The sequence below is a fragment of the Spirochaetota bacterium genome (assembly GCA_040756435.1).
Lineage (GTDB): Bacteria > Spirochaetota > UBA4802 > UBA4802 > UB4802 > UBA4802.
Genome location: JBFLZD010000008.1, coordinates 1 through 57,671, shown reverse-complemented (window position 1 = coordinate 57,671; position 57,671 = coordinate 1). Strand labels below are relative to the sequence as shown.

Annotated in this window: 49 protein-coding genes, 1 tRNA gene and 1 pseudogene (1 of these 51 running past the window's edge); 34 read left to right on the top strand and 17 right to left on the bottom strand. The window is 35.9% G+C overall.

All coding sequences use genetic code 11. The annotated features are described in order from the left end of the window. The 3 genes in view from AB1444_03965 to AB1444_03955 are tightly spaced (at most 26 nt apart) and all read right to left on the bottom strand, a layout consistent with a single transcriptional unit that may run on beyond the window. Positions 1 to 868: the 5' portion of a bifunctional oligoribonuclease/PAP phosphatase NrnA gene (locus AB1444_03965; GenBank protein MEW6525807.1), read on the bottom strand. 110 nt of this gene lie to the left of the window's left edge; 868 of the gene's 978 nt are visible here — the first part of the coding sequence; the start codon lies at positions 866 to 868; the stop codon falls past the left edge of the window. Then, a complete protein-coding gene (glyQ, locus tag AB1444_03960) occupies positions 868 to 1,764 on the bottom strand; it encodes a glycine--tRNA ligase subunit alpha (GenBank protein MEW6525806.1) in 897 nt (298 codons plus the stop codon). The genes AB1444_03965 and glyQ overlap by 1 nt, the downstream gene beginning before the upstream one ends. 26 nt (positions 1,765 to 1,790) lie before the next feature. Next, a complete protein-coding gene (locus tag AB1444_03955) occupies positions 1,791 to 3,314 on the bottom strand; it encodes an HDOD domain-containing protein (protein MEW6525805.1) in 1,524 nt (507 codons plus the stop codon). A 220-nt stretch (positions 3,315 to 3,534) separates the two neighbouring features. On the opposite strand from AB1444_03955, the gene AB1444_03950 reads away from it, so the two are divergent. The 3 genes from AB1444_03950 to AB1444_03940 are packed head-to-tail and all read left to right on the top strand — an operon-like array spanning position 3,535 to position 6,227. Then, positions 3,535 to 4,635, top strand: coding sequence for a DUF362 domain-containing protein (locus tag AB1444_03950; protein ID MEW6525804.1), 1,101 nt, complete (start codon positions 3,535 to 3,537; stop codon positions 4,633 to 4,635). 48 nt (positions 4,636 to 4,683) lie between these two features. Further along, on the top strand, positions 4,684 to 5,124 hold the full coding sequence (locus AB1444_03945) for a response regulator (protein MEW6525803.1): 441 nt from the start codon (positions 4,684 to 4,686) through the stop codon (positions 5,122 to 5,124). Positions 5,125 to 5,150: 26 nt separating this feature from the next. Beyond that, the gene (locus tag AB1444_03940) at positions 5,151 to 6,227 is read left to right on the top strand and encodes a hypothetical protein (protein ID MEW6525802.1); all 1,077 of its coding nucleotides are present in this window, start codon (positions 5,151 to 5,153) and stop codon (positions 6,225 to 6,227) included. Position 6,228: 1 nt separating this feature from the next. Here AB1444_03940 and hisF read toward each other — a convergent pair whose 3' ends face one another. Next, entirely contained in the window at positions 6,229 to 6,987 is a 759-nt protein-coding gene (gene hisF / locus AB1444_03935) for an imidazole glycerol phosphate synthase subunit HisF (protein MEW6525801.1), read from the bottom strand. A 116-nt stretch (positions 6,988 to 7,103) separates the two neighbouring features. On the opposite strand from hisF, the gene AB1444_03930 reads away from it, so the two are divergent. From AB1444_03930 to epsC, 5 genes are all read left to right on the top strand, one after another. Continuing rightward, positions 7,104 to 8,168, top strand: coding sequence for a polyprenyl synthetase family protein (locus AB1444_03930; protein MEW6525800.1), 1,065 nt, complete (start codon positions 7,104 to 7,106; stop codon positions 8,166 to 8,168). A gap of 59 nt (positions 8,169 to 8,227) precedes the next feature. Then, the gene (locus AB1444_03925; GenBank protein MEW6525799.1) at positions 8,228 to 9,433 is read left to right on the top strand and encodes an ATP-binding protein; all 1,206 of its coding nucleotides are present in this window, start codon (positions 8,228 to 8,230) and stop codon (positions 9,431 to 9,433) included. A gap of 218 nt (positions 9,434 to 9,651) precedes the next feature. Beyond that, positions 9,652 to 10,317, top strand: coding sequence for a TetR/AcrR family transcriptional regulator (locus AB1444_03920; protein MEW6525798.1), 666 nt, complete (start codon positions 9,652 to 9,654; stop codon positions 10,315 to 10,317). Between the two features lie 179 nt (positions 10,318 to 10,496). After that, on the top strand, positions 10,497 to 11,096 hold the full coding sequence (locus AB1444_03915) for a TetR/AcrR family transcriptional regulator (protein ID MEW6525797.1): 600 nt from the start codon (positions 10,497 to 10,499) through the stop codon (positions 11,094 to 11,096). Positions 11,097 to 11,185: 89 nt separating this feature from the next. Continuing rightward, entirely contained in the window at positions 11,186 to 12,127 is a 942-nt protein-coding gene (epsC, locus tag AB1444_03910; protein MEW6525796.1) for a serine O-acetyltransferase EpsC, read from the top strand. Here epsC and AB1444_03905 read toward each other — a convergent pair. Then, positions 12,124 to 13,089, bottom strand: a complete 966-nt coding sequence (locus AB1444_03905; protein MEW6525795.1) for a family 43 glycosylhydrolase — start codon at positions 13,087 to 13,089, stop codon at positions 12,124 to 12,126. The two genes, epsC and AB1444_03905, sit on opposite strands and share 4 nt — an antisense overlap. 313 nt (positions 13,090 to 13,402) lie before the next feature. Here AB1444_03905 and AB1444_03900 point away from each other — a divergent pair, with 313 nt between their 5' ends. From AB1444_03900 to AB1444_03845, 12 genes and pseudogenes are all read left to right on the top strand, one after another. Further along, a complete protein-coding gene (locus tag AB1444_03900) occupies positions 13,403 to 15,376 on the top strand; it encodes a SpoIIE family protein phosphatase (GenBank protein ID MEW6525794.1) in 1,974 nt (657 codons plus the stop codon). A 386-nt stretch (positions 15,377 to 15,762) separates the two neighbouring features. Next, the gene (locus AB1444_03895) at positions 15,763 to 16,440 is read left to right on the top strand and encodes a hypothetical protein (protein MEW6525793.1); all 678 of its coding nucleotides are present in this window, start codon (positions 15,763 to 15,765) and stop codon (positions 16,438 to 16,440) included. A 98-nt stretch (positions 16,441 to 16,538) separates the two neighbouring features. Then, positions 16,539 to 17,792, top strand: a complete 1,254-nt coding sequence (locus AB1444_03890; GenBank protein MEW6525792.1) for a TolC family protein — start codon at positions 16,539 to 16,541, stop codon at positions 17,790 to 17,792. Then, positions 17,789 to 20,914, top strand: a complete 3,126-nt coding sequence (locus tag AB1444_03885) for a CusA/CzcA family heavy metal efflux RND transporter (protein ID MEW6525791.1) — start codon at positions 17,789 to 17,791, stop codon at positions 20,912 to 20,914. The genes AB1444_03890 and AB1444_03885 overlap by 4 nt, the downstream gene beginning before the upstream one ends. Positions 20,915 to 21,567: 653 nt before the next feature. Continuing rightward, the gene (locus AB1444_03880) at positions 21,568 to 21,930 is read left to right on the top strand and encodes a hypothetical protein (protein MEW6525790.1); all 363 of its coding nucleotides are present in this window, start codon (positions 21,568 to 21,570) and stop codon (positions 21,928 to 21,930) included. Positions 21,931 to 22,247: 317 nt separating this feature from the next. Continuing rightward, positions 22,248 to 22,748 (top strand): OmpA family protein, encoded by a 501-nt coding sequence (locus tag AB1444_03875; protein ID MEW6525789.1) that lies wholly within the window; start codon positions 22,248 to 22,250, stop codon positions 22,746 to 22,748. 92 nt (positions 22,749 to 22,840) lie between these two features. Then, on the top strand, positions 22,841 to 23,773 hold the full coding sequence (rsgA, locus tag AB1444_03870; protein MEW6525788.1) for a ribosome small subunit-dependent GTPase A: 933 nt from the start codon (positions 22,841 to 22,843) through the stop codon (positions 23,771 to 23,773). Beyond that, the gene (locus AB1444_03865; protein MEW6525787.1) at positions 23,770 to 24,522 is read left to right on the top strand and encodes an ATP-binding cassette domain-containing protein; all 753 of its coding nucleotides are present in this window, start codon (positions 23,770 to 23,772) and stop codon (positions 24,520 to 24,522) included. The genes rsgA and AB1444_03865 overlap by 4 nt, the downstream gene beginning before the upstream one ends. A gap of 147 nt (positions 24,523 to 24,669) precedes the next feature. Further along, positions 24,670 to 25,707, top strand: a complete 1,038-nt coding sequence (locus tag AB1444_03860; GenBank protein ID MEW6525786.1) for a branched-chain amino acid aminotransferase — start codon at positions 24,670 to 24,672, stop codon at positions 25,705 to 25,707. Between the two features lie 26 nt (positions 25,708 to 25,733). Then, positions 25,734 to 26,159, top strand: a complete 426-nt coding sequence (locus AB1444_03855) for a nucleotidyltransferase substrate binding protein (GenBank protein ID MEW6525785.1) — start codon at positions 25,734 to 25,736, stop codon at positions 26,157 to 26,159. Between the two features lie 15 nt (positions 26,160 to 26,174). After that, positions 26,175 to 26,285 (top strand): annotated as a pseudogene (locus tag AB1444_03850) (nucleotidyltransferase domain-containing protein). 83 nt (positions 26,286 to 26,368) lie between these two features. After that, on the top strand, positions 26,369 to 27,973 hold the full coding sequence (locus AB1444_03845; protein MEW6525784.1) for a response regulator: 1,605 nt from the start codon (positions 26,369 to 26,371) through the stop codon (positions 27,971 to 27,973). Positions 27,974 to 27,978: 5 nt separating this feature from the next. Here the strand turns inward: AB1444_03845 and AB1444_03840 are convergent, their stop codons facing one another. Together AB1444_03840 and glpK are read right to left on the bottom strand one after the other, a co-directional pair. Further along, positions 27,979 to 28,176 (bottom strand): hypothetical protein, encoded by a 198-nt coding sequence (locus AB1444_03840; protein ID MEW6525783.1) that lies wholly within the window; start codon positions 28,174 to 28,176, stop codon positions 27,979 to 27,981. 56 nt (positions 28,177 to 28,232) lie between these two features. Next, a complete protein-coding gene (glpK, locus tag AB1444_03835; protein MEW6525782.1) occupies positions 28,233 to 29,717 on the bottom strand; it encodes a glycerol kinase GlpK in 1,485 nt (494 codons plus the stop codon). Between the two features lie 469 nt (positions 29,718 to 30,186). On the opposite strand from glpK, the gene AB1444_03830 reads away from it, so the two are divergent. Continuing rightward, a complete protein-coding gene (locus AB1444_03830; GenBank protein MEW6525781.1) occupies positions 30,187 to 31,230 on the top strand; it encodes an N-acetylneuraminate synthase family protein in 1,044 nt (347 codons plus the stop codon). A 245-nt stretch (positions 31,231 to 31,475) separates the two neighbouring features. Beyond that, on the top strand, positions 31,476 to 32,006 hold the full coding sequence (locus AB1444_03825) for a hypothetical protein (protein ID MEW6525780.1): 531 nt from the start codon (positions 31,476 to 31,478) through the stop codon (positions 32,004 to 32,006). Positions 32,007 to 32,125: 119 nt separating this feature from the next. On the opposite strand, the gene AB1444_03820 is transcribed toward AB1444_03825, so the two are convergent. Further along, the gene (locus tag AB1444_03820) at positions 32,126 to 32,908 is read right to left on the bottom strand and encodes an IclR family transcriptional regulator (GenBank protein MEW6525779.1); all 783 of its coding nucleotides are present in this window, start codon (positions 32,906 to 32,908) and stop codon (positions 32,126 to 32,128) included. A 123-nt stretch (positions 32,909 to 33,031) separates the two neighbouring features. Here AB1444_03820 and AB1444_03815 point away from each other — a divergent pair, with 123 nt between their 5' ends. The 4 genes from AB1444_03815 to AB1444_03800 are packed head-to-tail and all read left to right on the top strand — an operon-like array spanning position 33,032 to position 39,525. Next, on the top strand, positions 33,032 to 34,138 hold the full coding sequence (locus AB1444_03815) for a 2-hydroxyacyl-CoA dehydratase family protein (protein ID MEW6525778.1): 1,107 nt from the start codon (positions 33,032 to 33,034) through the stop codon (positions 34,136 to 34,138). Between the two features lie 18 nt (positions 34,139 to 34,156). Further along, entirely contained in the window at positions 34,157 to 35,386 is a 1,230-nt protein-coding gene (locus AB1444_03810; protein ID MEW6525777.1) for a 2-hydroxyacyl-CoA dehydratase, read from the top strand. A 20-nt stretch (positions 35,387 to 35,406) separates the two neighbouring features. Beyond that, on the top strand, positions 35,407 to 37,125 hold the full coding sequence (locus tag AB1444_03805) for an AMP-binding protein (protein MEW6525776.1): 1,719 nt from the start codon (positions 35,407 to 35,409) through the stop codon (positions 37,123 to 37,125). 18 nt (positions 37,126 to 37,143) lie between these two features. Continuing rightward, positions 37,144 to 39,525: a hypothetical protein gene (locus tag AB1444_03800; protein MEW6525775.1), complete on the top strand. Its 2,382-nt coding sequence runs from the start codon at positions 37,144 to 37,146 to the stop codon at positions 39,523 to 39,525. A 12-nt stretch (positions 39,526 to 39,537) separates the two neighbouring features. Here the strand turns inward: AB1444_03800 and AB1444_03795 are convergent, their stop codons facing one another. From AB1444_03795 to AB1444_03785, 3 genes are all read right to left on the bottom strand, one after another. Next, complete coding sequence (locus AB1444_03795) at positions 39,538 to 39,867, bottom strand: hypothetical protein (GenBank protein ID MEW6525774.1); 330 nt, start codon at positions 39,865 to 39,867, stop codon at positions 39,538 to 39,540. 21 nt (positions 39,868 to 39,888) lie between these two features. Continuing rightward, positions 39,889 to 40,311, bottom strand: a complete 423-nt coding sequence (locus AB1444_03790) for an ATP-binding protein (protein ID MEW6525773.1) — start codon at positions 40,309 to 40,311, stop codon at positions 39,889 to 39,891. A gap of 26 nt (positions 40,312 to 40,337) precedes the next feature. Next, positions 40,338 to 40,412, bottom strand: a tRNA-Pro gene (locus AB1444_03785). A 590-nt stretch (positions 40,413 to 41,002) separates the two neighbouring features. Here AB1444_03785 and AB1444_03780 point away from each other — a divergent pair. Then, positions 41,003 to 43,621: a 1-acyl-sn-glycerol-3-phosphate acyltransferase gene (locus AB1444_03780; protein ID MEW6525772.1), complete on the top strand. Its 2,619-nt coding sequence runs from the start codon at positions 41,003 to 41,005 to the stop codon at positions 43,619 to 43,621. Positions 43,622 to 44,020: 399 nt separating this feature from the next. On the opposite strand, the gene AB1444_03775 is transcribed toward AB1444_03780, so the two are convergent. Then, complete coding sequence (locus AB1444_03775) at positions 44,021 to 44,593, bottom strand: outer membrane beta-barrel protein (protein MEW6525771.1); 573 nt, start codon at positions 44,591 to 44,593, stop codon at positions 44,021 to 44,023. A 411-nt stretch (positions 44,594 to 45,004) separates the two neighbouring features. Here AB1444_03775 and AB1444_03770 point away from each other — a divergent pair, with 411 nt between their 5' ends. Further along, positions 45,005 to 47,317 carry a hypothetical protein gene (locus tag AB1444_03770; GenBank protein MEW6525770.1) on the top strand — a complete coding sequence of 771 codons (2,313 nt, stop codon included), beginning with the start codon at positions 45,005 to 45,007 and terminating at the stop codon, positions 47,315 to 47,317. 183 nt (positions 47,318 to 47,500) lie between these two features. Next, a complete protein-coding gene (locus AB1444_03765) occupies positions 47,501 to 49,318 on the top strand; it encodes a GAF domain-containing protein (GenBank protein ID MEW6525769.1) in 1,818 nt (605 codons plus the stop codon). A gap of 1 nt (position 49,319) precedes the next feature. Here AB1444_03765 and AB1444_03760 read toward each other — a convergent pair whose 3' ends face one another. Continuing rightward, positions 49,320 to 50,243 (bottom strand): LysM peptidoglycan-binding domain-containing M23 family metallopeptidase, encoded by a 924-nt coding sequence (locus AB1444_03760; GenBank protein MEW6525768.1) that lies wholly within the window; start codon positions 50,241 to 50,243, stop codon positions 49,320 to 49,322. Positions 50,244 to 50,543: 300 nt separating this feature from the next. Between AB1444_03760 and AB1444_03755 the strand changes: the two genes are divergently transcribed. The 5 genes from AB1444_03755 to AB1444_03735 all read left to right on the top strand — a co-directional run bounded on the left by AB1444_03755 (position 50,544) and on the right by AB1444_03735 (position 53,788). Further along, positions 50,544 to 51,317: a hypothetical protein gene (locus tag AB1444_03755; GenBank protein ID MEW6525767.1), complete on the top strand. Its 774-nt coding sequence runs from the start codon at positions 50,544 to 50,546 to the stop codon at positions 51,315 to 51,317. A gap of 141 nt (positions 51,318 to 51,458) precedes the next feature. Continuing rightward, positions 51,459 to 51,881, top strand: a complete 423-nt coding sequence (locus AB1444_03750) for a polymer-forming cytoskeletal protein (protein MEW6525766.1) — start codon at positions 51,459 to 51,461, stop codon at positions 51,879 to 51,881. Further along, the gene (gene pdxA, locus AB1444_03745) at positions 51,871 to 52,860 is read left to right on the top strand and encodes a 4-hydroxythreonine-4-phosphate dehydrogenase PdxA (protein ID MEW6525765.1); all 990 of its coding nucleotides are present in this window, start codon (positions 51,871 to 51,873) and stop codon (positions 52,858 to 52,860) included. Before AB1444_03750 ends, pdxA begins: the two co-directional genes overlap by 11 nt. Positions 52,861 to 52,866: 6 nt before the next feature. Next, positions 52,867 to 53,310, top strand: a complete 444-nt coding sequence (locus AB1444_03740) for a hypothetical protein (protein MEW6525764.1) — start codon at positions 52,867 to 52,869, stop codon at positions 53,308 to 53,310. Beyond that, complete coding sequence (locus AB1444_03735; protein ID MEW6525763.1) at positions 53,300 to 53,788, top strand: tetratricopeptide repeat protein; 489 nt, start codon at positions 53,300 to 53,302, stop codon at positions 53,786 to 53,788. Before AB1444_03740 ends, AB1444_03735 begins: the two co-directional genes overlap by 11 nt. 41 nt (positions 53,789 to 53,829) lie before the next feature. On the opposite strand, the gene AB1444_03730 is transcribed toward AB1444_03735, so the two are convergent. The 4 genes from AB1444_03730 to AB1444_03715 form a co-directional block, all read right to left on the bottom strand. Next, a complete protein-coding gene (locus AB1444_03730; GenBank protein MEW6525762.1) occupies positions 53,830 to 54,162 on the bottom strand; it encodes an STAS domain-containing protein in 333 nt (110 codons plus the stop codon). A 75-nt stretch (positions 54,163 to 54,237) separates the two neighbouring features. Then, a complete protein-coding gene (locus tag AB1444_03725) occupies positions 54,238 to 55,275 on the bottom strand; it encodes a hypothetical protein (GenBank protein MEW6525761.1) in 1,038 nt (345 codons plus the stop codon). 142 nt (positions 55,276 to 55,417) lie between these two features. Then, complete coding sequence (locus AB1444_03720) at positions 55,418 to 55,834, bottom strand: hypothetical protein (GenBank protein MEW6525760.1); 417 nt, start codon at positions 55,832 to 55,834, stop codon at positions 55,418 to 55,420. A gap of 9 nt (positions 55,835 to 55,843) precedes the next feature. Beyond that, a complete protein-coding gene (locus tag AB1444_03715; GenBank protein ID MEW6525759.1) occupies positions 55,844 to 56,413 on the bottom strand; it encodes an NUDIX hydrolase in 570 nt (189 codons plus the stop codon). Positions 56,414 to 57,671: the final 1,258 nt, after the last annotated feature.

Genomic DNA, 57,671 nt, shown 5'->3' with positions numbered 1-57,671 from the left:
TAGCAATTTCTGCAACATCCAAATCGCCTTTTGTGCGCATGCTGACTTTGACAGGACCACCAATGTCCTGTTTTATCAGAACACTTGCCACAACACCCTGAATTGATAACGGCAAATTGATATTAACTTCACCTTCGGAAAATGGCGCATTGGTTTCTTGTATCATTTCAGGGGTTAGCTTCATCAGTATGAGTTTCCCACCAAAATGGACTTCCATTGTGGAAAGCATCAGTGCTCTCAATCTAAATACTTCCAGTGAATTATTTTCATAAATCTGCTGATATATTTCATATGGCTTTACACCCAGGGTTACTAATTGTGCAGCTAATACAAATGTTATAGGTGAGGTTTTAGGGTACTTGAAACAGCCGGTGTCAAAAATTATTCCGGCATAAAGAGCCTGTGCAGCTTTAAATGATGGGATTACTCCAAAATGCTGTAAAATGTTGCCAATTATTTCTGATGTTGATGATGCTTCTACTTTAATGAAGTTTGATTTAATTTTATCCGTTCCCCCTTCGTGGTGGTCAATAATAAATACATCGCGTATAGAATCTTTGATATAATGATATGCTTTCCCAATATTATCGAAGTCATTTGTATCCAGAACAAAAACTGCATAATTATTTATATCATCAATTTTCATGTTTTCATTAAATATTATTATTTCATTATTGGGATCTATGAAACTGAATTTTGATGGGGTTGGGTCAGAATTTATAATTATTGCCTTCTTCCCAATTTTTAGCAATAGTTCTTTAAAGGCAATTTCTGCGCCAAGTCCATCAGGGTCAGGACTTTCATGAGTGGAAATAATAAAATTGTCATAGGTATTGAGATATTTTTTAAGATTAGCAAAGTAATCCATCAAACTTTCTCGGATTGAGCATATTTACAAAGTGGATAGCCCATTGATTCACGAATTGCAATATACCTCTCAGCACAACGGCGTGCTAAATTCCTGACGCGGGCAATATAGCCAACACGCTCAGTTACTGAAATGGCACCACGTGCATCTAAGATATTAAAAACATGGGAACATTTTAATACATAATCATATGCGGGCAATACCACCTGAACTGGTTCATAATCCAGTATCTTCAAGCACTCTTTTTCATAAAGGTCAAATAGTGTAAAATGTAATTCAATGTCAGCTATATTGAAATTGTAATGTGAAAATTCAAATTCACTCCGATGATGTACATCACGATATGTTAATGTTTCATTCCATTGTATATCAAATACGCTTTCAACACCCTGGATATACATACAAATGCGTTCGAGGCCATAGGTAATTTCCACAGGTATTGGGTCTAATTCAACGCTACCACATTGCTGAAAATAGGTAAATTGTGTGATTTCCATACCATCAAGCCATACTTCCCAACCTAATCCCGAAGCTCCCAGAGTTGGTGATTCCCAATCATCCTCAACAAAACGTACATCATGCTCTTCCAGTTTAATTCCTAAATTACGCAATGAATCAAGATACAGTTCCTGGATGTTTAGTGGGGAAGGCTTCATAATTACCTGATATTGATAATAATGTTGCAATCTGTTAGGATTATCGCCATACCGTCCATCAGTTGGTCGTCGTGATGGTTCAACATATGCAACATTCCATGGTTCGGGCCCCAACACACGCAGAAACGTTGCAGGATTAAATGTGCCTGCACCAACTTCCAGATCATATCCTTGTGCAATTATACATCCCTGTTTTGCCCAATAGCTATTAAGATTAGCAATAAGATCCTGAAAATACATGATATACTCCCTGTAGATAATTAGTGTTATTGTGTAATCTGTTGATTTGTTTTAATATACTCTTCGTATTTAGCTTTTGTCAATTCATGTAGCTGTTCAAAGTCATGTTTATTATTCAGCTTAAAATAGTCAAGACAGTCTTCATCGGCAATTTCAAATCTGAAATTCTTGGATTCAATACTGCTGAAAACATATGCTAGATAAACAATATTGATTAAATCCCGGTATTGAGGTGGGGATAAATGAGGCCTGTGGTGAAATTCTATTGCTTTGACTAATGCATCGTTAAATTTCCATTTCTGACATATCATGCTTCCCAGTGTACTATGGCTAACTCCCAAAGAAATTTCCTCAAGCAATGAGATGTTTTCCAGTTGTTTTAAACCAACTATATCACGGATTTTCTGAATGTCATCGGGTTTAATGGAAAGAAGTACCATAAGGCCTATGTCAGCCAATAAGGATGCCAGGTAGGCAAATTCGGATAACCTTTCCTTACGATATTTCATTGCTATGAATTGTGCATAAAAAGCTGTTTTATATGAATTGTTCCAAATTGTCTCAAACTTCTTGTAACGCGAATCCAGTATTTTTTGTACACCACTTGCAACAAGAAGAGTATTTATCCCTTTAGTACCTATAATTTTAACTGCTTCTTCAATTGTTTCTACCCGCTTTGATGTAATATACCCTGCAGAATTGGCTAATTTCAATATTGCAGTTACAAGCCCGGGGTCACGTTTGATGCTATCTGCTATTGCTTTAATTGTTGATTCCGGGTTTGCACATAACCTTTGTATTTCAAGAATATTTTGAGGGAATGATGGCAAAGATTCAACTTCGTTGATTATTTCCTGTGCCATCTTTACTTTCAGGTCCATATTCCGGAAGCTTTCATCGATATTTATAGAGGCGCTGGTAACTTTGCCATTGGTTGATATGGCAAAAGCCTCAGGTGGAAAACCTGCATTCTTCATAAGCATAAGTGCAATAATTAAACCAAGCCCTGCACCTTCAGAATCATCCAGGATATCATCAAAAGCATCTGAAATATCTGAATAGCTGTAAGCTTTTTTTACACGTGCATTTATTTTATTCATTTCTTCGGTGATAATGGGAACGTTATTTATTACATGAATTTTGTGAGTGTCGCCAGTAATTGAAAAAAAGACTCTTACTATAAAATTTGATTGTCCTAACTGTTCAAGAAATTCAGGGTTTTCAACAAAGACATCCTCCTTGAATGTTTCCATACCTGTACGATAGTCTTCAGTTTTGTTTATATCCAAATTTTTTTGTTTAAAATAAAGCCTTTTTGCATTTGCTTTGATTGCATTATTAACTAATTCCTTAATAATATTAATAAACATGTCTTTTAAATAAAGAAGGTCAAGCTGAGCAAGGTAAACACTGAGCATACGTATGATAATAGATTCTACTTCAGGTGTTAAAAGCGAAAATTGGATATAAACATCCTGCCCCATTTTAAGAGCTTCTTTGTAGTTAGCGGGCTTACAAAAATATTGAGCTTTTTGTTGCAATCCTTCCAATGTTTTCCCCCCAAGGGTAACAATATGGTAAAACTATACATATCTACAGTAATATTGCAAGAAAATTAATACATCATGTCAATAATTTATTCTTCAGTTACTATCGGCTATTGTAATCTTTTGAGTAATTATTTAAAAGAGCTATTATTGTAATAAAAAAGTATTATTGACAATTTAGCTAAATCTATAAATAATAACTGAATTAAAAAAAGAGGTAGGTATGGCAAAAGTATATTTTATTGATATGCATATGAGTAGCCGCGAAAATATTAGTAGCAAAATTAAAAAATTGTTCTATAAACTGGAAGTTAACTCAATTATTAATGAAAAAGATTTTGTGGCAATAAAAACCCATTTTGGTGAATATGGTAATATTGCATATTTGCCACCTGCCATCATACGTGCTTTTGTAGATTGCGTTAAAGATTTAAAGGCAAATCCTTTTGTTACAGATGCCAATACATTATATCGCGGTTCACGGAGCAATGCAATAGATCATCTGAAAAATGCCGAGATGAACGGTTTTTCTATATTTTCCTGTGGGGCACCTGTTATCATTGCCGATGGTTTGCGTGGTAACGATTTTAAGGAAATACCCGCTTCCGGCAAATGGTATTCAAGTGTCAAAGTGGCCTCTGCTATTCATGATGCTGATGCTATGATAGTGGTAAGCCATGTAAAAGGACATGAATTGTATGGTTTTGGCGGTGCAATAAAAAATATAGCCATGGGATGTGCACCACCTTCCATGAAACAGTCATTGCATTCGGATTTAAAACCTAAGGTTAAACAGGCTTTATGCACATCCTGTGGAGCATGCATCAAGAGATGCCCTGCATTTGCTATTTCATTTGATGATAATAAAAAAGCATTTATTGACAGTAATAAATGTTTTGGGTGTGGTGAATGTACGGTTATCTGTATTTATAATGCAATCCCGGTAGTGTGGAAAACAGATGCAACTGCTTTATTTGAACGTACAGCAGAGTATGTAAACGCATTTATGCAACTAAAGAAAAATAAGATTGCATTTTTCAATTTTATTATGAATGTGTCTCCTGAATGTGATTGTTGTTACTGGAATGATACTCCTATTGTTCCAAATATTGGTATTCTGGCTTCAACTGATCCCATTGCTATTGACAGGGCGTCAGTAGACCTTATAAATAAGGCAATGCCATTGCCAGGTTCCCGTATATCTGGTAAGGATGAATCAAAGGATAATATTACAGCACTTTACCCGGTGCAGTGGAAATATCTTTTTACCTATGCAGCATCCCTTGGTGCTGGTGATGAGGAATATGAATTGATTGAAATTTAGACAATTTTAATAGCTTGTATTAAGTTTGTAACGAAGAGGTAACGATACATGAAAAGTCCACATGATTTTCCGGCAATTAATCCAAAAAAACCTGATGGTATAAAGCCTAATGGTATACCATATAAGGTGATGGTAGTTGAAGATAAAGAATTTCATCGTAAGCAAATAATTCAGATTTTAGAATCGGAAGGGTATGAGGTTATAGCTGCTGCCACTAATGGTGCAGAAGCATTAAAATTGTATGATTCACTTGCTGCTGACCTTGACCTTATTACAACCGATCTTGATATGCCAAAGTTAGATGGGTATGCTTTAATGTATGAGTTGAGCCAGAAGAAACCCAAGGCAAAAATTGTATTTATCAGTGATGAAACCACAAAAGGTGTTCTTGCTGATTTATTGAAAATGGGTGCTGCTGATTTTATATTGAAGCCAATCCAGAGGGGAACTATTCTGGAACGTGTTAAGGCAGCGTTGCAAAAAAAATAATATAATATCCATAAGGGTTTATGCTCATGGGAGAAAATGAGAAAGCATATCAGCATCTTTCAGAACAAACAAAAAAGATAAATATAGCACTCCATTATACTCATGGGGATATGGATAAAGCTCGCCAGATGGTAGCGGGCAACTATAATGATCTGTATGCCATTAAAGTACGATTTGCATCTTCCACCATGTTTGGTGCATTTTTACTTTTTTTTAATCATATATATAAAATTATTTCAGGTTTAACACTTATTCTATCGCCGTCATATACTTTACAAAACATTAACCCCGAATGGGACTGGATAGTTTTTGAAAAAGAGATAGCAGAGCTAATGCAGAAAGGTGACTACGACCAGATTTTAGCAAAAACCTTTCGTGACAAAATAATCAAAAGCCTTGATATTGTACTATTAAATGAATTAGCCCGCAATATTGAATTAAAAAATGAGATAGCCATTGATAACCTTTTCAGAAAGCTCATACAGGAAACACTGGCATTGAAAAGGGTTGATTCACTTGTTGTATATCAGCCAACTTCATCTCTTGCTATGGAGTTACATTCAGCTACAATTCCTAAATTAAAAAGTGACATAGTTGATGGTGAGCAAGTCAAAAAGCCAGAAACACAGCCAGCTGCAACTGCCGAAACTGAGTATGCACCGCAGGTGGGTGTAGATGGGGTTAAGCTTATTATTAAATCAGCTTTGATATTATCGCCCATAAAAGGAAAGCATATCTCTAAACTGGCACCTGGCGATAGAGTCATGATATCCATTATTGATACCAATCCTCAGGCAGTAAAAGTAGCACAGGCTTTGAAAGCATATGAAAATGAAACATTTAAACCAATTCCTGCCCGTATAACGTATGTTAAATCCATTCCTCAAAAGGGCTATAAAGTGTACGGTTTAATTGCTAAGGGTATTGTTGTTGATATTGATGAGGAAGAAGAAAATATTAAGGTGGCACTTGACCCTGCTTATGCTGCTACTGTCCAGCCTGCAGAAGAAGAAGTAAAACCCAATTATGTGCTCATAGCCATTCTTTTACTGGCATTTGGCATTTTAATGGGTATTCTGTATCTACTGCTGTGGGCAAAATAGTTTACACTGGTCGTACGGGAATGCCACGCCTGGCCAGATAATCTTTTGCCTGTTTAATGCTATATTCTCTATAGTGAAATATTGAGGCCGCTAACACAGCATCAGCCTTTCCAATTGCAAATCCCTCATATAAATGTTCAAGCGTACCAACACCGCCAGAGGCTATCACAGGAATGGTAACTGATTCGGCAACTTTTTGTGTAAGTTCCAAATCATAGCCAAGCCTGGTTCCATCGCGGTCCATACTGGTAAGCAAAATTTCGCCTGCTCCTAAGTCTTCAACCTGTTTAGCCCATTGTATAGCATCAATATCGGTTTTAGTTCTTCCCCCATGAAGGTATACGTTCCATCCGCCATTGTTTCGTTTTGCATCAATTGCAACCACTATACATTGTGAACCAAAACGCTGTGCACATTCAGTGATTAATTCTGGTTGTTGTACTGCCTGTGTGTTGATAGACACCTTATCAGCACCATTTTCCAAAATCATTCTGACGTCATCAACAGTTCTGATGCCACCACCAACGGTAAAAGGGATATTCACCGTTTCAGCAACATCCTTTACCATCTTTAATATAATGGCACGCCTGTCGCTTGAAGCGGTAATGTCAAGGAATACCAGTTCATCAGCTCCTTCCTGGTCATAAAACATGCCGTTATGAACAGGATCACCTGCATCTTGTAGATTAACAAAATTTACGCCTTTAACTACACGCCCATCTTTGACGTCCAGGCAGGGGATAATTCGTTTGGCTAACATACTGTGTTATCCTGAATAATAAATTGTATAATTAAATAGTATAGATGCAATTGCTCTATGTCAAATAGTTAAAACTGGTTTGACAATCACAACCCAATCTATCAAATGGAATTGTTATGTCAAAAAAAAATGAATACATGTCATTTGCTGACTTCTCACGCACCTATGTACCTATCATCAATGAGTACATATATACGTTTTACTCTTCTAAGGAACTATCGGCGCATAATCCCGATATAATGCTGGCTTACAGCCTTCTTAAAGAATATTGTACTCGTGATGGCAAGCGCATACGCCCCCTTTTGTTACTTTTGTCATACTTGGGTTACGGTGGGGATAGCCTGGACATTCAATCAGTAATTCCGGTGGCAGCCTCCCTTGAGTGCATGCATGCATTTTTATTAATTCAGGATGACATCATTGATGGAGCCATAATGCGCCGTGGCAAACCAGCATTTCATAAAGTGTGCGATAGTTCTTTTAATACGTATAACGAACATATTGGCTCATGGGTGGCAATAGTTCTGGCTGATGTACTCATGAGCAATGCAGTGGAGATGATTTCAGGATTAAACGCTGCGTGTATGTCTTCATTTTTACGTGAGTTTGCGGTGATATATGAACGAACAGCGCTGGGACAGATGCTTGATATTATATGGTCTAATCCAATACGCATGGATGATGATATACCGCACACAATTGCCTCAATGAAAACAGCACATTATACAGTGTCAGGGCCACTTAGGTTAGGATACATTCTTGCTGGTGGCAGCAACAATGATGAAATGCAAAAATTGGAGATTGCCGGATATGCAGCAGGCTTTGCATTTCAGATGCGTGACGATATTATTGGTGTATTTGGTAGTGAAGAGGATAGTGGTAAATCAGCAATTTCGGATATTGAAGAAGGTAAGTATACCGTACTGGTGCAAAAGACCTTACAACTTTTGCCGGATAATACCGTTAAAGAGCAGTTTATGACCATGTTTAAAAAGAAGCAAAAAAGTAAAGAGGATATACAGTCCATTAAAGAATATATACAGAAAAGTGGTGCAACAGAACACGTCAAGCAGCTTATTTTCCAGCATGTTAACAATGCTAAAGAAATCATACCACAGTTACAGTGTGACCTTTCCATGAAGCATTGCTTGATGGATTTTATTGAAAGCTTATTTCAATAAACCATTTACAATACTAAAAATAATTGACAAATTTAATTAATCATGTTAAATTAGTCCATATGATATATAAAAATCGTCAGCTGGAATACCTACTAAAAGAGGCAAGTACCACGTTTCCTGCATTACTCCTTACAGGACCACGACAATCAGGCAAAACTACATTACTTAAAAATTTATTTTCGGACAAAGCAAAATTTATATCATTAGATGAAGCCGACATACGTTTATGGGCACTTGAAGATCCCCGCGATTTTATTCAAAATAATATGCCACCAATAATCATTGATGAAATTCAATATGCCCCCCATTTGCTTACTTATATAAAACGCAGAATTGATGATGACCGATCCCCTGGACAGTGGTTTTTAACCGGTTCCAGTCAATTCACACTGATGAAGAATGTTTCAGAATCATTAGCTGGTAGAACTGCTGTTTTCCATCTACTCCCGTTTTCACATTCAGAAATACATGGCAGGATTTATCCCACTTGGGATGAGTGGTTTACGTCAATTACACATAATATTCCCTGTGATGAAGATTTAGGCAATGTTTTGCTCAGGGGAACATATCCTGAGCTTGTATGCAATCCTACTATAAACCGCAGAATATGGTATAATTCATATATACAGACATATATAGAAAGAGATTTATCACTGGTTTATAATATTGGAGATATTAATACTTTTACGAAAATGCTTATGCTTCTTGCAGCAAGAACAGGAACAATCCTTAATTTGTCATCATTAGCCAGCGATTTAGGAGTATCAGTACCCACAGTGAAGCGGTGGATATCAGTGCTGGAATCCAGTTTTATAATATACCTGCTAAAACCATATTATGCTAATATAGGAAAAAGGCTTATTAAGTCCGCAAAAATATATTTTCTTGATACGGGACTTGCTGTACATTTAACTGGAATACGGGATAGGGAAGCGCTGATGAGGGGTCCACTATCAGGCCAGATATTTGAAACGTTTGTTGTTTCTGAATTTGTTAAAAGTTTTTACCATCATGGTGAAAGGCCAGAACTATCGTTTATTAATAACAAAAATATATGGGAAGTAGATCTTCTTATAGAGCGTAACATGAAAATGGTACCTGTGGAAATTAAACTTTCAGCAACCATTACTGAAAACCATATGAAGAATTTTAAGCTGCTGCGCAATGTATTGCACGGTCTTGATGACAGTAACTATCTCATATGTAACAGGAAAGAATATATCCATATGAAGGGTACTAATATATCGTATTGGGGATCATTGTAGATACGGTATAAAATAATATCTTACCATGAAATAATTGCTTTTTTACTGTAATCATCTGTGTTATAGATTGTCACCTCATATTGTATAAATAGATTATTTTGATTATAATAATTTTCTTGCCAAAATGGATAAAATAATTTACTTTGTAAAATTGGTTGACGAATAAATTAATTATTAAGCATTGTGCTATAAACAAAAGCTGGCAATGGAGTATAACAATGGTAGCAACAACTACAAAAAAACATCATAAAGATACTTTTGAAAAAATTTCTGCCGAAAAACGTGAACGTATTATAACAATTGCCACACAGGAATTTGCAAAAAATGGATTTAAAGGGGCTAATATCAATATTATTGCCAGAAAGGCAGGCATCAGTATTGGTTCAATGTATAATTATTTTGAAAGCAAAGAAGATCTTTTACTTACTGTAGTCAATGAGGCGTATAAGCTGCTTGAAAAAGTTTTGGGATCAGTTAGCCTTAAAAATAAAAATTTCTATGAAAAAATAGAAGAACTGGTAAGGGCTGCTCAAAAGTTTGCTCGGGAATACCCTGAAATACATCAGGTTTACCTTGATATAACATCAGAAGGACTTTCGCATCTGACTCCACGTCTTTCAAAAACCATTGAATATATTACCATTGAATTTTATCGCCATGAATTAGAAGCAGCCAAACGAGAGGGCATTGTGCGACAGGATATAGATATTAATGTTGTTTCATTATGTATTGATAATATTCTGGTGTTGACCCAATTTTCTTATACTTCTGAATATTTCAAAGAACGCCTCAAACTTTTTATTGGTCAGGATGCTTTGAGTGATGATGAACGAATTGTGAAAGGTGTTATGGATTTTATTAAAAATGCTTTGATGCCAAAATAAAAAAATATGCAAGAATTCAATAATAATTCCTTAAAAAATTTCGTAATGAATACTAGTATACACCCCCACCTTCGGTGGCGGGGGTGTATACTATTTTATATTTTGTTCAAATTTCCACATTTAGGAATAATTAATGGCAAGAATTAATTATTAATACATTGTTGAAAGGTTAAGTGCCAATGAAAAAGAAAAATGTTAATATCATTGAAGTACGCAGGAATCAGTTGACCAAAGCTGCCTATAAGGTTGTCAGCAGAAAAGGTTATTATAATTTTACCGTTCGTGATATTGCAAAAGAAGCAGGGTTGTCCACTGGTTTAGTCCATTACTATTTTAAAAACAAAGATGACCTGCTGGTATCAGTGTTGCGTGTCATGAATGAAAATTTAAGCTTCTATTTAGCAAAAGCATTGGAACAAACAGATGACCCAAAAGAAAAATTAATTATTTTTATGGATGAAGCTTTTCATCTGGTTGAGCGTGAAAAGGAATATTTTCATGTATTAATTGATTTCTGGACGCAGCTCAATCATAATGAACGAATGCGTAAAGCCAACGTTAAACTATATCAAAGTTATCGTGCCGAGTGTTCCAAAATAATAAAGGAAGGAATTGAAAAAAAAGTATTTAAAGATGTCGATGTAGAATATACCGCAACAATGATAGTGGCGTTTGTACAGGGGCTTATCATTCAGTATATTATTGATCCTGATGCATTTGATTATGCTGAATATAATAAAAAAATAAAAGAGCAGATAATTGAAAATCTTGTGCGATAGTATATTGTAATATTCTGGATAAGTTTATTGAATGTGATATAATTACTACCTGAGTGGTATTATATTAATCAATAATTTTGTTACATGCTATGTTTAAAGACATATCTGAAAACGGCGATTATCAAAAGCATTTAGAGCATGTGGTAAAGACACTATGCCAGCCTGAATCATATAAAAAGGTATATCACCGTACCAATCATGATATTCCCATGCCATCCATACCTCAACTGGCAGACATTGTAGAAGAATGTAAGCTGGTACTGTTTCCTGGTTATTTTGGCAATTCTGAAATCACTCCACAAAACATGCAATATTACATTGGTTCAGCTATAGATAGTATTGCGCGAAAGCTCACAGAGCAGATAAAACGGGGGTATTGTTTTTCATGTGCCGAAGGTGAAACCATAGATTGCATTGAGTGTGAGCATCGTTCACGGAAGATTATGTTTCAGTTTTTGGATATGCTGCCAGAAATTAGGCGTATGCTTGCCTTAGATGTACAGGCAGCCTATGAAGGTGACCCCGCTGCCAAAAGCCATGGGGAAACCATATTTTGCTATCCAAGCATAATGGCAATGATTAATTATAGGATTGCTCATGCTCTGTATGTTCAGGATGTGCCGCTCATTCCGCGTATCATTACCGAAATGGCTCATTCCCAGACAGGGATTGATATCCATCCCGGAGCTACCATTGGTGAAAAATTTTTCATAGACCATGGAACGGGTGTTGTTATAGGTGAAACCACAATTATTGGCAACAATGTTCGTATCTATCAGGGTGTTACCTTGGGTGCAAAAAGCTTCCCGCTTGATGAAAACGGCAATCCCATTAAAGGAATACCGCGTCACCCAATTGTTGAAGACGATGTCATAATATATTCAGGAGCAACAATCTTAGGCAGAGTGACCATTGGCAAGGGATCAGTTATAGGTGGTAATGTATGGTTAACTGAAAGCGTTCCACCAGGGACTCATGTGCTACAGCAAAAGCCAATGGAGATGCTTTTTGAAAATGGTGGCGGTATTTAACGCTTTTTGCTGCCTATCAGCAACCCTATGTGTTCTTTCCCTTTTGACCAGTGCCAGTTATTGCGGGCATTGAAATACAGATACCATTGTTTTTTATCAACCTGTTTTAAATCAAATGCATAGACATGGCTTCGTTTATATGAACCTTCTTTGATATCTGGTTTCAACAACGGGTTTTTCATTAACAGAGTGTAATGTATGCCATCTTTTGATGAATATACTAAAATAGCTGATCCAGACTGATTTATAGTATAATCCCAGTAAATCCCGTTCTGCAATCCAATAAAACCATCATCCATTTTCACAGCTTTAAATGAACCGCACCCAATATTGCACCATCGGTTATAGCGTGATGGTTCCATGATTGGTTGAGCAATACTTTGAAAAGGTCCTGCAGGATTTAAAGCTTTTGCCAGACCAATATACAGCGGTTCATTGAAACCACAATCTTGAATGTGAGTTAATGCAGCGCTGTAATAAAGAAAATATGATTGCTTGTGTTTAATCAGGCATGGATTGCTGACAGATTCCCCATATTCATTGCTATGCCAGGGCAGTGAAGGTGTTAAGATTGTTTGTTCATCACTCCAGGAATATAAATCCTGTGAAGAACGCATTGCAATATATGAATACCATGTATGGGGTAGCCATGAATACCATAAGATGTACGGTTTAATTTTTTCGTAGTATAAATAGTAGGTGTTGTTTTCATAATAAAGAAAAGCACGCATTGCATTGCGAATAGTATGCTTTGGCATCTTGGTATAATGGATTCCATCTTCTGAAACAAAATGATGAATTCCCATCAAAGAATGTGCAAATAAATGCCATTTACCATCAGGCGACTCTTGGGATGGTACAAACGTTGGGTCGGCAATTATCGGCGAAGGGAAGGGTGGGGCTATAATGGGATTGCCTTCGTATTCTTGAAACGTCAGTTGCAAAAAATCTTTAATTTTCATAGCAAACTCTTTTTTATATGGGCGATAGTTCATTATTAAGAAACTATCGCCACAAAATAAGGGAACTTCTAAAAACTGTTATTTGGATGTTCCCGTGTAACACAATATATTTAGGGTAAAACCGCTTTATTTTTAATGCATCCATAATGATGAAAGCGGTTTTTACAGATGCCCATAATTATTGCATAGATAGTACTTACTAATTGTACGGTATATACATATACTACGTCAAGCCTAATTGTTGATGTTTAAAAATAAAGTTTTTGACTTTTTGTAGTTTATATTGTTTATGTTTACCACAATAGTGTGCTTTATGAAACCGATAGTTACTATAATAATTTTGCTATATACTGCAATAGCTTTAACCGCCTGTACTGGTTCAGTGGAGGTTGTACAATCACTTGAAGGCACCTGGCAGTTGACAACAACCAATAACGATACATGCTTTAATACAGTATCTACCAATAGCATTCCGATTACAGTGCCATTTGTTATAAGCCTTCCCCATACACTGAAAGACAAAAAGACACAAAATACCATCACATTAGCTAAAAGTGGTTATGTGTGGATTCAGAAAGAGTTTGTTCTGGATAATGTTCCCACGCACGACCTGGCAATCCAGATTGGTGAGATAATGAATGCTGATAGGGCTTATTGCAATGGAGTTTTTATAGGTTCAAGCGGTAGGTTTCCGCCACACTTTAAATCAGCCTGGAATCAGTTCAGACATTATACAATACCTAAAACGATACTACACAAAGGTAAAAACCTTTTATCTATACAAATATACTATGATGCTGAATTCTGGATAAATGCTCCCATTCGTCTGGTAAGCGATAGTAGGGGTAAAGTGGCTTATCAATCTATTAACTTTTTGCGCATCCATCTGATGCAAGCACTGTTTTTTATATTGCTTACATTAGCTATCTTCTTTATTGTGATGTTTTATTATCAAAGAGATTCGATAGAATATCTTTTCTTTGGGCTTGCATGTTTATCGGTTGCGTTTCCACAGATTCTTCATTTTTTTGAAAATTTATATACTGATCTACCCTATTCATCCAATACAGTCTTGAAGGTTTCACAACCAGGATTGATATTTTTTCCGGCATTATTAAATCTATTTTACCGGTATCATGTAGGAAGGAATAAACTCTGGATTACTTCATTCTATCTTTTAATTCCAATAGTACTAACAGTGGTGTTGTTTTCTCAGAAGACACGCAGTGATATTTTATTTATACGAAATTTTTCCATTATCATATCAATTTTATTTATGATTGATATATTTGTTACTTCAGGATTGCAATTGATTCAACATAAAAAAGCCGGTTTACTTATCTTTATTGGTATTGCTCCCATGGTGTTGTTAGGGTTGCATGATGTCCTTGCTTTTGGTTTCAAGATAATTCCTTCAAATGTAGTGTTGTATGTGTATGGCTTGCCCTTTTTATTATTTATCATTGCGGTGTACCTTGTAAATATTTTTATTGCAGCATTAAAACAAACAAAGGAACTGAATATCCAACTGCAGCAATTGTTGCAGGATGCAAGAAAATTAGCATATCTGGAAAAGGAGCTTGAAATTGCCCGTACTATACAAAATCAGTTGCTTCCTCCTGAAATTCCCCATGTTAAAGGGATGGATATTGCTATACGGTTTCAACCGGCATTACGTATTGGTGGTGACATTTATAATATATTTCAGCTAAAAGATGGTGTTGTTATCTTCCTTGCTGATGTGGTGGGTCATGGTATACCGGCAGCTATGGTAGCTTCTATGGTGAATATTCTTTTTAAGATGTTCCAGATGTTGTCGGTTGATCCAGGTTTACTTTTGCGTAGCTTAAATATTAATATTTGCAACATGCTACCACAAACATTCGTTACCGCAGCATGTTTGTATATCAATCGCTATGAAAAATTTGTGCGCATTGGTCGTGCAGGTCATCCATCAATTATTATTCAGAAAGCTGATGGTAACATTGTAGAATATATGCCACAGGGTAAGGCTTTGGGTTTAAGAACAGATAATAAATACGAAACGTTAAATCAGGCAGTATCTCCCGGTGATAAGGTTTTAATATACACTGATGGTATAGTGGAAGCAATAGATAAAAATAAAAATATGTTTGGCATTGAGCGGTTACTGCAACTTATAAAACAAACAAAAGAAGCTTCATGTGCTGAATCTATTGATGCCATCTATTCTGAACTCATACACTTTGTTGGGGATACTTCTGCACTTGAAGATGATATGACGCTGATTATGGTAAAGATTGACTAAAGCTATCTAAAAAATTATCATTGAGAATTTTATAAGCTCGTTTGCATCTCATCTTTTTTTTTAAATATTTGTACCCTTCTTACTGTAATTTACAATAACACTATTTGAAAAAAATGCTACATAACTTTTGCATACAATTTCATTATTATTATTATTATTATTATTATTATTTTAATGGGCTGCCTGAAAAACGATTCTAAGTTCTCTTATCTTGCAGGAGGTTGATTGATCTCCTGAAGAAAACAGTATCTATTGATATTAAAAATTAGGTAGATAAAATCTCAAATATAGCAATCTAACAAAAAAATATTTTTTATTGACTGTAAAGGGGTATATTTTTTATCTAAAAAGTTAGATAAAACTAATATAATTAGAGGTAATAAAGTATGGTAAGAAACATATCATGTCTTATGTTATTAATTGTATGCTTATCCCATACAGATGTATATCCATATAGACCTTTCACAACAGAAGATGCAGGTGTTGGTGAATTGGGTGAGCAAAAAATTGAGATGGGTTTTACCGGTAGCAAGCAAAATGAATACTGGTACAATTATATAGCTTTTTTGTATGGAATTGGTTTGGGGAAAGCAGAAATACTTGTTGAAACACCATATTGTATAAATGAAGATGCAAGGGGATTAGATGGGGTTATACTGGCTGCCAAAATTAACATTTTAGGAATTGATGAGGATACAGGGATGTTGGCAGCTAAAGTTGGTTATGAATTACCTGATGATTGTTATGGTGTGAGTGCAATAGTAACAAAAAAATTTGGTACATTAGTAATACATTCACAAATAGGCTTAAAAAGACATTTTAATGATACTATTGTTTTATTTGGATTAGGTTTTGATTATCAAATAGTACAGCATTTCAGTGTAATAATTGATAATTTTTCAGAATATGAAGTTGATACTATGTATCATAGAATTTTAACTGGTATAGTATATAGCATTAATAATGTAGCAACTTTAGATATTGCAGCAGGATATTGTTATGCAAACAATCATAATAATTATAAAGAATATGTTAGTGTAGCTGGAATATCTTTTGTATTTTAAGAAAAAAATTTTATAAAAAATATTAAGCTTGATTTCCTATACTAAATCATTTATCTATTATTGTAGTTTTTTTAGTGAATAAGTGAGGAAATCCTTTTATGAAAAAAATACTCATTGTAATTATTGTAGTCATTACAAATAATTTTATATTTATTACTTCATCACATACACAAGCACATTTTTCAATTCAACAACTTATTGATAATGCATTACGAACTTTTGAATTGCTGAAAGCCCAGCAGGTTAAAATTGATGAACTTGAGGCTTTAAAGAAGTATAACACACAATGGAAAAACCCTGAAATTGCTGCTTATTATGGCAATAAATCTATTGATTCTCAGAAGGGTCAAGTTTCAGGTATCACTGTTACACAACCTCTTTATTTTCCTGGCAAGCTTTCGCTAATAGATGAAATATATCGTTATAAAAAAAATTATGAAGTACTATCATATGAAGAGATGAAATACTTTATAGCAACAAATGTTATTAATCTAAGCTATGACTACGCAATAAGCAAACTTAAGTCTTCTCATATTAATTCTAGAATAAAACGTTTGAATTTGTTAAATACATATATGACTGCAAGACCATTAGTTTCCCCCCAAAAAAAGGTTGAGATAGCAATTGTAAAAAATAATATACGGATGCTTCAATCAGAAATTCACCGTATAAAAGCTGATCAGGCGGTTACCTTTGCACGATTGGTATTATATACACAATTAAATTTACCTGAATTGAATGTTACTATCAAATGGATTGAAAATCCTCCAGTTTTTGATGTAAACGATGTGGTTGCAAGGGCAAAAAATGAAAGTATTATGGTAAAAAAGCAAAAAGAAATACTGATGGCTTCATTAAAAGAAATTTCATTGGCAAAAAAGAATATTTATCCTGATTTCAATGTGCTTTTTAGTTATGATTATGAAAAAGTTATAGAAAAGGAGAAGTCTATATCTGGTGGTATTAGTATTCCTATTCCACTATATAATCAAAATCAGAATGTTGTTGATGCCTTACAGTCAAAAACACAACAGGAAGAATTATACTTACAGTATATAGAAAAGATGATTGAAAGTGACATCCGTACCACAGTAGCGCAATATGATTATTATCGCAATTTGCTGCAATTATTCCCTCCTTCAATAGAAGAAGAACTGGAAAAATCAATGTATTATGCTGATGACCAGTTTCAGAAAGGGACTATAACATTGCAATCGTATTTAGAGCTTGATGTACAGGTTCACGAAACATTAGAGAACATCTATACAACGCAAAAAGAACTTGTGCATGCTATGGCAACCATTGCAACTCTTATGAATGATTATAATCTATTAATGGAGATCGCCAAATGATATCGGCCTGGATAGAAAAAGCACTAACGGGAAGGTTGTGGATTATACTCTTTACTATAGGGATGATAATTGCTGGCTTGTATTCAATTAAAAAATTACCCATTGATGCTGTTCCTGATATTACCAATGTTTCGGTCATGGTAAATACAAAAACAGGTGCTTTAGCTCCAGAAGAGGTTGAAAGAACAGTAACATTCCCCATTGAATCAGAACTGGCAGGTCTTCCTGATGTACAGGATATACGTTCCCTTTCAAAATATGGTTTATCACAGGTTATAGTAGTTTTTTCGGATGATACAGATATATATTTTGCACGGCAGTTGGTTAATGAACGAATACAGTCCATTCGAGATAAGCTGCCAGAAGGTTTATCGCCAGAGTTAGGACCCGTTTCAACTGGTCTGGGCGAAATATTCATGTATGCAGTGTTAGCTAAGCCAGGTAGCAATCTTTCTAAATTACCACAAAAAGAACAATTAACCTATCTTAGGACACTTCAGGATTTTGTCATAAAGCCAGCATTAAAAAGTGTCCCCGGTGTAGCAGAAGTGGAATCAAATGGTGGTTATAAAAAAGAAATTCATATCAATGTAGATCCTGTTAAAATGCAAAATTATGGCATTACGTGTCATCATCTTGTATCTGCCCTTGAAAATATTGGCGAAAATTATGGCGGAGGTTATATTCAAGTTGAGGGCAAGCAGATTATTGTTAGAACGTATGGAAAAATAGATTCACTACAACAGATTAAAAATGTACCAGTAAAATTAAATGTATATGGAGCACCTGTGCGATTGTGGCAGGTAGCAGATGTTATTGTAGGCCATCAACAGCGTTTAGGGGCGGCTACACTCAACGGTAATGAAACAGTTTTAGGCACTGTATTAATGCGTATTAATGCAAATAGTAGGGAAGTATCATTAGCTGTTGAAAAATTTATACAGGAAATACCATTACCAGCTGATGTTGAAATTAAAGTTTTATACACGCGAAGTTTTCTTGTAAATGCAACAATTAAAACCGTTGCTCGTAATTTAACTGAGGGAGGTTTGCTGGTAATAGCAATTCTGTTTTTTATTTTAGGTAATATAAAAGCTGCATTCTTAGTTGCCCTTGCAATACCATTATCAATGCTTTTTGCTACTGGTGGTATGGTGGTATCAGGTATTGCAGCAAGTCTGATGAGTTTGGGGGCCATTGACTTTGGACTTATTGTTGATGGCTCGGTGGTGATGATTGAAAATATAGTTCGCCATTTTAATGAAGTAAAAACTACTTCTTTAACAAAAAAAGAAAAAATTACAATAATTAGTGATGCTGCCAAAGAGGTAAGTCAGCCTGTTTTCCTTGGAGTTTTAATTATCATGATAGTATATGTACCTGTTCTTAGCCTTACAGGAATAGAAGGCAAGATGTTCAGGCCAATGGCAGAAACAGTATTATATGCACTTGGTGGAAGTATTATTATTGCTTTGTTTCTTATGCCTGTTCTTGCATATTATGGTATAAACCCAACAAGGAAAGAAAAAGAGACATTGGTTTTCAGACTTTTAGAAAAGGTATATAATCCTTTTTTGGTGTTTTCTTTAAAACATCCTGTAAAGGTTATTCTTCCACCTTTATTAATTGCTCTTATTGCTATTATTATGTTTTTAAATTTGGGTTCTGATTTTATACCCAGGCTTGATGAAGGTGATATGGTAATTGGCCTTGTTCGTGATCAGACGATTGGGCTTGATGCTTCCCTTGATATTCAGAAAAAGAGTGATAAGGTAATAAGCCAATTTAAGGAAGTTAAAACTGTATTTTCCCGAATGGGTACGCCAGAATCCGCTACTGATCCAATGGGAGTTAATTTTGCAGATACATTTGTTATTTTAGAAAAAGATAAATCAAAATGGGGATTATACAATGGTAAACGCCTATCTAAGTTAGAGCTTTTTGAGGCAATAGCCCAAAAGATTAATGAACATGAACCTGGTCAAGAGATTTCACTCACGCAACCCATCGAAATGCGCTTTAACGAAATATTGGAAGGCAACAGGGCTGATATAACCTTGCGGATCATTGGCCCAAATCTCAACACTTTATATGAACTATCGAACAAATCCATTCCAATTCTTGAAAGCATTCAAGGAGCTTCCACAGTTGATCTTGATCCATTAACTGCATTGAAAAAAAGCGAAATTATTGATGTTGTTCTGAATTATGATGCTATATCAAAATATGGTGTCAATATCAATGATGTTAACAATGCTTTTTCAATTGCAATGAGTGGTAAACAGGTAGGTTATCTTTATGATGAAGATAAGCGTTTCCCAATTATGATAAGAATAAGCGACGTTTACCGCAACAACATTGCAAATATAGCAAAAATACCAGTTGGTCTGGCTGATGGAGGTGCTATACCAATTGGTACTGTAGCTTCTGTTCAAAGACACCAGCAGATAACAACAATAGCGCGAACGCGAGCGCAACGATATGCAGCAGTTTCAATAAATATTAAGAATAGAGATACGCAAAGTTTTGTAAACGAAGCAAAGGAAAAAATAAAAGCATTGAATATCCCTGAAGGCTATCAGTTGCAATGGGGAGGACAATTTAAAAATTTAGAGTCAGCTCGTTTACGATTACTTATAATAATTCCTATAGTACTTGCTGTTATATTTTTTATATTGATAAGGACATTTAAAAGTTTAACACAAACATTACTTGTATTTAATAGCATCCCATTTGCACTTACTGGCGGAATTATATTTATATATATGCGTTCTATCCCGCTCAGTGTTTCTGCAGGAATTGGATTCATTGCTCTTATAGGTATTGCAATTCTCAATGGTATGGTTCTGGTTAATTTTTTTAACCAATTACGAAGTCAGGGTATGAAGTTAGAAAAAGCAGTATATGAAGGCACATTAATTCGCTTAAAACCTGTATTAATGACAGCCCTTGTAGCAAGTTTTGGTTTTATTCCCATGGCCTTTAATACAGGCATAGGAGCAGAAGTTCAGCGACCTCTGGCAACAGTGGTAATAGGGGGATTGATTTCTTCAACGATTCTGACATTGCTGTTGCTGCCAACGTTGTATTTGTGGGTTGAGAAGCTGTTTGGTAAGGAATAGTAAGCTTTGTTGTGTTGCAAAAATGACACGGTGTGGCATAAATAGTAATCTTCATGGCAACTCCTGAAAAATATATATATAGAAAACCCTCGAAAATCCAGCACTTTCACATGTTTGCCAAAAAAGAAAAGTTGGCATAAATATTGCTAAATAATATTATTAGAAAAGCTAAGGAGCATAACCATGATGAATATACCAATAATACAGGTTTTCGTGCTTTTCTGGGTATGTGTGCTTCTTTGGGTCATAATTGAATATATTGTGTATAGAAGTCAGAAAAGAGGTCATTAATGTAGCATATCCGGCAGGATACAATCCGTTTATTCATAACAATCAATCCCAGTTTTTTTATTTTGCTGCAGCTTTTATAGCTGCAGTTTTTTTGTTGTGGCGATAGTTATTAATAATGATTGCAAATGGTATGTAGTAAATTCACAGTGATACTATCTTGAATTTTTCACATAGTGAACCCATGAAAATATCCAATGTGATAGCAATGATTACCAAACGCCATTGCTGCAAGTACATCGATGCAATTTTAAAAAATGTAATTCTGAGCTACAAGAGGAGTCTTTATTACAAACATAGATTCTTTGAACAATATACTGCGTTGCTATGTCATTACAATCATATTCTATTTGCAGGAGGGGTTTATGAAAAAGTTGTTATCAATACTGATAGTATTATTTACAACAATAGCATATCCACAAGCTTATCTTTATGAACTATCGGACACCATTGAAAATTATAAAAATAAGCAAGTCACAATGATATTAAAGCTAAAACGGTATGATACAGTATTTCAGGTTATAACGTTTTATGATAAAAAAAACCATGATATTACCTTTGACTGCCTTGATTTGCAAAAAGCCCCCTGGTTTATGCAGCAAAAATTAAATCTGCATCCTGGAATGGAATATACTGTCACATTCACTGTGAAAGGTGTGGGTAATCTAAAGGAAGTAATTGCACAACTGAATTATTTTGAACCGGTAATTCTACAAAAGCTTCCATAAAAAAGCATCGTGTAAAAAAACGAAAGGCAAGATAGCTGGGCGGCTATCCTGCCTTCCCCTAAATGGGTAAACGTATGCGCAGTGCCTTGAGCACAAAAAGTAATGATCGGGAGGGATTTACTTATGTGCTCATGTCAGTTATTATTGTCGGAAGAAAAGCTTATTTCCTTTAGAAAAAAATTATACAATAAACATAAAAAAAACTTCTTGACAAATAATACTAAAAACGAATACTCTATAACGTAACAATATATACAATATATAATAAGTTTGCTTCTCAATACTTAACAAAAATATTATAAGAAAGGAGTATTTGTATGAAAAAAATGTCTTTAGTTTTTGCGGTAATAATGATAATGATGATGGTTGCTTGCAGCAGCACTCCGGAAGTTCAGCAGCCAGCAGGTGATCCAAATATTGCTTTGGTAAATGCTCAAAATCAGCAGCTTGAAAAAATACCAGTAACCGGCTTTGCCTATAAAAGTGCAGTTGTACCAAAACAGGATTGGGATAAATGGGCTACAATGGCTGCTCCTGTTGTAAAAGAAGTATTGAACAAATTGCCCGAAGGCTATGTATTACAGGTAACCGGTCACACCGATGGTTCAGGACCTGAAGAACCGGTTGGCAACAAACCTGGCAATATTAAAATTTCCACTGAAAGAGCAAAAGCGGTTTATAATGCTCTGAAGGCTAAAGGAATAGATTCCCCCAAAATGACTTATAAGGGCGTTGGTTCATCTGAACTTCTGCCAGGGGTGGATCCCAGGGATGCTGCAAACCGACGCGTTACTTTTAAAGTTGTTCCAAAGAAGTAGCATAAACAATAATTTAATGTTGATATTGATGCACACGTGTAGAGCCAGTTTTACAACTGGCTCTACGTTATTGTAATAAAGGTTTACCTGATATGCGTGGTGTAGTTTCTAAAGTAATGGGGCTTTATTATACCGTATATCATGATGCCTCATATACAAACTGTGTGTTGAGAGGTAAATTACGTCAGAAATTTGAATCTGATAATGAAAAGTTTTCTAATCCGGTTGCTGTTGGCGATGAGGTTGAAATAACGATAGCCGATGATGGTACAGGTGTTATTGAAGATATAATTCCCCGGAAAAATTATTTTTCACGCAAAGAAAAAGGTAAACACAGAAAAATAGATATCATTGCCGCAAATTGCGATTGTGTTGTTGTCATGCAGTCATTTGCACTGCCAAAGCTGAATTTGCGATTTGCTGATAGAATAGCAGTCAGGTGTGGACAGCAACATATTCCACTTATTCTGTGTGTTAATAAATATGATTTAGCTTTGAAAAAAGATATTGAATATGTACACGATTATTACAAAAATACTAATATCAGTATCATAATGACCAGTGCTAAAACGGGTCACAATATTGACGAGTTTAAAGAACTCTTATACAATAAAACTTCAGTCGTTGTTGGCTATTCAGGAGTTGGCAAAACGAGCATATTGAATACCATGTATCCACATCTGGATCTTAGGGTGGGGGAGGTTTCTGCAAGCACTGGTAAAGGTAAACACACTACAACCAATGTTTCCATGATAATCGTGGAAGAGCACACGCGAATTATTGACACTCCTGGCCTTCGTGAATTTGGGATTATGGATATTGAGCCTCATCTGGTGAGTACATATTTTTATGAATTTGAAAAATATGCTGCCAGATGTGCATTTAAGCCCTGCACCCATGACCATGAACCAGATTGCGAAGTGAAGCGGTTGGTGGAAAAAGGTGTAATATACCAGGAACGGTATATTTCATATATTAATATTCTCTATTCATTAAAAGATTATTATGCAACGATGTATTCATGATAACTGTAAATCATGTTGGGTTAACATTTAATCATCATTCAGTGTTGCAAGATGTGAGCCTTTCTGTACCACAGGGCTTAATCTATGTCATTCTTGGAAAAAATGGAAGTGGCAAGACAGTTCTGTTAAAAACAATTGCAGGGCTATTTCCTCATTTTACAGGAACTATCGCGTTAGCTGGAATTCCGTTACAACAATACCTTACGCTCTCTATAGAAGAAAAAATGAAACGCAATATAACCATGGCGTATGTGTTCCAGAAAGGCGGGCTTTTTGATTCCATGAATGTGTTTGATAATGTGGCTTTTGGGTTACGGCGTCGTAAAGTAGATGAGGCGATAGTTACTGAAAAAGTAATGGAGGCTTTAGAATGGGTTGGCCTGTCAGGATCAGAACAAAAATTACCTTCCCAGTTAAGTGGTGGCATGCAAAAAAGAGTTGGGCTTGCTCGTGCATTATGCCTTTCACCATCAATCATTCTGTATGATGATCCCACTGCAGGGCTTGACCCGGTGCTTGCTGATTCAATTTCTGATCTTATTTTGGCAACTCAGGAAAAATACAAGATGACATCTTTACTGGTAACGCAGGATTTAGCTGTAGCCCGTAAAACTGCTAACCAGGTTGGTTTGTTACTGAATGGTATGATTGTTGTAGATATGGAATCACATGAATTTTTTTCAAAAAATAATCCGTATGCAAAGCAGTTCATTGATGGCGATAGTGAAGGGCCAATCGATAGTATGTAAAAAAACGTAACACACCCTTAAATAATATATTAATTAAAATATATTTGACACTGTACTATTATGTTGGTAAAATGATATAAATATGCTTTATAAATTAAACCATATCAAAGGCTATGGTTTTTTATTTTTTATGAGGGTTTATGAGCTATGCAAACACAACGAGAAAAATCTAAGTTAGACTGGCAAAATCTACCGTTTGGATACATAAAGACAGATTATAATATTAGATATTTTTATAAAGATGGGAAGTGGTCTGGAGGAGAGCTTTCAACCGAAGAAACCATCCCTATTCATATTGCTGCACCAGGCCTCCATTATGGACAGCAAGCTTTTGAGGGACTTAAAGTCTTTGAAACTGTGGATGGGCGTATTGTAGCATTCAGACCCGATGAGAATGCAAAGCGTATGCAGCGCAGTTGTGAAAGGATTTTCATTCCTGAAGTGCCTGTGGATATGTTCATTGAAGCTGTGGATAAAGTGGTTGCAGCAAATGCAAAATTTGTACCACCATTTGGTACGGGTGCAAGCCTGTATGTACGGCCTGTTATCTATGGTGCTGGTGCAAGAGTTGGGTTGGGACCAGCGGATGAATATGTATTTATTGTGTTTGTAACCCCTGTGGGACCTTACTACAAAGGCGGATTTAAGCCAGTTAAGGCTCTAGTTGTAGAACAATATGATAGAGCAGCTCCCAATGGTGTGGGGGACTGCAAGGTTGGGGGTAATTATGCTGCTGGATTACGTGGTGGGGAATATGCTAAAAAGAAAGGTTTCCCTATACCGCTGTATCTGGATCCAAAAGAAAAGAAATATGTTGATGAATTTGGGACGTCTAATTTTATAGCAATCAAGGGTAATACCTATCTTACCCCTGAATCAAATTCTATTTTGCCCAGCATAACTAACAAAAGCCTTATGGATATAGCTACGCTTTTGGGAATGAATGTTGACAAACGCCCAATAGCAATAGATGAAGTTGAGCATTTTGATGAGGTGGGAGCTGTTGGTACTGCAGCGGTTATTACACCAGTATGCAGCATCCACTATCGTGACAAAGTATTTACATTCTGCGATGAGGAAAAAGCAGGACCAACTATTACTAAATTATATGAGTATCTTACAAAATTGCAGACAGGTGAAATAAAAGATTCTTTTGGCTGGTTACATGAGATTAAAATAGCATAACGAAAATACCTCTGAACATTACTTTTATGGCACATAAGGATATACGATGGATACAGCGTTTTATCCATTATATGAATGCCTTCAGGCAATTAATGAATGCAGTTAATATATATCATGAGCGTGAGTTGTCTGATCTAGAAAAGCAGGGTTTGATACAGGCATTTGAGTATACACATGAGTTGGCATGGAATGTTTTTAAAGATTTCCTTGAAGAACAGGGACTATCAAATTTATATGGTTCTAAAGACACTACCCGACAGGCTTTTAAAACAGGACTTATTGATAATGGCGAAATCTGGATGGATATGATTACAAGTCGTAATCTGACTCCCCATACCTACGATGATGCATTAGCACAAGAAATCATAAAAAAAATTGTCAATGTGTATAGCAAAGAATTTGAAAAAATGGCTAAACATTTTACTGCACTAAAAGATATGAAAGAAATATGAAATTTGGTTTGTCAGAATGATTTATTGTTACCATATACATTCGATATTTCATTATTTAAATATATACATGACCCTGATGTAATAGACCACATACATCGTGTTGGACTGGTTTTTTATCAAAAGTAGAATAATCCTTCCTACATTTGTTGAATTAATATTCATTCGTGCTATAGTCTGTAGTAGAAATAAACTACTACGGAATTATATATATGCTAAGCAAACAGCAATATGCCCTATTGCTTGATATTTTTAAAACGGCTCAGAACGCAACAAATAGCGATGCATTTTTATCCAATGTTGTGGATTTACTGCATCATGAAATGAAATCGGTAGCTGTTTCAGTCTATACTCTGGTTGGGGATGAACGGCTGGTACTGCACCATGAAGCAGGTAAAAACTTTGATGAACTGGTAGTGAAAATTTATAATTTTTCGTTGATTGTACGCAAGGCAATTAAAAAGAAAAGTGTTTTGTTTTTACCCACGGCCAAACCTTTTCAACATGATGAAACCGATATCTCTGTAGTAATTATTCCTCTATTGCATGCAGATATAGTCGTTGGCATGGTATGTCTGGTTTTTCCATTAGAGGAACTTCAATATTTACAGAACAATGCACCATTTTTCACGCTCATTGGTAAAATTATAGGCACAATTCGGTATTATCAAACAGGTCTTAAAGTTAGCAAATCTGATATTGCTGAAGAAGAATTTGAAAAAACTATCGCCAGTTTACGGGTGCTTGCTCAGGGGGTGGCGCATGAATTTAACAACATTTTAGCGGTTATAAAAGGGTATGCTGAGCTTTTACTTATGAATGAAGCTGTGGATGAATCAGTCAAGGAAGCAGTATCCATTATTGACAAGCAAACAACCCGAGGTTCATCTCTCATCGACAGGCTGAGTGTATTTGTAACGGGTAAAGATATCTCATTTGAATATTGTTCTCTTAATGATTTGATTAAAGAGATAGTTGATGTGCAAAGGTTTACGTTAGAAAAAGAATCCATTGAGTGTAAATTAAAATTAGGTAAGGTCCCCGAGATATTTGTAGACTCACGCCAGATAAAAGAGGTGCTTTTAAACTTACTTTCACATGCTCGTTCGGCAATAAAACCCAATAAAAAGGGGACTATCACCATTGAAACATCTTTTAACCGCGATGCAGTCATGCTTAAACTGGTTAATGATGGTGTTCCCGGAAACTGGGGAAATGGTGAGGAACAGAAAGCAAAAGGCAGTAATGGTGTGGATAGTGTAGGAAATGGCATTAATTTAGCAATTGCGTATGGCATAATGCAAAGCCATGGTGGTGATATGACACTATGCCATGACCCTGCCAGGTGTAATGAAGTAACACTCTATTTTAAGCGTTTTAATCCTGCGTTTGATGCTTTAGAAAAAAAAGAAGAAAAAGAGATGCTCTATTTAGGGGAAGTGAGAATTTTAATAGTGGATGATGAAGAACCAATACGCCAGTTTTTGTCTTCTGCTTTTGAACGGATGGGCTATCAGGTGTTAACTACAGATAATGGGCAGGAAGCCATTGATATATGCACATTTGAAGATATTGATATTGTGTTTTTAGATTATTTGATGCCCGGACATAAAGGTGATGCTGTTTTTAAGTCAATACATGAAGTAAGCCCCAAAACTGATGTAGTGTTTATCACAGGGGTAGATTCAATACCTGATATAGATAAGCTATTAATGATGGGACTGGAAGGTGTTCTTAGAAAACCCTTCAAAATAGAAACAATCATCAAATTAACCAATGAAATAATGGCACGAAGATACAATACACTACAGGATTAAAAGACTTACTCAGATTTTATCACCCGTTCAGCCTGAAGAGCTAAATATTTTACCAGTGTTGGTTCATCAATAAATCCTAAATTCATAAGTATTATGCCAATAAGCCCGCCTTCCTTTTTCTGGATGGACAACGCTTGATTCAATTGGTCCTGGGTTATCACTCCATCTTCAACTAACAATTCACCTAATAATGGCTTGGCCATAATGCCTCCTTGCTATCGAATTAATTAAAATATATACGTCCATCGTATGTTTGTCTCTATAACAATCGTTTTACTGCATCTTTCCATAGAGCTATTTCACGTTTTCGTGCAGTTTCATTCATAGATGGATTGAAACGTCTTGCTATCTTGTTGAATTTTGCAACCTCATCAATGGTATTATATACTTTTCCCGTTATACCGGCTAAATATGCTGCACCTAACGCTGTTGATTCGGTAACCTCAGGCAGTAGAACTGGTATACCCAATATATCAGCCTGATATTGCATTAAATAGGTATCGCGTGTTGCTCCGCCATCAACCCTGAGTTCGTGAATGTTTTTGCCCGAGTCTTGTTGCATTGCTTCTAAAACCTCGTATGATTGCAATGCAATTGATTTTACTGCAGCACGCACAATCTGCTGGGGGGTAGTATCTCGTGTAAGCCCAAAAATAGCGCCCCGTGCATCCATCTTCCAGTATGGTGCACCCAGTCCAACAAATGCCGGCACTACCACCACTTCATCCTCTTTTTTAACTGAAAGCGATACTTTTTCAGCATCAGAACTTTTTTCAATAAATTTCATATAGTCACGAAGCCACTGGACTACAGCCCCACCAATAAATACCGAACCCTCAAACGCATACACCGGCTGACCCTTATTATCGCATGTCAGTGTGGTGAGCAGACCATGCTTTGAAAGCATCCATTCGTTGCCCATGTTAAGCAGCATAAAACAACCGGTACCGTACGTATTTTTTGATGTTCCTTCAAAAACGCAGTTCTGACCAACCATTGCTGCCTGCTGGTCGCCGGCAATACCACCTATGGTTATGCCATCAGGTAGACCCGGTACGCCACTTGTTTCGCCAAAATATGATGCTGATTCTCTCACTTCTGGCAGTATAGTACGCGGTATATCCAGTATTTCTAAAATATCTAAATCCCATATTTTTTCTTTTATATTGAACATGAGCGTACGGGAAGCGTTGGTGTAATCAGTTTTATGCGATTTGCCGCCAGTTAATTTCCACAAAATCCAGGTGTCAATAGTTCCAAATAATAGCTTGCCGCTTTTGGCTAAGTCGCGAGCACCGGGCACATTATCAAGCATCCATTTAACTTTTGTGCCCGAAAAATATGCATCAATCACAAGGCCAGTCTTTTCACGGAATAATTGTTCGTGGCCAGCTTCTTTCAGTTGATTGCATATGTCAGTGGTTCTTCGGCATTGCCATACAATGGCGTGATAAATTGGCTTACCAGTTTCTTCGTTCCAGAGCACTGATGTTTCTCGCTGATTGGTAATTCCAATTGCTATCGCATCCTTTGGATCCAGATTACCTTTTTGTATAGCTTCAGGTAACAGTTTTACAACTGATTCCCAGATTTCATTAGCATCATGTTCAACCCAGCCAGGTTTTGGGAAATGCTGTGTAAATTCGGCGTAACTACTTGAAATTGGCAATCCATGTTCGTCAAAACAAAATACCCGGTTACCGGTAGTACCTAAATCAATAGCAATGAGGAACTTTTTACCCATACTGTTAACCCCTTCATTATTTTTGTATGCGATAGTTACTGTACAGTAAAACTACATAGTAAGGAAACTTCTAAAAACTGTTTTTTAGGGATATTCCCTTGTGGGCACACTATATAGGATAAAACTGCTTTCTTTATAATTGCATTGGTAATGATGAAAGCGGTTTTTAGAGGTGCCCATAATTTTATAACAATATAGTAAAGTAAGTATAAAGCTACACAGTGTAGTATGTAGATAATTAATACCGTTGAGCGCTTATCCTACTGTTTTAATTAATAATTTGTCAATTAAATTTTAAGGGAGAAAATGAGCTATATATAAAAATATCTTGCAAAGGTATAGCTTTTTTGAAACACTGCTTAACGTTTATTACATTTTTTAAAAATGTGAAAAAAAGCACTATTACAGGATAAGGAATTCTTTTAGTAGTTAAGAATAGTATTTTTATTGTAAGGGAATATTTATTTATATGGATTTATTTGAAACAAAGTATCTGAACAAACTGCAAAATAACCTACCAGTCTTTATTGCAGAAATTGGGCTTAACCATAATGGTAAATTGGATGAAGCCATTGCCTTAATTGAAAAAGCAGCACAAGCAGGTACAGATTTAGTTAAGTTTCAAGTTTTTAATGCAGAAAAATTTTATTCAGTGTATACAAAATCGCTCCTTAACAATGAAAAGCCCCAGTATGATGATAGCACCATACAGTTTTTTAAAACGTTTGAACTTTCATATAACGATTACAAAACGCTGCAACAGGTTGCGTATGAACATGGAGTTGTATTTTTTGCATCTTGTTTTGATGATGATTCCTTTGCAATGATGGAAAACCTTAATGTGCCATTGTACAAAATAGCTTCGTCAGAGATTGCCAATGTGCCATTATTGCAGAGCATTGCATCCACTCATAAGCCTGTGATTGTTTCCACAGGCATTTCATTGCAGCATGAAATAGCGCATGCAGTAAAACTTTTGCAAAATGAACAGTGTAATGTAGTGCTCCTGCACTGTGTATCACTGTATCCAGTACCTCCTAGTGCACTTAATCTGTTTAGAATAAAAAGTTTACAACAATTATATGGCCTGCCTGTTGGATTTTCAGATCATGCTAAAGACAACAGAGCTTCTATGATGGCTGTTGCATTGGGTGCACGGGTATTTGAAAAACATTTTAAATTATCGCATAATCATGATTGTGCAGATAAGGATGTATCGCTGACACCTCAAGAGTTTGCAGCATATATTGAAGATGTTAATACAGCACTGGCAATGTTAGGTGATGGCTCAATTGATTATAAAGAGGATGAGGCAGCCGTTGCGCGATCGGCACGGCGAAGCATTTTTGCAGCACGGGATATACCAGCAGGGACAATCCTTAACTACAGTGATATCATTATCAAGCGACCAGGCGTGGGCCTATCGCCGCTACATTGTGATGCCGTTATAGGGAAAAAAGTAAAACATACAATACAAAAAGATATGCCCATATTGGGAGAGGATGTTGAATGAGTGATTATTACAAGCACGTTTTTACAATGATGGTAACAATTTATATACCAAGTAAGCGTACTTTTTTTAAACTATAGAAATAGCAAATGAATGTGGATTGAAAAATTTGAGTGAAAACTGTCAAAATTGTATAGGTGAATCATCATAAAACTATAAAATTGTTGAATAAAACGAGTTATAAAAGAAACATTGTGTTGTTATTGTTTTCTATATACTATAAAACTGAAAGGTGAGGGAATCACAGAATGAAAAAGATAGCCATTGTATTTCTTTTTTTTATTTTAGTCCATCCAGTATATGCATCAACCATTGATTATATATTCAATGATAACCAGCGTTTAATGTTAAATCTTGCTACCGACATGATTGGCGCTTCATTAGGATATGATGATATCAGTGAATTAGTATACATAACGTTCTGGAGCAAAGAGCCTTCTGATGCAAAAAAAATTGATACATTCACTATGTATATAACTCAGCAATATAAAACCAACTCCAATGATGTTATTTTTATATATGAACGGTTGTTGCAGTCAGTTTATATGATTGAATACATGGCTGAAAAGGCTAAGACAAATAAGAAATGGAAGTTTTATTACTACTATTGGGATACCTTATTGCCGGGAACTAAGCTTTTTTGTGATACTTTAAAACAGGCCATGATCAAAGCAGATCCTTCTATTGCGGAAAAAATAAATAATAAAGATGAAAGAATAAAAAGCTATGCAACTGACATTGTTAGATACAGGGATGCATTGTATGGAGGAGGTTTTTAAAAAAAAAGCCCCTGAGGGGCAAAAGCTTTGTTATAGGTTGCATTAGCACTCTTCTATAATGAGTGCTAACAATAATATACATAAAATTCATTATGTCGTCAAGTATTTTTGTCATATTTTTAAAGTGTTTTGCTGTCAGGGTTATACCCTAACTGCACAGATAATTGAAGAGAAGTATCCTTTACAGCATGAATAATGTCCTGTTTGTGTTTAAGTATAAAATCAGCATTGCCGGTAATGGCAAAAGCTGCTATAATTCCACTATAGTTAAAGATAGGCCCGCCAATCCCGGCCAAACCCATCACTGATTCCTGATTGTCAAAACTAATACCAGCCTGCCGTACCTTTTTTAATTCTTTCAAAAAGTCTTCTTTTGAGGTAATTGAATTTGGAGTCAGCATTTGAAAGGTGTAATCTTTTAGAATTTCTTCTAGTCGTTGCTTTTCCATATAGGCACAGAGCAACTTGCCAATACAGGTAGTATGTGTGGGAATTACTGAACCAGCTTGAGGATAAGACATAAATCTGTTTTCAGGCTCAACGCGGAGTACTATGATAACTTTATCCCCTACAAGCATGCCAATATTAACCGGTTGCCTGAATTGAAAGCATAGACGTTCAGCCCATACCCGTGCAATGCTTACCAGGTCAAGGTTAGTGGCATATTTCATGCCTAACTGGAATACATACGGGCCAAGCCTGTATTTACCTGTTTCATGATCTTTTTCTAGATAGCCTAAATGACAGAGCGTTTGAACTATTCCCTGTACGGTAGTTTTAGGCAATGCAATCTTTTTTGCAAAATCGCTTATGCCCAGTGGTTTTTTGTCATTGATAAACAGCGATAAAATGGCATGTGCCCGTTCAATTGATTGAATGCGTTTAATCTTTTTTGTTTTCATAATTGTCATACTATATAACAAAAAGTTATTGACAGTTTACATATTCAAATTTATATTGAATATAATATCGTACAATGTACGATATTGTCGTACATTGTCAACTACTTTTTGTAGGAGTGGAGAATGGATATACTGAAAAAATTTGAGATTAGTGATCCGTATGAGTATGTTGCTCATTTAAAAAAGGCAACAGGAAAAAGGGTGCTTGCCTACATGTGTTCATACACACCGGAAGAAATCATCTACGCCGCAGGTATTCATCCATTCAGGATATTTGGGCAGGTAGAAGCTATCTCTAAGGCGGATGCACATCTGCAGGCATACAGCTGCTCACTGGTACGTGGTGCGCTGGAGGATGCACTGCAGGGCAGGCTGTCATTTGTGGATGGTGCCGTGTTTCCGCACACCTGTGATTCAATTCAGCGGCTTTCCGATATATGGCGCCTGAATGCTGGCATGAAGCATCATTTTGATGTAGTATGGGCGGTTAAGCTTCATACTGATAGTGCACGCAAATATATGTATGATGTGCTGGTGCGCTTTGCTAAGGAACTGAAACAAAGCTTTGGGATAACGCTATCGGACGATACGTTGCAAAAAGCTATTGCTACCTACAATGAAATCCGCTCACTTTTAAAAACTATCTGGCAGCTTAAAAGTGATAACAAAAGTGCTTTGACTGGTAGCCAGATGAATGCAGTCATCAAGGCTGCCATGATACTGGATCGTGACCAGGTTGTGTCCAATTTAAAGGAATTGATCCCATCCATTCAACTACCGCCACAAACTGAAAAACGAAAACGCATAATGCTTATTGGCGGTATTTGCAATCATCCCGATATTTATGATTATATTGAAACTTCAGGCGGTGTGGTAGTATGGGATGATTTGTGTACCGGCTCACGGTATTTTGAGGGGGCGATAGCAACTGATAAGGAGCCATTGCGGGCAATAGCCGACAGGTACTATGAAAGAAATATCTGCCCGGCAAAATACCGTGATTATTATACCCGTGCTGAAACGATTAAAACAATGATTAAGACACATAATGTACAGGGTGCAATATTCCTGTACCTCAAGTTTTGCGACCCTCATTCGTTTGACTATCCTTACCTGAAAGAGGCTCTGGATGAGGTTGGTGTTCCTTCTATATTGCTGGAATTAGAACAGCAACTTCCATCGGAAGGGCAGATGAAAACACGACTTGAAGCATTCATTGATATGATTTAACTTTTGCGAGGTGAACCTATGGCAGAACCACAGGAAAAAAAGGACAACAGAATAAAATCCGTTAAACGGATGAAAGAAATAATGACCAATTATTATATAGAGGCAAAAACTGCGGCACAGAACAATAAAAAGGTGGCGTGGATCACCAGTGGTGGACCGGTGGAGCCTCTTTTAGTTATGGACGTTATTCCGGTGTATCCGGAAAATCATGGCGCAATGGTTGGTGCCTCAAAGATGGGTGTAGGGCTTTGCGAAAAGGCAGAGGAAATGGGTTACTGTCGTGATCTGTGCTCATATGCGCGCTCGGACATTGCTGCTGCGCCTATCAATGGTGGGCCTATTGGGGGATTGCCAAAGCCTGATTTTCTGGTATGCTGCAACAACATTTGTGGCACTGTGCTCAAATGGTATGAGGTGCAGGCGCGGTATTTTAATGTACCATTGTTTATCTTTGATACACCATTTTGTCACAGTGAAATGACACAGGAAGCAAAGGATTATGTGGGTGCACAGATACTTGAATATATTGCATTTTTAGAGGAGCAGTGTGGCAAAAAATTTGATTATGATAAAGCTATTGAAGTGGGCAAGCTTTCCATTGCAGGTCAAAGATTGTGGCAGGCAGTACTTGATACTGCCATGCATAAGCCCGCACCAATGAGTGCTTTTGATGCATTTTTTCATTTGGCGCTTATTGTTACGTTGCGTGGTACCCAGATTGTGGTGGATTATTATACTGAATTACTCAACGAAATGAAGGAGCGTATTGCAAATGGTATCAGTGCAATTCCCAATGAACAGTATCGCCTGTTGTGGGATAACCTTCCTGTGTGGTATAAAACTAAATGGCTTTCTGATACATTTGCTGCACATAATGCATGCCTTGTGGCTGATACCTATACCACAGCATGGTGCAGGCAATTAGACTATTTAGATGAAAATGACTTTTTGAAGAGTATGGTGGAAGGCTATACAGCTATCTATCTGAATATTTCGGTGGATCAGATGGCTAAAGCTGTAATTGGTATGATAGACAAATACGATGTTGATGGCCTTGTGATGCATTCAAACCGAAGTTGCAAACCGTATTCATTGGGGCAGTATGATATACAACGGATTGTGCAGAAGGAGCGAGGGATCCCATCACTTATTATTGAAGCAGATATGGTGGATGAGCGTAATTTCAGCGAAGCGCAGGTGTTAACCCGCATTGAAGCTTTTATGGAAATTATTAAAAGTAAAAAATAATATGTTTTTGGAGGCCTTATATGTACGAAACAAAGCCATGGCTTAAATACTATGGAGAAGTGCCACATTCACTGGATTACCCTAAGGTAACCATGTATGAAGCACTGTTGCGTACGGTTGAGCGAAAACCCAATGCAATTGCCTGGGACTTTATGGGGTATACGGCCACGTACAAGGAGTTTGCACAACTCATTGATAGGTGTGCTGAAGGGTTGTATGCATTAGGGCTTAGAGAAGGTCATACCATAACTATCTCCATGCCGACAACACCCCAGGGAATAATATGTTTTTATGCGGTAAATAAAATTGGGGCTGTGGCCAGTATGATACATCCACTATCGCCCCCAAAAGAAATTGAATTTTACCTTAATGTTAGCAATAGTACATTTGCTCTTACCATTGATGCCTTTTATGGTGCGTTTAAGGAAGTGATGGATAAAACGCCCTGTAAAACCTTAATTCTTACTAAAATCTCTGATTTTCTGCCAGGGCTTAAAGCTTTGGGGTTTTATCTTACCAAAGGGAGGAAAATCCCAAAAGTGCCAAAAGATCCGCGCGTGGTGTGGTGGAATGACTTGATGAAAAAGAGCAGCAGTGTTCCCAAATCCAGCATGAAAACTGATGATATGGCAGTTATTTTATACAGTGGTGGCACTACAGGCATGCCCAAAGGCATTATGCTTTCAAACATGAATTTTATCAGTGAAGGTATGCAGGTTGCTTCATGGGGGAAAATGTCTGAGGATGATTCAATACTGGCAATATTACCAATATTCCATGGATTTGGACTGGGTGTTTGTACCAATGCATTTTTTATGGGTGGTGGCAAAAGTATCCTGGTACCCCAATTTGATCCGGTTATCGTTGCAAAACTTATTAAACAAAAGAAACCCAATTTTCTTATTGGCGTTCCAACGTTATTTGAAGCTTTGAGTAAAAATAAGGTGTTTTGTTCTGCAGATTTGTCATGCATTAAGGCAGCTTTCAGTGGTGCAGATACTTTGCCACGTGTAGTGAAAGAAGAATTTGAAAGAGTAGTGGCACGGCAGGGTGGGAATGTAAAATTGCGTGAAGGGTATGGGCTTACTGAAGCAGTAACAGCAATTATGGCAATGCCAATGAATGAATATCGCGAAGGTAGTATTGGAGTTCCTTTCCCTGATATGCTGGCAAAGATTGTTAAACAGGGTACAACTGAGGAAGCCCCATGTGGACAGGAAGGTGAAATATGTGTTTCCGGGCCTGCAGTAATGCTTGGCTACCTTAATCAGCCGGAAGAGACCGCAAAAACGTTGCGTAAGCATGATGATGGGCTGGTGTGGTTGCATACCGGTGATATAGGGACAATGGATGAGGATGGATTTTTCTATTTCAAATTGCGCTTGAAAAGAATGATTAAATCTTCTGGATTTAATGTATACCCATCTCAGGTTGAAGATGTATTGCGGAAACATCCAGCAGTTGACCAGGCCTGTGTCATAGGTGTACCGGATAAGGCACAGGTGGAAAGGGTAAAAGCATTTATTGTATTGAAACCGGAATATAAGGATAAAGCAGGTAATACATTGGCAGAAGAATTAATTGGACATTGCAGGGAACATCTGATAAAATGGAGTTGCCCACGGGAAATTGAGTTTAGAGATGAATTGCCAAAAACAAAAGTTGGCAAAATTGCCTTTAATGTGCTGGAAGAAGAGGAAAAGGAAAAATTACGAAGCCGTGGAGAATATGCTGGATAAAGTTCCGATAATAGGAGTATGAACAGACTTTCTATATATATTTTTGAATTGGCATTTACATTTCCGCGGCTGCGATATATTATCTGGGCTGTTATTATTAGTGTAAGTATCTATGCAGGTTACCACCTCTTTTACGAAGAGGTGGTAACCTATCCGGTGGGATGGGAGCGAAGTGCTCTTATAACACCATATACACTGAAAGTGAAATCACCCTTTGCAGTGTCCAAAGGCAATGTTATTGCAGTGGCTTTTGAGGGCACGGAAAAAAATGAGAATGGTATTTATGTTATACTTTCCCTCAATGGCGGAAAAGATTTTCTACCGCCTTATAAATTATCAGGTATTGACCCTTCTGTGGCTGTGCGCCCTCATATTGCCATATCAAACAACGGTCACATTGCCTGTACCTGGCATAACCTTGTTGATAGCAAAAGTAAAATATTTCTAACCGTTTCAAATGATTTGGGTGCTACATGGAGCAAACCTGTTGCACTATCGCTTCAGACTGATGAATCCATGTTATCCCAGGTGTTTTATGATTCCACTGGCGGGCTGCACCTGTTTTATCATGGTTCAGTAGGTGGCCGTCTAATTCTGTATCATGCATTTTCTCCGGATGAATTGCAATTTACCAGGATAGATACAATAGCAGATATTGCAACGGAATACCGGGGTTTATTCTTTCCTGCTATAGTATTTGAAGGTGATTCAATATACTTAGTGTTTCAGGCAAAGATATTATCCGGAGGAGTGTTATCCGATGATCTGTTCTTTGTATATTCAGGTAATAATGGAAAAAGTTTTTCCTCGCCAAAGCGCATTACTCTGAGCCCGGCTAATGATTCTTCTCCGAATCTCTATTTACACAAAGATGTTCTTTACTGTGTCTATATGAACAATGAACAGAAACACTGGGAAGTGAGATTATTGCGAGGATACAATAAAGGGAAACAATGGGAACCTGACCCTATTATTATAACAAGAGCAGAGATTGATTGTTATGCTCCTAAATTAGTTGCTTCCTCGGATGATGAAATGCTTATTGTATGGAATGATATGCGAGAGCGATATCAGGCAGTGTTTGGAAAGAAATATTCTTTGATTGATGGATCGCTTTCCAATGCACTCAGGATATCCGATGCCAATGTTACCTCATATGAACAGTTCCCGGTCATTGTTAAAAAGCAGGTTCTATTATTCTGGAATAGCAACCAGCGCCTGCTGGCAAAGTTTTCGGATATTTCGGTACTTCCTCCAAACGTATATTCACGGACACATCCTGAAAATATTTGGACACGTCAAACCAATGCCATTATTGAATGGGATCCACCAGTTGATGAATCTGGTATAGCTGGGTATGCTGTTATTTATAATGACCTACCAACATTTGACCCAACAGTACAGAACGTGGAAGGGCCTATACGAAAATATGTTGTACCTGATTTAAAGGATGGCATAACCTATTTTCACATTCGAGCTATTGATAAAGCTGGTAACTACAGCCGTACCATCCATTATCCATTGCTTGTTTCCAGTACGCCACTACCCATGCCCACAGTGAGTTCCCCAACCCATCCTGAAGGTACACAGGTGAATAATCCGGTTCCAGTATTACAATGGACAGTTGAACAGCGGGACAGGCTTAAAGGATTTTACTATGCAATTGCTAAAGATGCCATTGTTGAACCATCAGCATTTACAACTGCTGATTCAGTGACTCTTGAAAGCCTGCCAAAAGGAAGATATTTCTTCAGTATTCGTCCCGTTGATATGACCAACATGAAAGGACGGATGGCCACCTATGAGATAGTTATTGGAGATGTTGGAAAGGCAGATGCAGCATACTATGAACAATTAGCCAAAGGTATTTTGCCACCAGAAGAGTTACCGGGAAAAATCCCGGGAAAGGTACGGATACAGTATCCGATTGTGCTTTTTAATATACCGTTTAAAGAAATTTATGCGTCTTCATTTTACAAATTTTCGTTATTGCCAAAAAACATTTTGCAAAAGCAGGTTCAGGGGTATTCTGTTGTTGTTTCTTCACAGAAAGTAGTACCACCGTTTATCGTTACACACCCAACCAGTGAGATAATGCTTACAAATGTTAAACCTGGAAATTACACCATAACAGCTCGCATGCGGTATATATACTACCAGAATGGCAAACCAGTATATAAATGGAGTGCACCCAGCTATACCACGCTGGTTGTTAAATCAGCATATACATCCCCATTAATGAACTATGCTGAAAATCTTAATCTAATGATTAAAGACAGGCAGTTAGTAACTATCATCTACAGTATAGGATTGCTATGTATAGTTCTGGCAATAGGCATGAGTACCCGCATAGCCTTTTCTTTCCATGCACTGTGGTACAGGATGTTCCGGATTTTTTAGAGAAATCAAAGTTTACTTGTCGGTTAATATTCTTAAATCGGTTTCAGGTGGCAATGAATCCTTTGGGGTGGTATCAACGGGAATTTCTTGTTTTTTTTGTAAAATCTTTCTATGAGTTTTAACATTGTTTGGTGAATTACTGGTTTGTTTAAGATGTTGTGTTGCTGTGGTTTGATGGATGTGGTCATTGTTACAGCTTTTATATATAAATAGAGTAATTGCAAGAACTATCGCCAGAATTATACATGGTATGATGTGATAACTGGTATATCGTTTTGCAGGTGTAGCGTATTTACCAGAAGTATATGAAAGCCGGTTGGGGGTACTGTTATATCGTTTCATAGCACTATGCTGGATAGCTCTTTAAACAGGATTGCTATTGTGTGTAATGGGTATTGCCATGGTTATGCTGTTTCCTTTTTTGTTCCATGAAACTTTGGCAAATTGTTTAATTATAAAAATGCCTCGCCCCCGGGGTTGCAGGTGAACATTTGAATGTAAATCGGGATGCTTAAAGCCATTCCCCTCGTCGGTAATAGTAATATACAATTGGTTGGTATCCTTTGCAACCTCAATATGGAGATATTTATTCTGATTCCATTTATTGCCATGTTCCATGGCATTGGTTATTGCTTCATCAATTATAAGGTACAGTTCAAGATTGTCCAGCCTTACCTGTATTTTATTTTTAGCAAGCTCGGTTATAATATCGTCTACAATAGATTTCCGTATTTCTTTAATTGTAGGGTATTTAGCTTTTAATAAAGTCATTTTAGAATGAGTCATCAATTCCTCAGTATATACTAACGCTTTCGGGATGGGGAGATTTGAACTCCCGGCCTCTTCGTCCCGAACGAAGCGCGCTAACCGGACTGCGCTACATCCCGCTGTTTATCTAAAAGGCTTTATTTATAATATTATATCATGACAATTGTACTAGTTACACATAAATTTTTCTTTGTTAATCCTGGTTACAGGTTATATGAAAACTTTCATTATATTCATTCTGGCAATATATACTGTAAACAGGACATATATATTGCAAACATTTTTTTAATCAGAGATAACAATTTTAGGCAAAAACCTATAATATTTCAATCAATATTTTTATATAGAAGAAATAATTCTTATCCTTTTGATTTGTAGCATTTAGTATGCTGTATGTCATTGGATGAAATTTTTAAGAAATTATTACTGGATTTTTTTAACTATTGTGATCATAAAAGTAAAAATATATATATAATTATGTATAGTGTTTCAGTCCAATTATCTTAAAAAAGTACTTGCAATGAAAAACGTATTATTTACAATACTCAAAAGTTTATTACATGGTTAAAAAATGATTAAAATTTAGATATTTTCGTTTACAATTGTGGAATAACTAAAAGAAGATTAGTATTTTATAAAGCATTAAAAATCTTAAAATAAAAAAATGGCTATGAACATTCATAGCCTTCATTTGTAAGGGGTGATTGTTATGAAAAAAAATGATGGAGTTATAACATCAGGCATATATGATGGAATAATATATGAACGTCTCAATCCATTACTTGAAAAACTGGCCCTGGTACTTTTTAACACCGTTGATTTTGATGAGGAAAGCTGTTCACGGATAGAAGAATGTATTGGTAAAGGTCATGTTGTCTATGCATCCTTCCAGAGTTCAAACCTATCACTTTTGATATTATATAACCTACTGCGCAGGCATAACTATCCTCTTCCGGTATTTGCACTGGAGTACAACCCCTTCTGGTTTCAGGATATTGGGTTTATAACAAGGCGTTTATGGCAATTTTTTTCATCTACAGTGTTAGGGAAACAGTATGAATACGTTCTGGATACCGATTATGTTGAAAGTTTAATAAAAGATAATAAGAGCATCCTTTTTTCATTATTATCTAAACGATACTTCCTTAAACGATATACTGAAGTAAAATATGACTCCCTGCGTTATTTAATAGAGGTTCAGAAACGAATAGATGAGCCAATTTATTTATTGCCCCAAATGATATTCTGGAACCGAAATCCTGAACGATCAGGTTCACCTTTAGGTCCATTGTATTCAATAATCAGTTCTCAGGCAACGGGGGATAAGTCATTGCTGTTTGCATGGCTTACAATTATGAAAAGTGCAACTGCTCCTTTTGTACGCATTTCACAACCAATTAATTTAAAAGAGGAAATAGGCAAAGCTAAAGTTGATGATACACGTCAGTTAGCTGTTATGGTGCGCAACAAATTGCTGGAAGATTATTATCATGAAAAACGTACCATATTAGGTCCAGTGCTGAAATCACAGCAGGAAATGATGGAACGGGTATTATATCACCCCAATGTTGAAAATGAGATTAAACGTATAGCTCAGGAAGATGGAATACCGGAATCAAAGTTGCGCAAAAAGGCGTATAAATACTTTAAAGAGATAGCAGCCAATTTTTCCATATTGTACATACGGGTATTTGAAATGGCTCTGGACTGGATGTTCAGAAAAATATTTGACGGTATACGGTATGATCCCAAAGCCATTGAAGAAATACGTCAGGCAGCAAGCAGGGGGCCCTTAGTGTTAACTCCCTGCCACAAGAGCCATTTAGATTATTTGTTATTATCGTATGTATTTTATAAAAATAAGATGGCACCTCCGCATATTGCTGCCGGGGTAAACCTATCATTTTTCCCTATGGGTACAATCTTCAGACATTCGGGTGCATTTTTTATGCGTCGTACCTTCAGGGGATTGAAATTATATCCTACGGTATTTAAGCAATATATCAAAACAATTGTTTCTGAAGGATATACCATTGAGTTTTTTATTGAAGGAGGTCGTTCAAGAACAGGGAAGGTGGCATTCCCAAAATTAGGTTTTCTAAGCTATATCACGGAAGCAATTGAAGAAGGATATAACACCGATATAGTATTTGTGCCAATTTCAATAAATTATGATCGTATTCTTGAAGAATCAAGTTATGTCCAGGAACTCAAAGGAAAAGAAAAGGAAAAAGAATCTGTTGTAAGCATGATGCAAAGTAGCAAGTTGCTTAACCGTAAATATGGTATGGTATATATCAACTTTAATAAAACTTTTACTCTTAAAGAAATTAAATCTACACTTAATCCTGTCAATGTTCCAGAATCAGTTGCCATGAATATTGTCAGGAGAATCAATGATGTTGTAACCATCACCCCGTTTTCCCTGACAACTACCGCTATCCTTATGTCTTCAGTGAAAGGCTTTTCACGGGAAATGGTGAAGAATAACTTTGAATCGTTGTATGATTTCTGTGAATATAAAGGGTATCAGCTTTCAGATACTCTTAAAGATAGAAATAATTTTGATGAAATAATTGATTATGTTATTCAATCTTTTAGAGAAGATAAAATACTTGAGTCATTGAAAGTAGTGGGTGAAGGGAAAAAACTGGAAACTATGCCTGACATGTATGTTCTTCCAGAAGAAAACAGGCCAAGAATGATTTTTTATAAAAATTCAATCATCCATTACTTCCTGCCACTAACGTTTTCATCGCTTGCACTCAGAATAATGAATAAAAAAGGAGAAACATCATTAGATTCTTTCAGAAGTGAATATGTATATATACGGGATCTTTTCATGAAAGAATTTATTTATCCGGAGAATATGCTGGAAGATGTTATGCTTTCTATAAAAGACGCCATTAAGTATATGCAGCAAAAAGGGTATGCTACAATAACCAAAAACAGCATTGCCATCAATGATGACCGAGAAAAGGATGCCCAGTTGCGTTTTTTTGGAAGAATTTTACAGGAATACCTGGAATCATATTATATTGTTTGTTCAACATTATTGCCAAAGAAAAGAGTTCAGATACAGAAAAAAGACCTGCTCACTGAAATACGCAAGAATGGTGTGAAAATGTATCATACAGGTGAAATAATGCTTTCAGAATCACTATCGCTTCCCAATTATACTAATGCATTGAGTTTATTGCGCTCAGAGAAAGCATTATCTGAAAAGCAGGTTGGCAGGAAAAATGTAATCATGGAATTAATTAATCAGGAAACAGTGGAAACACTTTTTGAAAAGATAAAGATATATCTGGATGGAATACGAGCATAAAAAAAATGAGAATGTCTTAAAAACAAATCTTGTAGGTTCAATGACGCGGGTGCAAAGTCATTGCGAGCGTAGCGCTTGTCATGAATGTTTTGACAAGCTCAGTAACCGCCTGTCGAAGGGAAGCAACCTCAATGCCGCAGAAGATGAGGTTGCCACGCGCCTGCAGCGCTCGCAACTATGGGATTGCTTCGTTACTTCGTTCCTCGCAATGACAGGAAGGCAAAAGTCATTACAAAGGGGATGCCTTTTGGCACACCCCCTTTATATCTTGATGCATTTTATGGACACCTTTTAAAAAACCTATTTCATCATTGCGAATGCAATACAATGAAAGCGGTTTTATATGAATATATTGTGCCCACAAGAGAGCACCCTAAAGAAAAGTTTTTAGAAGTTTTCTTATATATTTAATCGTGCTCCAATGTTTATGGAATTGCTTTTTAGCTTACCATCATCTTCTAACTTGGAGTAATTATATAAATACTCACCAAAAATTTGGACAAATGGAAACACAGTAAACGCAGCCCCTATACCACCGTAGTATGAATTAAATTTCTTTTCATCTGACCATGTTCCAAGTGGTGTTTTAATTTCAACTTTTTCATTGATTGCTATACCAGCCCTGGCATAGGGATGGATAAGGATTGGCAGTTCTAACATGACTATCGCATCAATTCCGTACATGGTTTTTGTAAGATCAAAATCCTTACCAGCTACTGTATATGATAGTGGTGATTTTTGATAAAATCCACCAATTCCCATGCTCAATACCATCGGAATTACTGAACCATTGAGGTGGCCAATAAAACCATATTGCCAGCCATTTGTGTCGGCATTGCTGATATCAGGGCTGTCTATCTTACCTGCAAAGGTATAGCCACCATACATGCCAAAATCAACTATGGCAAATGATGCTGTTGGCAACATCACCAGAGCTATCGCCATGCATATTAATTTGTGTGTTAACTTCATAAAAGTATTTCCTCCTTAATTATTTTTACATAGTGTATTGTGAGATAGTACCAGTTAATAACATTAAAGTGCAACGATTTTTTGAAAAAATATAGTGATTGCATGGCTACTCAATAATAATACAAAATTAACCGATATTGTACAGTAAGGGTTGTATATAACTATTGACAAAATAGTATTAATTATTACAGATTAATTAATATGTCAGCGGTTATGGGCCCTGTGAAAAAACTGCTTTCTTCCAAAATTATTTGTAAAATAGAAAGCGGTTTTGCCTTATATATGGTGCTCATAAGGGAACATCCCAAAAACAGTTTTTAAAAGTTCCCTTATTTATTGTCACAATTAGATTTTTTATGAATATTATTATATATTATTAATATGAGATAGTTTATAAAAAACATAATGGATATGAGTCAGGAATTAGAACATAAAGTACGTGAGCTGGAAGAAATTACCGACATACCTGAACCTGTCATTGATTTAACAGAGGAAGATGTTGTTATTGATATGCCTGTAGAGGAAAAGGTTTCGGGTGAGCTGGAGGAGATTACAGGCTTACAGGATATTACTACTTCGACGCTTATTATAGAAGATGAAAATCCACCTTTGCAAATACTGAAGGGTGATGATGATATAATCGATATAACTGCTCATGTTGATGCTATTAATACTATTAAAGTAGTCAAGCATACTAAAGTTCATAGCAAGCTTCAGAAGGAAGATAGGTTGTTTGAGGACATCCCTGAACCGTTACATTCCTCTACATCCCAAAAAGAAGAATCCTTAGTTAAAGATAGTTATATTGATACTACCCTTGATGAAGAAAACAGAGAAATAAAAGGCAAGATATATTATGATAAAAATATTGATGCACTGGTAATAGAAGATTTTTCTGAAGATGAAGAATTAGCACAAAAAGAAAAGGAAGAATCAAAAGAAGTAGCCTCCGGATATGAATTTGAAGCAGAAAAAGCAACGAGTAAACCTTTATATGTTGATGAAGATAATGTAATTAGTGATGAAGGTAAAATTAACCGACCAGAAGTAGATATTTTAACTATTGAGATACCTCCAGAAGTTAGAAATAAAATAGAGGAAAAGGATATTGAAGATTTCCAATTTATTAATCTTGATGAAGCTGAACAGATAGCAAGTGAAGATATTTTAATTCTTTCAGAAGAAGATTTAATTGAAGAACTTGATGAATATGATCTTATCCCAATTGAAACTACTGGAGAAGAAAAAAAGTCAAAAGAAAAGAAGAAAGAAAAAGTAACTTCAGATGTAAAAGTTTCACCAAAGAAACATGAGCCAGAAAAAAAGGAAGTAGTTGACGTTAAGCCGCTTGATGGAGATCGTTCAGAAGAGGTTATCATTAAACCTGATAAAGAAAAGAAAAAAGCTGAGCCCGCAAAAGTCATACAAGAGGAAATAATACAAAAAGAAGAAAGTATAGATTTGAAGCAGGAAGAAATTTCTGTAACCGAAGAAATAATAAAAGAAGTACCTAAAATAGATACAGAAATAAAAGAAAAGCCTCAAGACCAGCTACAGCCACCTTCCCATGAAACGAATATAGACATAATAACGTTAGAAGAAGAAAAAGAATTTGTACCTGCATCAGTAACTACGAAAGAAACTGGTGACTCATTTGATACAAAAAATTTAATAAGAGATTATGCACAATTTAAAATTGAAACTATTCCTGATGAACTGGCCGTGGCTGCTAATCAAAAAATCATGATCATAGATGATACAGGTGTTGAAGTTAAAGATCACGTGTCAATGGAAGAAAACCCTATAGATGATATTGATAAATTAGTTAGTGGTATGATAGAAATTACAGAAGGCGAGGCTAAGATATTAAAAGAAGCCAGTTCAAAAGAAGAGGATGAATATATAGCTCCAATCCTGACAGGAACACTGCCAACATTCCAGGACAAAATGATAGAGTTTGAAGAAGAGTATAAGTTTAAAGATGATGATATAGTTTTTATAGACAATGCTGTTCTTGTAGATGAATATGATAAATATTTAAAGGTTATTGATGATTATTATGAAACAAAAGCAGTTAAAAAGAGTTCATCTACTGTAGAACTTTTTGGTTTAACCAAAGATGAATTTGAGTTTTTTTATGACATTCTTTTTGAAAAAGAGTACGAAACAATCAAAGCTTCAAAAGCATTTAAAGATATTACAGTTGGGAGAGACCACCCCGAAAAGGATGCCACACTAGTAAAGCAATTTAAATATATACAGGCAAAACCGCAAAGCCTGTCTGATAAAGAAAAGAAAAGCATTGAGGAAAATATAGAATCACCAGTAGCTGTTGTCATAGAAGAAAATATTGATGATATAGTTGAGCGGTTAAAAAAGATTAAACCACAGGTTGATATTACAAAATTATTGGCTCAAATGCCACAACAACCTTCAAAGCTCTATGATATTGATGATAGTAAATCAGATATCATTATTGAAGAAAAACCTGCAAAACAGGAAGAAATTACTAATATTACTGATCAGGTCATTATTCTTGATAGCAAAGAGGATGTAAATAGATTTGTTGATACATTACCGGTTGAGAAGCAAGAAAATATCCGAAGGTTGCTTAAATATCTGGATTCATTGTTTGATAAATTACCAGAAGATGTTATAAAGAATTTTGCCAATTCTGAATATTTTGACTTGTACGTTAAGGTATTAAATGAATTAGGAGTTTAGCCTGTATGGGGTTATTGGAAAAAAGCATTACAATATAAACAGGAAATAAATAAAAAAGGTAAAGAAACACTCATAGATACAATTATTGGACCAGCAGAAACTGAATTTATCAATGACAGAAAAGATGACGAATCTACGGCTTTACAGGATGATGGAAATACTATTGAATTAAGTAATGGGGACTTGAAAAGTATTGAGCCAATAGAAGATGAGTTATTTATTTTACCTGATGATAATACTCCAGCAAAAGATAAAGTTGCAACAGATACCACTAAGTATGATACCGTAATAATGCAAGAACAGGAACTTATGTTGAATAGTGAGCCCGATTATTTGGGGCCTGAAGATGAACCGGATTTAGAATCATTGCAGAAAAGCAGTATTCAGGAAACAAACGAATTTAAGGGTAAAAATTTTGATAATAGGCAAAATGGTAGCCCAAATTTTAGAATTATTGAATCCCCGGAAGAAAACAAGGATAGTGTTCATGCTATGCAGGAAGATGATACCACAAAACAATCTCTTTCCACTGAGTATTCCATAAAGCCTGATAAGAAGTTTCAGGACTTTGTTGTTTTATATGAAATTGGTAAAGAAATAGTTAAAGCTCATTCGCTGAATGAATTGTATGATGCCATACTCTTTTCAGTTATGGGGCAGATTGGTTCAGCATCTGCTACTTTACTGGTATTAAGCGTTGATGATGAAAATTCTTTAATTGTGGCTGATTCCAGGGGTATAACAATAAAAAATAAAAATATCCATTTTGATATACGAAAGGGCCTTTTTAATATACTTATGCAATCAAAAGGGGTTGTAGATATAGAACAGTTTAAACAGGAAACTCAATACAGGGATGAGTATTATCAGTTAATTGCAATTGATGCTCGTTTATTTATTCCCTTACGATATGATTCCAAAGTCTTTGGTGCTCTGGTTCTGGGTGATAAAATAACAATTGGGGATTACAGTGAAGAGGAAATTGATTTTATTGAACGGATAAGTGAATTTGCTGCCATAACCTATGAGAAAGTGCATAAAATGGAACAACTTGAAAATGATATACGCAAATCAGTAGACGATAGAAAATTCTGGAACGACTTAGATGAATATAAACAAAGTTTACGAAAGTACCCACAAAAAGATCATTTCAATATAAGTGCTCAAAGTATAATGAAGGCTAATGGTTTTTTGAGCTATGCAGCGTATATTAAAAATAATAAGGATGGAAGTTATTCTTTATTGTTGACAGATGAGGAAGATGTACTGCTTCTTAAAGAAGCAGCAAATACTATACATGGTGATACAGCGTTTATTGACTATATAGTATCATTCAATTCAGCTGCAGACTTAGAAGATTTTGACAGAAATAGGGCTATACGAGAGGTTTTTTCAGAAAGTAGTATACGAAAGATGACATTGTTCTGGATCAACCCATTTAAAGTGGCTGATGAACTGCTGGGTTTTTTCTGTGTCTTCAGGCTGCGTGATTATCAGCGAAGGGAAATTCAGTTTGAACGGTTTAAAGTAATGACAGATTTTTTGTTGAGTCATTATCTGACATTGCAATTGATTGAATCTCAATATGTCAATTATAGTGATATCATATTACCTGTTTTTAACCGAATTGATAAAGAATTGGCTAATGTTACCCGATTAACAATTCCTCTTACTATAATACTTTTTACAATTAAAAATTTAAAACGATATTACACAATTCAAGGGTTGGAAAAAACCCAGGAACTTATGAATAAAATTGAAGCAATAATAATCAGCCGACTTTCTGAAGGTGATTTTACTGCAAGGATTGATAGAAATAAATTTTTAATTGTGTTACCTGGCAAGAACAAGAAATTTGCAGTACCCTTTGCAAATGCACTTAAAAATGAGATGGTACAGCAATTCAGTGATAAAGAATTGCAATTACTGGTAACTTTTCTTATGGCGGAATATCCTGAAGACGGTACGGATGTATATTCGCTGCTTGATGCAATTGATTAGTTTATCGCAGTAACAATAATGGATTTATTGGCTTACTGTTTTTTCTTATTTCAAAGTGGAGGTGAGGGCCCGTAGTCCTTCCTGTGTTTCCTGATTTTGCAATAAGCTGCCCTGCAGTAACTATCGCCCCCTTTTGAACTAATATTTTATTTAAATGGCCATATAAAGTAAAATAGTCCCTGCTGTGTTTTATGATCACAAGATTTCCATAACCGCCCAAAAACCCGGAATACAAAACAACACCATCTCGCGATGCATATACAGGTGAGTTTATGGGGCATGCAATATCCACACCCGCATGAAATTTGTGTGCATGGTCAATTGGGTCTTTACGCACGCCAAAATAAGAACTGAGTTTGCCAACGGTAAGTGGTGAAACAAAAGCTGTTCCTAGAAAAAGGGATCGGTCTAAATCAGAAAGGGTTCCGCACGGAATAAATATATATTGTTTATGTTCGTTTGAAACTATTCTGTTAACTTTCAAAATATATTGTACCGGTATTTGATAACTCAGAGCAATAGCATCATAACTTTCATTTTGAGATTTTTCATGTATTATTCCTCGCATATTTGGTATATAAAGAATAAGCCCTTTCTTTATATCTGATGGAGCTGAAAGCGAATTTACAGAAACTATCGTATCAAGATCTAGATTTGTAACTGATACTATTTCCCAGAATGTTTCATTATTCTTAACTTTATATTTATACATAACAAGCTCTGGTAATTCTTCAACTGATCTATTGCTTTTTATAGTGTACAGTGTTTTGCGTATATCCTTACGTAATAGTGCAATAGTATCATTGTTTCGGGAAAGATCATTGATTACAGGTATTATAGCAGCAAAAGCACTTCCTGATGCGAGGGAAATAAGACATAATAATATAAAAAGATGTAATAAATAATATTTTTTTACAAATTTCATATATGGTATTATCACAGTGTTTTATAGGCACCTTGAAAAAACTGATTTCTTCTGAAATTATTCATATAATGCAAGCGATTTTATCCTATATATAGTGTCCACAAGGGAACATCCAAAAAGACAGATTTTAGAAGTTCCCTTATTTTATATATACTATCGGTAGTTACAGGGTATTCTTGATGATTAAATTTTCATTATAACCGCATAGCTTAATCATGTATATGGAATTTATGTTGCAAAAAAATATCAAGTTTGTTATTATAGTTTAAAATGTTGTAGAAAATAACGTAATGTATACTTATGGACGAGAGAGAAGAAAAAGCTAAACAGATAGTTAGATCTTTACGGGCGTTAGAAGGTGTATTAAAGACTACACCTGATGCAAAACAGCGTGAGCGGGTAAAAAAAGATTTGAAATCGCTGAGGGATAAACTTCAGGAGTTGTATCCTGATGTTGATCTTGATGAACTTATTGAAGCAATACTAACAGATGATTTAATAGTAAACCCAACCGGAAAATCGGAACTGGAATCTCTGGAATATTTAAAAAATGTTGAAATTGAAAAAATATCAAATTTCAAGGACGATAATGAAATCAATATCGCTGCCTCAATTTTAAAGCATTTTTCAGAGAAAATATGGGGCGTGATAGCTGATCAATATACCAAGTTGGATTATTCCAATTCGCTGGAACGGGATGCTCTATACAGAAAATTAGATGAATGCCAGCGGGCATTAAAGATATTTCAGCAGACAGTGGATGATATTGAAAAGGCAAATACAAGCGCTCATATTTCACAATTGAATCTTATGCGGATGCGCCAGGGCAGATTGTTTTTAATGGAATTATTTTCTTTTTTTAAAGATGTTAATGATTTTGTAACAAAAATACTTGCTGATACGGAATTTGGCGGCACAATGGTTTTGAATGCTGATGACAAAATCACTTATGCCAAATATGATGTGTACAAAACATTTGAGGGATTAACAGTAAAAGAAGCCTTGCGATATCTTAAAGGGTTTGTTCAGGAAGTTTTACAAATAATTAAAGTACCAGATAAAACAAAGTTTTAGTTTTGAAAAATTTCATAACTGTATATATTCATACTGCCGGTGGCGGTAATGTATACAATTCATACAGTAAATATAATTTTCATGTTGACATTAATATATTCATTATTTAGCTATGAAAAAAAATGAAGGGCAGGTGTTTTTATGGCTTTAGCAAAATCTGGTGGTGATGTTGCAAATAATGTTATTGGTGAAAATTCTTATTTCAGTGGCAAATTTCTTATTAATGGCTCATTGCGAATAGATGGTCGTTTTGAAGGAAAATATTTGCAGGCTGACCAATTATATATTGGTCCAAACGGAAAAGTTAAAACCAATATTAATGCTGTATCAGTTATAATTGAAGGTTTGGTGATAGGTAATATTAATGCTACCAACAGGGTGTTGTTAATGCCCACAGCAAAAATTTTAGGTGATATAAAAACACCTGAACTTATAATCCAGAATGGTGTAATATTAGAAGGACGTTGCACTATAGCAAATGATCTTAAGATCTCGGCCAAGGACCTGATTGAAAACGAATATGAAAAAAATAAAATAATACCCGAGGAGTTTCTTGCAGATTAGGAAGCCCAGAGTAGCTATTACTATTGGCGATCCAGCTGGCATTGGACCGGAAGTTACATTAAAAGCATTATGTGATTTTGAAACACTGCCGTGCCTTCCTCTGGTGATATGCAGGGTTGGTGTACTGCAACAATACTATAATCATCTCATGCCTCCGTGGGATATTCTGGATTTTAATCAAATACAACCTGATACTGTTATACAGAAACCTTATTTTATAAATATCCCTAGTGATGCACCAATCCCAAAACCTTCCTGTGGCACTGAACTTACAGGCAAAGAAAGCTTAGCATATATTGATGCAGTCATTACATTATGGAAGCTCAGATTAATTGATGCAATTGTTACTGGCCCTGTAAATAAATCCCTTATTGAAAAATGGGTGCCATTTATGGGACACACTGAATATATTGCAAAACAGATACATGAAGATAATCCACGGATGCTCATGTATTCAGGAAAATACAATGTTATGCTTGTATCAACACATGTACCTGTTTTTAAACTAAAAGATGTTATTGATTATAATGTATTGCTGCATACTATTCAGATTTGTGAAAGCAGCTTAACCAGAATAATGAAAAAAAAGCCAAAGATTGCTCTATGTGGGCTTGATCCACATTGTGGAGATGATGGTGCAATAGGCAATTTTGATAAAGATGTAACAGCAAAGGTGGTAAAGGATGCACAAGCACAAGGAGTAATAATTGAAGGGCCATTTTCTGCCGATACTATATTTATACCACAGCGCTGGGCACACTATGATTGTGTTATAGCTCATTATCATGACCAGGGTTTAATACCTTTTAAGATGCTGGCGTTTGATGAAGGTGTAAATATTACTGTTGGATTATCAGTTATACGGACTTCAGTTGATCATGGGACTGCATTTGATATTGCTGGCAAAGATTGTGCTGACTATAGCAGTATGAAGAAAGCCATAGAATTGGCATGCTATTTAGCTTTAAAAGAGGGATAATACCCAATGAATACAACAATGCTATCCACTTCATTATTGATATTTACAACAATCTGGGGGTTGTCAGTGTTGCTACTCTGGATGCGTCCCAGAATTGAAATACTATGGAAAATTGCAACTTCTGCTATATTTGGGTTTTATGTGTGGTTTTTTTATAAAGATCTTGTAAAAGGATATAGCCAATTGGAAAAAGACTGGTATCTGGTAACTATCGCTTTTATAAAAGAATTCAGTGCCCTAATTTTTGCAAATATGTTTTTCTTATGGCCATTAGCATTAATAATTATCTTTTACAAGGCAGATGACATTGGTGCAGAGCGGTTGCTGAAATTTATGTGCATATTTACCCTGGTTGTATGGCTTGTTTTTACATTATACACATTTTACAGTAAACAAATTGATACATTTTTATTTCACACACTTCGCGAAATGATCCCCAATGCTCAGTAAATCAATACTTATTGCGTTATTATGTTTGGTTCCTCTTCAAAGTCAGTTTGCTTCATCAGTATGCAATGAAGCAACTGCACTTGCAAAAGCTAAAGAATATTCAAAAGCAAAGGATTTATTTTTTAAAGCTATCAATCTCAATCCTTATTACTACTGTGCCCATTATGGATATGGAAAAGCATGTCTGTATTCTGGAGATATTAATAATGCTATCAAGCATTTAAATATTGCTGTAAGTTTAGATGCAACGTCTGCACGTGGGTGGTTTTATTTGGGTTTTGCACACTTTTTTGCAAAGAACTATGTCAAAGCAAATTATTGTTTTAAAGAAGCATACAGATTAGATACGGGATTGGTTGAATCGCTCTATAATGTTGCCGTTATTTATGAAATTACTGGTGATACATATAAATCAAAAGTTTATTATGATAAATATTTTTTTGAGAAAAATAAAAAGGATACAGGTCTTCTGTTCTGAAAGTTACAAGTATGGTGAAAAATTTGTTTTGTTATAAAAAGCTATTTTTTATTTTTTACATCATCCATTGAGTCAATAAGTGAAAAGTAATCCAGTACACGTGTTATTTTAAACAATGTTTTTATTGATGGTGCAACATTAAGGAAATGTAATTTACGGGAATTTTCTTCAAGTTTCTGGTGAATTTTAACAAGCGTGCCCAATGAAAAACTATTAATATACTGCACATGTTTGCAGTCCAGTATAACATCAGTAGTTGATTTGTTGACATTGGTAAAGATAGCCCTTTCCACATCCTCAGAATTTTCTCTGATTATATCTTCGTGTGGGGTTACTACAAGAATTGAATCTAATTTTGTTGTTTCAATAAACATAATGAATATTATTTGATTATAATAATATTACCAGCACTGTAAGTAATTATTACAGTGCTGGTAAAGTGTCATGATTTATTCAATAGCTTTAATGGTTGTGTCAGGTGCAATGATGTCAACAAATACTGATAATACAGCAACAGGTGATACATTACCAACTTTATCTACTGCTTTTGCTTCAATCAGGTGTTCACCATTGGTATCAAACTTTATGGCTCCGGTGTATGCTTTAAATTCGCCTTTGCCATCCAATCGGTAAAGAATAGAGGATAATCCTGATTCAGCATCGCTTGCTGAAATGGTATAGCTGTAATCAGATGTTGCAACTTTTCTGCCATTTTTATCAAGCAGTTCTTTATCGGGCTTAATTTCAACAATAGGTGCTTTGTTGTCAACAAATATAGATACATTACCATCAGTTAAGTTAATGGGGTTGCCATTTTCATCTTTTGCAACCATGGTGTATTTCTCAGTATAATTGGTTACATTATCCATAGCTTTAATGCTTAAACTTATATCCCCTTCAACTGGTATAGTAAAAGGTGTTAGATAGGGCTGATAATTGTTTTTATCTATACTGTATTCTACTGACTGAACTCCTGACAATGCATCTTTTGCTTCAACAACAAAAGTAAAATTTTTTGAAGCATATAATTTTGTACCTGATTTTATAACTGGTGCAGATACAGAAACATTGACCACAGGTGGGGTGTTATCAACTACCACCTTGAAAGCTTTTGGGTCTTCTTTATTTCCAACTTTATCAACACCATAGTAGCTTATTACATGTTTGCCTTCTTCATAGATAGCAAAAGGCTCTTTGTATTCCAGTTCATTACCTGCATCAAGTTTATACAGTATTTTATCTGTTGCAACATTGTCTTTAGAAACCAGTTCAAATTTAACCTTTGAATTTACAAAAGTGCTCACGCCGTTGCTGAATGATGTAGCCTTGAGTGCTGCTGTTGCAATCTCTTCTTTTTTTACTTCAGGTGAAGCAGGACTCTGGACATCAGGCTGAACCACATTTTCCTGTGTGGTTTGCTGTGAAAACGTTAAAGAAGAAAATACTAATACTATGGGTAATAACCATATTACATACTTTGTTTTCATATAACCTCCTTTAGATTATTATTCTTATTTTTTGAGAGTAAATGCTATTGAATAGTATAAAAAAAGTTTATTATTTTATGCTTATCTTTGTCAAATGAAATTTTTATTTTTTCAGTATTAGATAGTATAGTAATTCTGTCTTTTACTGTAAATAAGTATTGGCTGTATTAATTATTAACCGAATAATCTGAGGGACATTGTTGCAAAAGTTTTTTTCTGGTGTATACTCAATTTTGCACTGGTGGCGATAGTTACCCTTAGTAACCTTCAGCATATAGTAATTTCCATATGAATAGCAGTCTTTGCAATTCCATATTCCTGATGAAACAATCTTTTCCACAAGCGATGAATATTCATCCACCGGGATTGAACGTTTTTTCCTAACATACAAAGGGCTTGTGGTCTCAATGTATGCTTGTTGTCCAATCCTGGATATGATAATATGCCACTCCTCATAGTAAAATGGTGCCGGGTGATATGAAAGAGTAATAGAAAAATCCGGTACAGTACTTTGCAGTAATAAGAATAATGATGCTATAATTGATTTACCAGTTATCATTATAGTGTATCAAAAAAGTAATAGTTTGTCTTTTGGAATTGTTGAATAGGGTGACAAAAAGTAAAGTAGCAATGCTGTGATTATAATAGAATGATTAATAACCCCATTCTGGATATACTCTAATACTTGCTGTGGTGTTAATGTTAAAATTTCTATATCTTCTGCCAGATCCAATGATTGTTCCTGAACCTTTTGAGCATTCAACGCACAGTAAAAATGGATATAATTATTCATAATAGCAGGATTGGCTGCCAGCTTTTTGAGTAGTACTATTTCCTGTGCCTGGTAGCCTGTTTCTTCCAATAATTCGCGATGTGCAGATTTGGCTGGCTCTTCGCCAGGGTCAATAAGACCAGCTACTGTTTCTATGGTATATTCATCAGTACCCAATCGATGCTGCTTTACCATTACTAAATTGCCACTGGTATCTACAGTAACAATATTCACCCAATCAGGATTATTGAGAATGTAAAAATCATGATTAACTTTTTTGGCTGGGTGATAGCACAAAAGTTTCTCAATCGAAAAAATCCTTTGTTTATTAACCGTGTCGCGTTTTTCTATGTGCCACTTATCCATATGCTATTATCCTGCCCATAACATACCTTAATAACAATTAAATTGTCAATATATTTATGTGTATACGATTCATTCCAAATGTAATTTCAAATTGTAAGTGCAATATTTAGTTGTTCTTGTAAAACCTCATATTAAGATTTCCATCCTTTAGACTTTCGTGGATGTGTATTTTTTCATACGTGCGTTTTCAAGCTTAATTTCCCTCTTTTGATATTATTTTTTATGATTGCCCTAATAACTCCATTTTTCATGGTACTTTCACCACAGTCGCTCATTCTTCAAAATATTATGCGTTATCAAACTACTGCTCTATTATACATTTTACTATTTATATATTTCCCTATCCCTATGTTTTTTGAAGTAATCAACACAGCTTACAATATATAGCAATGCGGTGTATGTGAAATTATTTTCCTTTCATAACAACACTCCCACTAACCTCCAGTATTGGTAACATTACTGCACTAAACCCCAACATTACTACCCACCAATCCCCGGAGGGGATGATATTACTGTAAACACCCAACTGAGTAACACATCATCAAACCTACGGAGGGGATGACATTATTGTAACTCCCAGCTGAGTACCACACTATCCAACCCACGGAGTGGGTGGCATTACTGTAACAGCGCCATACAACCACCTCGCCAAACCCCGGAGGGGGGACATTACTGTAACAGCGATATACAACCACCACATCAATCCCCAGAGGGGATGACATTACTGTAATCTCAGGCTGAGTAACACATCATCAAACCCACGGAGTGGGTGGCATTACTGTAACAGCGCTATACAACCACCTCGCCAACCCCCAGCGGGGGTGACATTATTGTAACCACCTAACGGAGTGAAATGCCATAAAACCCCGGAGGGGATGACATTTTTGTAACAGCACCATACAACCACCTCACCAATCCCCGGAGGGGATGACATTACTGTAACCACCAGCTGAGTAACACACTATCCAACCCCCAGCGGGGGTGACATTATTGTAACCACCTAACGGAGTAACACACCATCCAACCTACGGAGTGGGTGACATTACTGTAACAGCACCATACAACCAACTCATCGATCCCCGGAGGGGTGACATTACTGTAACAGCACCATACAACCACCTAATCAACCCCCAGCGGGTTGACACACCACCAATCCCCGGAGGGGATGACATTACTGTAACCACCAGCTGAGTAACACACTATCCAACCCCCAGCGGGGGTGACATTATTGTAACCACCTAACGGAGTGACACGCCGT

Bases quoted from the DNA above. Each gene is read 5' to 3' on its own strand.
- glyQ (MEW6525806.1), bottom strand. From the start codon at position 1,764: ATGTATTTTCAGGATCTTATTGCTAATCTTAATAGCTATTGGGCAAAA.
- AB1444_03950 (MEW6525804.1), top strand. From the start codon at position 3,535: ATGGCAAAAGTATATTTTATTGATATGCATATGAGTAGCCGCGAAAAT.
- AB1444_03945 (MEW6525803.1), top strand. From the start codon at position 4,684: ATGAAAAGTCCACATGATTTTCCGGCAATTAATCCAAAAAAACCTGAT.
- AB1444_03940 (MEW6525802.1), top strand. From the start codon at position 5,151: ATGGGAGAAAATGAGAAAGCATATCAGCATCTTTCAGAACAAACAAAA.
- hisF (MEW6525801.1), bottom strand. From the start codon at position 6,987: ATGTTAGCCAAACGAATTATCCCCTGCCTGGACGTCAAAGATGGGCGT.
- AB1444_03930 (MEW6525800.1), top strand. From the start codon at position 7,104: ATGTCAAAAAAAAATGAATACATGTCATTTGCTGACTTCTCACGCACC.
- AB1444_03925 (MEW6525799.1), top strand. From the start codon at position 8,228: ATGATATATAAAAATCGTCAGCTGGAATACCTACTAAAAGAGGCAAGT.
- AB1444_03920 (MEW6525798.1), top strand. From the start codon at position 9,652: ATGGTAGCAACAACTACAAAAAAACATCATAAAGATACTTTTGAAAAA.
- AB1444_03915 (MEW6525797.1), top strand. From the start codon at position 10,497: ATGAAAAAGAAAAATGTTAATATCATTGAAGTACGCAGGAATCAGTTG.
- epsC (MEW6525796.1), top strand. From the start codon at position 11,186: ATGTTTAAAGACATATCTGAAAACGGCGATTATCAAAAGCATTTAGAG.
- AB1444_03905 (MEW6525795.1), bottom strand. From the start codon at position 13,089: ATGAAAATTAAAGATTTTTTGCAACTGACGTTTCAAGAATACGAAGGC.
- AB1444_03900 (MEW6525794.1), top strand. From the start codon at position 13,403: ATGAAACCGATAGTTACTATAATAATTTTGCTATATACTGCAATAGCT.
- AB1444_03895 (MEW6525793.1), top strand. From the start codon at position 15,763: ATGGTAAGAAACATATCATGTCTTATGTTATTAATTGTATGCTTATCC.
- AB1444_03890 (MEW6525792.1), top strand. From the start codon at position 16,539: ATGAAAAAAATACTCATTGTAATTATTGTAGTCATTACAAATAATTTT.
- AB1444_03885 (MEW6525791.1), top strand. From the start codon at position 17,789: ATGATATCGGCCTGGATAGAAAAAGCACTAACGGGAAGGTTGTGGATT.
- AB1444_03880 (MEW6525790.1), top strand. From the start codon at position 21,568: ATGAAAAAGTTGTTATCAATACTGATAGTATTATTTACAACAATAGCA.
- AB1444_03875 (MEW6525789.1), top strand. From the start codon at position 22,248: ATGAAAAAAATGTCTTTAGTTTTTGCGGTAATAATGATAATGATGATG.
- rsgA (MEW6525788.1), top strand. From the start codon at position 22,841: ATGCGTGGTGTAGTTTCTAAAGTAATGGGGCTTTATTATACCGTATAT.
- AB1444_03865 (MEW6525787.1), top strand. From the start codon at position 23,770: ATGATAACTGTAAATCATGTTGGGTTAACATTTAATCATCATTCAGTG.
- AB1444_03860 (MEW6525786.1), top strand. From the start codon at position 24,670: ATGCAAACACAACGAGAAAAATCTAAGTTAGACTGGCAAAATCTACCG.
- AB1444_03855 (MEW6525785.1), top strand. From the start codon at position 25,734: ATGGCACATAAGGATATACGATGGATACAGCGTTTTATCCATTATATG.
- AB1444_03845 (MEW6525784.1), top strand. From the start codon at position 26,369: ATGCTAAGCAAACAGCAATATGCCCTATTGCTTGATATTTTTAAAACG.
- AB1444_03840 (MEW6525783.1), bottom strand. From the start codon at position 28,176: ATGGCCAAGCCATTATTAGGTGAATTGTTAGTTGAAGATGGAGTGATA.
- glpK (MEW6525782.1), bottom strand. From the start codon at position 29,717: ATGGGTAAAAAGTTCCTCATTGCTATTGATTTAGGTACTACCGGTAAC.
- AB1444_03830 (MEW6525781.1), top strand. From the start codon at position 30,187: ATGGATTTATTTGAAACAAAGTATCTGAACAAACTGCAAAATAACCTA.
- AB1444_03825 (MEW6525780.1), top strand. From the start codon at position 31,476: ATGAAAAAGATAGCCATTGTATTTCTTTTTTTTATTTTAGTCCATCCA.
- AB1444_03820 (MEW6525779.1), bottom strand. From the start codon at position 32,908: ATGAAAACAAAAAAGATTAAACGCATTCAATCAATTGAACGGGCACAT.
- AB1444_03815 (MEW6525778.1), top strand. From the start codon at position 33,032: ATGGATATACTGAAAAAATTTGAGATTAGTGATCCGTATGAGTATGTT.
- AB1444_03810 (MEW6525777.1), top strand. From the start codon at position 34,157: ATGGCAGAACCACAGGAAAAAAAGGACAACAGAATAAAATCCGTTAAA.
- AB1444_03805 (MEW6525776.1), top strand. From the start codon at position 35,407: ATGTACGAAACAAAGCCATGGCTTAAATACTATGGAGAAGTGCCACAT.
- AB1444_03800 (MEW6525775.1), top strand. From the start codon at position 37,144: ATGAACAGACTTTCTATATATATTTTTGAATTGGCATTTACATTTCCG.
- AB1444_03795 (MEW6525774.1), bottom strand. From the start codon at position 39,867: ATGAAACGATATAACAGTACCCCCAACCGGCTTTCATATACTTCTGGT.
- AB1444_03790 (MEW6525773.1), bottom strand. From the start codon at position 40,311: ATGACTCATTCTAAAATGACTTTATTAAAAGCTAAATACCCTACAATT.
- AB1444_03780 (MEW6525772.1), top strand. From the start codon at position 41,003: ATGAAAAAAAATGATGGAGTTATAACATCAGGCATATATGATGGAATA.
- AB1444_03775 (MEW6525771.1), bottom strand. From the start codon at position 44,593: ATGAAGTTAACACACAAATTAATATGCATGGCGATAGCTCTGGTGATG.
- AB1444_03770 (MEW6525770.1), top strand. From the start codon at position 45,005: ATGAGTCAGGAATTAGAACATAAAGTACGTGAGCTGGAAGAAATTACC.
- AB1444_03760 (MEW6525768.1), bottom strand. From the start codon at position 50,243: ATGAAATTTGTAAAAAAATATTATTTATTACATCTTTTTATATTATTA.
- AB1444_03755 (MEW6525767.1), top strand. From the start codon at position 50,544: ATGGACGAGAGAGAAGAAAAAGCTAAACAGATAGTTAGATCTTTACGG.
- AB1444_03750 (MEW6525766.1), top strand. From the start codon at position 51,459: ATGGCTTTAGCAAAATCTGGTGGTGATGTTGCAAATAATGTTATTGGT.
- AB1444_03740 (MEW6525764.1), top strand. From the start codon at position 52,867: ATGAATACAACAATGCTATCCACTTCATTATTGATATTTACAACAATC.
- AB1444_03735 (MEW6525763.1), top strand. From the start codon at position 53,300: ATGCTCAGTAAATCAATACTTATTGCGTTATTATGTTTGGTTCCTCTT.
- AB1444_03730 (MEW6525762.1), bottom strand. From the start codon at position 54,162: ATGTTTATTGAAACAACAAAATTAGATTCAATTCTTGTAGTAACCCCA.
- AB1444_03725 (MEW6525761.1), bottom strand. From the start codon at position 55,275: ATGAAAACAAAGTATGTAATATGGTTATTACCCATAGTATTAGTATTT.
- AB1444_03720 (MEW6525760.1), bottom strand. From the start codon at position 55,834: ATGATAACTGGTAAATCAATTATAGCATCATTATTCTTATTACTGCAA.
- AB1444_03715 (MEW6525759.1), bottom strand. From the start codon at position 56,413: ATGGATAAGTGGCACATAGAAAAACGCGACACGGTTAATAAACAAAGG.